At 43.5% G+C, this 42,420-nt stretch carries 37 protein-coding genes and 1 other RNA gene; 29 read left to right on the top strand and 9 right to left on the bottom strand.

Annotation, left to right across the window (positions count from 1 at the left end):
- Nucleotides 1-86, bottom strand: an 86-nt coding sequence (locus tag FFR00_RS20425) for a valyl-tRNA synthetase (protein WP_137672878.1), incomplete at its 3' end; no start/stop codon positions are given.
- A gap of 206 nt (nucleotides 87-292) precedes the next feature.
- On the opposite strand from FFR00_RS20425, the gene FFR00_RS20420 reads away from it, so the two are divergent.
- Nucleotides 293-544 carry a DUF2999 family protein gene (locus FFR00_RS20420; protein ID WP_137675270.1) on the top strand — a complete coding sequence of 84 codons (252 nt, stop codon included), beginning with the start codon at nucleotides 293-295 and terminating at the stop codon, nucleotides 542-544.
- 160 nt (nucleotides 545-704) lie between these two features.
- Here the strand turns inward: FFR00_RS20420 and FFR00_RS20415 are convergent, their stop codons facing one another.
- The 3 genes from FFR00_RS20415 to smpB form a co-directional block, all read right to left on the bottom strand.
- Nucleotides 705-1,754: a CNNM domain-containing protein gene (locus tag FFR00_RS20415; protein WP_137675269.1), complete on the bottom strand. Its 1,050-nt coding sequence runs from the start codon at nucleotides 1,752-1,754 to the stop codon at nucleotides 705-707.
- A gap of 217 nt (nucleotides 1,755-1,971) precedes the next feature.
- Nucleotides 1,972-2,338: a transfer-messenger RNA gene (gene ssrA, locus FFR00_RS20410) on the bottom strand.
- Nucleotides 2,339-2,427: 89 nt separating this feature from the next.
- Nucleotides 2,428-2,913: an SsrA-binding protein SmpB gene (smpB, locus tag FFR00_RS20405; protein WP_137675268.1), complete on the bottom strand. Its 486-nt coding sequence runs from the start codon at nucleotides 2,911-2,913 to the stop codon at nucleotides 2,428-2,430.
- A gap of 101 nt (nucleotides 2,914-3,014) precedes the next feature.
- On the opposite strand from smpB, the gene FFR00_RS20400 reads away from it, so the two are divergent.
- Both FFR00_RS20400 and FFR00_RS20395 read left to right on the top strand, forming a co-directional pair.
- Nucleotides 3,015-3,443 carry an SRPBCC family protein gene (locus tag FFR00_RS20400; protein ID WP_137675267.1) on the top strand — a complete coding sequence of 143 codons (429 nt, stop codon included), beginning with the start codon at nucleotides 3,015-3,017 and terminating at the stop codon, nucleotides 3,441-3,443.
- Between the two features lie 2 nt (nucleotides 3,444-3,445).
- Nucleotides 3,446-3,790: an RnfH family protein gene (locus FFR00_RS20395; RefSeq protein ID WP_137675266.1), complete on the top strand. Its 345-nt coding sequence runs from the start codon at nucleotides 3,446-3,448 to the stop codon at nucleotides 3,788-3,790.
- Between the two features lie 52 nt (nucleotides 3,791-3,842).
- Here FFR00_RS20395 and FFR00_RS20390 read toward each other — a convergent pair whose 3' ends face one another.
- Nucleotides 3,843-4,202 (bottom strand): outer membrane protein assembly factor BamE, encoded by a 360-nt coding sequence (locus FFR00_RS20390; protein ID WP_137675265.1) that lies wholly within the window; start codon nucleotides 4,200-4,202, stop codon nucleotides 3,843-3,845.
- 76 nt (nucleotides 4,203-4,278) lie between these two features.
- Nucleotides 4,279-5,946, bottom strand: coding sequence for a DNA repair protein RecN (recN, locus tag FFR00_RS20385; protein WP_137675264.1), 1,668 nt, complete (start codon nucleotides 5,944-5,946; stop codon nucleotides 4,279-4,281).
- 441 nt (nucleotides 5,947-6,387) lie between these two features.
- Here recN and FFR00_RS20380 point away from each other — a divergent pair, with 441 nt between their 5' ends.
- From FFR00_RS20380 to FFR00_RS20350, 7 genes are all read left to right on the top strand, one after another.
- The gene (locus FFR00_RS20380; protein ID WP_137675263.1) at nucleotides 6,388-7,458 is read left to right on the top strand and encodes an extracellular solute-binding protein; all 1,071 of its coding nucleotides are present in this window, start codon (nucleotides 6,388-6,390) and stop codon (nucleotides 7,456-7,458) included.
- Nucleotides 7,459-7,517: 59 nt separating this feature from the next.
- On the top strand, nucleotides 7,518-8,633 hold the full coding sequence (locus tag FFR00_RS20375) for an ABC transporter ATP-binding protein (RefSeq protein WP_137675262.1): 1,116 nt from the start codon (nucleotides 7,518-7,520) through the stop codon (nucleotides 8,631-8,633).
- On the top strand, nucleotides 8,623-9,480 hold the full coding sequence (locus FFR00_RS20370) for an ABC transporter permease (RefSeq protein ID WP_137675261.1): 858 nt from the start codon (nucleotides 8,623-8,625) through the stop codon (nucleotides 9,478-9,480). Before FFR00_RS20375 ends, FFR00_RS20370 begins: the two co-directional genes overlap by 11 nt.
- A 12-nt stretch (nucleotides 9,481-9,492) precedes the next feature.
- The gene (locus tag FFR00_RS20365; protein ID WP_137675260.1) at nucleotides 9,493-10,353 is read left to right on the top strand and encodes an ABC transporter permease; all 861 of its coding nucleotides are present in this window, start codon (nucleotides 9,493-9,495) and stop codon (nucleotides 10,351-10,353) included.
- Nucleotides 10,354-10,511: 158 nt separating this feature from the next.
- On the top strand, nucleotides 10,512-11,717 hold the full coding sequence (locus tag FFR00_RS20360) for a multidrug effflux MFS transporter (RefSeq protein WP_137675259.1): 1,206 nt from the start codon (nucleotides 10,512-10,514) through the stop codon (nucleotides 11,715-11,717).
- A 287-nt stretch (nucleotides 11,718-12,004) separates the two neighbouring features.
- Nucleotides 12,005-12,643 (top strand): 2OG-Fe dioxygenase family protein, encoded by a 639-nt coding sequence (locus FFR00_RS20355; protein WP_137675258.1) that lies wholly within the window; start codon nucleotides 12,005-12,007, stop codon nucleotides 12,641-12,643.
- Nucleotides 12,643-13,878 (top strand): cysteine desulfurase-like protein, encoded by a 1,236-nt coding sequence (locus FFR00_RS20350; protein ID WP_137675257.1) that lies wholly within the window; start codon nucleotides 12,643-12,645, stop codon nucleotides 13,876-13,878. Before FFR00_RS20355 ends, FFR00_RS20350 begins: the two co-directional genes overlap by 1 nt.
- Before the next feature lie 14 nt (nucleotides 13,879-13,892).
- Here FFR00_RS20350 and FFR00_RS20345 read toward each other — a convergent pair whose 3' ends face one another.
- Both FFR00_RS20345 and nadK read right to left on the bottom strand, forming a co-directional pair.
- The gene (locus tag FFR00_RS20345) at nucleotides 13,893-14,597 is read right to left on the bottom strand and encodes a flagellar brake protein (protein ID WP_137675256.1); all 705 of its coding nucleotides are present in this window, start codon (nucleotides 14,595-14,597) and stop codon (nucleotides 13,893-13,895) included.
- Nucleotides 14,598-14,629: 32 nt separating this feature from the next.
- Nucleotides 14,630-15,511, bottom strand: a complete 882-nt coding sequence (gene nadK, locus FFR00_RS20340; protein WP_137675271.1) for an NAD(+) kinase — start codon at nucleotides 15,509-15,511, stop codon at nucleotides 14,630-14,632.
- 153 nt (nucleotides 15,512-15,664) lie between these two features.
- Here nadK and grpE point away from each other — a divergent pair, with 153 nt between their 5' ends.
- The 3 genes from grpE (at nucleotide 15,665) to can (ending at nucleotide 17,440) form a co-directional block, all read left to right on the top strand.
- A complete protein-coding gene (gene grpE / locus FFR00_RS20335) occupies nucleotides 15,665-16,288 on the top strand; it encodes a nucleotide exchange factor GrpE (RefSeq protein WP_137675255.1) in 624 nt (207 codons plus the stop codon).
- Nucleotides 16,289-16,492: 204 nt separating this feature from the next.
- Nucleotides 16,493-16,744 (top strand): DUF1289 domain-containing protein, encoded by a 252-nt coding sequence (locus tag FFR00_RS20330; protein WP_137675254.1) that lies wholly within the window; start codon nucleotides 16,493-16,495, stop codon nucleotides 16,742-16,744.
- Nucleotides 16,745-16,837: 93 nt separating this feature from the next.
- Entirely contained in the window at nucleotides 16,838-17,440 is a 603-nt protein-coding gene (can, locus tag FFR00_RS20325; protein WP_137675253.1) for a carbonate dehydratase, read from the top strand.
- 67 nt (nucleotides 17,441-17,507) lie between these two features.
- Here can and FFR00_RS20320 read toward each other — a convergent pair whose 3' ends face one another.
- On the bottom strand, nucleotides 17,508-18,839 hold the full coding sequence (locus FFR00_RS20320) for a dicarboxylate/amino acid:cation symporter (protein WP_137675252.1): 1,332 nt from the start codon (nucleotides 18,837-18,839) through the stop codon (nucleotides 17,508-17,510).
- Nucleotides 18,840-19,133: 294 nt separating this feature from the next.
- Between FFR00_RS20320 and dnaK the strand changes: the two genes are divergently transcribed.
- From dnaK to FFR00_RS20240, 16 genes are all read left to right on the top strand, one after another.
- Nucleotides 19,134-21,050, top strand: a complete 1,917-nt coding sequence (gene dnaK, locus FFR00_RS20315) for a molecular chaperone DnaK (RefSeq protein WP_137675251.1) — start codon at nucleotides 19,134-19,136, stop codon at nucleotides 21,048-21,050.
- A gap of 115 nt (nucleotides 21,051-21,165) precedes the next feature.
- Nucleotides 21,166-22,305 carry a molecular chaperone DnaJ gene (gene dnaJ, locus FFR00_RS20310; RefSeq protein ID WP_137675250.1) on the top strand — a complete coding sequence of 380 codons (1,140 nt, stop codon included), beginning with the start codon at nucleotides 21,166-21,168 and terminating at the stop codon, nucleotides 22,303-22,305.
- Nucleotides 22,306-22,436: 131 nt separating this feature from the next.
- Nucleotides 22,437-22,985 carry a bifunctional adenosylcobinamide kinase/adenosylcobinamide-phosphate guanylyltransferase gene (gene cobU, locus FFR00_RS20305; protein ID WP_137675249.1) on the top strand — a complete coding sequence of 183 codons (549 nt, stop codon included), beginning with the start codon at nucleotides 22,437-22,439 and terminating at the stop codon, nucleotides 22,983-22,985.
- A gap of 35 nt (nucleotides 22,986-23,020) precedes the next feature.
- Entirely contained in the window at nucleotides 23,021-23,881 is an 861-nt protein-coding gene (locus FFR00_RS20300) for a M48 family metallopeptidase (protein ID WP_201798784.1), read from the top strand.
- Between the two features lie 70 nt (nucleotides 23,882-23,951).
- Entirely contained in the window at nucleotides 23,952-24,341 is a 390-nt protein-coding gene (locus FFR00_RS20295) for an N-acetyltransferase (RefSeq protein ID WP_161985217.1), read from the top strand.
- A 53-nt stretch (nucleotides 24,342-24,394) separates the two neighbouring features.
- Nucleotides 24,395-25,015, top strand: a complete 621-nt coding sequence (locus FFR00_RS20290) for an FKBP-type peptidyl-prolyl cis-trans isomerase (protein WP_137675246.1) — start codon at nucleotides 24,395-24,397, stop codon at nucleotides 25,013-25,015.
- 1,126 nt (nucleotides 25,016-26,141) lie between these two features.
- The gene (locus FFR00_RS20285; RefSeq protein ID WP_137675245.1) at nucleotides 26,142-27,527 is read left to right on the top strand and encodes a CmpA/NrtA family ABC transporter substrate-binding protein; all 1,386 of its coding nucleotides are present in this window, start codon (nucleotides 26,142-26,144) and stop codon (nucleotides 27,525-27,527) included.
- 68 nt (nucleotides 27,528-27,595) lie between these two features.
- Nucleotides 27,596-28,618, top strand: coding sequence for an ABC transporter permease (locus FFR00_RS20280; RefSeq protein WP_137675244.1), 1,023 nt, complete (start codon nucleotides 27,596-27,598; stop codon nucleotides 28,616-28,618).
- A gap of 15 nt (nucleotides 28,619-28,633) precedes the next feature.
- The gene (locus tag FFR00_RS20275; protein ID WP_137675243.1) at nucleotides 28,634-29,473 is read left to right on the top strand and encodes an ABC transporter ATP-binding protein; all 840 of its coding nucleotides are present in this window, start codon (nucleotides 28,634-28,636) and stop codon (nucleotides 29,471-29,473) included.
- 224 nt (nucleotides 29,474-29,697) lie between these two features.
- Nucleotides 29,698-30,510 (top strand): 4-hydroxy-tetrahydrodipicolinate reductase, encoded by an 813-nt coding sequence (gene dapB / locus FFR00_RS20270; protein WP_137675242.1) that lies wholly within the window; start codon nucleotides 29,698-29,700, stop codon nucleotides 30,508-30,510.
- A gap of 351 nt (nucleotides 30,511-30,861) precedes the next feature.
- Nucleotides 30,862-35,643: a pullulanase-type alpha-1,6-glucosidase gene (pulA, locus tag FFR00_RS20265; RefSeq protein WP_137675241.1), complete on the top strand. Its 4,782-nt coding sequence runs from the start codon at nucleotides 30,862-30,864 to the stop codon at nucleotides 35,641-35,643.
- A 306-nt stretch (nucleotides 35,644-35,949) separates the two neighbouring features.
- Nucleotides 35,950-37,092 carry a glutamine-hydrolyzing carbamoyl-phosphate synthase small subunit gene (gene carA, locus FFR00_RS20260; RefSeq protein ID WP_137675240.1) on the top strand — a complete coding sequence of 381 codons (1,143 nt, stop codon included), beginning with the start codon at nucleotides 35,950-35,952 and terminating at the stop codon, nucleotides 37,090-37,092.
- A gap of 19 nt (nucleotides 37,093-37,111) precedes the next feature.
- The gene (gene carB, locus FFR00_RS20255; RefSeq protein ID WP_137675239.1) at nucleotides 37,112-40,330 is read left to right on the top strand and encodes a carbamoyl-phosphate synthase large subunit; all 3,219 of its coding nucleotides are present in this window, start codon (nucleotides 37,112-37,114) and stop codon (nucleotides 40,328-40,330) included.
- Nucleotides 40,331-40,477: 147 nt separating this feature from the next.
- Entirely contained in the window at nucleotides 40,478-40,954 is a 477-nt protein-coding gene (gene greA / locus FFR00_RS20250) for a transcription elongation factor GreA (protein ID WP_137675238.1), read from the top strand.
- Nucleotides 40,955-41,012: 58 nt separating this feature from the next.
- Nucleotides 41,013-41,621, top strand: a complete 609-nt coding sequence (locus FFR00_RS20245) for an HAD family phosphatase (RefSeq protein ID WP_137675237.1) — start codon at nucleotides 41,013-41,015, stop codon at nucleotides 41,619-41,621.
- A gap of 169 nt (nucleotides 41,622-41,790) precedes the next feature.
- A complete protein-coding gene (locus FFR00_RS20240; protein ID WP_137675236.1) occupies nucleotides 41,791-42,285 on the top strand; it encodes a hypothetical protein in 495 nt (164 codons plus the stop codon).
- The last annotated feature ends 135 nt before the right edge of the window (nucleotides 42,286-42,420 follow it).

Raw genomic sequence — 42,420 nt, 5'->3', positions numbered from 1 at the left:
TCGATGCGCGCTACAACACCTAATTTAAAGGCTAAGGTGTAATCTCGTTGTGTGCGCTTACGGCTTGAGTTAATGGGTGTTGTCATAAAGACGTCCTCTTTATGTCAACCTATTTCCGGACGGGACAGCAGGTATAAAAAAAGCCAGCGAGTTGCTGGCTTTTTTACATGTGTTACGTGACTAGTTTATGCTTTAACAGCCCTCCTATGCACTTATTGCTGATAGCACTAGTCAATCCCCAATCTGAAACGCTAAACTGTCGGCCTATTTTATTTAGTTTAAAGGTAGTGTGATGAACCCGATTCTTGCGATGTTGAGAGAGAACATTATTAGCGACCAACAGATTAGTGAACTTTTTGAAGTGCTGACGCAAAACCCTCTTGCGGCTATGGCTACCATTAGCCAATTAGGTTTGCCTCAAGAACAACTTCAAATGTTAATGGGGCAAGTGATGCAAAATCCTGCTTTGATTAAAGAAGCCGTAGATGAGTTAGGTTTAGATTTTTCGAAAGTAGAGGCAGCCAAAGAGCAGCTTAAGAAATAACGCTAGCGATGAACTAGGTTAGCAGGCAATGCTAAGCACTAAAGTGTGACAGCACTTATTGTGATTTGCGTGCTAACAAACGGGTGAGTCTAAGGCCCAAATTCCCTTACAGGGTAATTAGACACTAGACTTAACCCGAATGATAACATTGGGCTAATAACTAACGACTATATCGTTGTTTTTTACTGCGCAATCGACGTATCCATTGAAAACGCGCCAAACGCTGCATATCTTCAATTGCATCGCTTTCATCAGTAATTTCTTGGCCTAACAAGGTTTCAATGATGTCTTCCATGGTGAGCAAGCCCTGAACCTCGCCGTATTCGTTAACTACTGCTGCAATTAAGTCTCGAGCTTGCAGCAGGCGTTGATAAGCATGGCGTATGCTTACGCTGGCGGGGAGCATGAGTAATTCTCTAGAAAACTCACCAACTTGCCGGCTACCTTCTTTATTAAGAGCTGCGCTCATAATGTCTTGTTTATGTACATAAGACACAATGTTATCGCGATCACCTTGATAAACTGGGATCCTAGAAAATGGCTTGGCGAGATGAGATTCAATAAACTCGTCTACGCTACTGCTATGTTCAATGCGATGGACCACCGCGCGTGGTGTCATCACTTCAGTTATTTTTAACTTCTCTAATTGCAACAAATTACGCAGTACTTGAGACTCGCCTTGTTCAATAACACCTTGCTGGTGGCCTAACTCGGCAAGTGCACTGATCTCTTCTCGTAGGCTAGAGAAGTCTTCTTCGTGTTTACCAATACGCGCGGTAATGCGATCACTTAACCACACAAAAGGGTAAAAAACCTTAATCATTATTGGCAATAACCAAGAGGCAAAAGGGGCGAGTTTTCGCCAGTAGGTGACTCCTAGGGTTTTTGGCACAATCTCTGATAGTACCAGCACTAGTATCGTCATAATGGCCGAAGAAACGGCAAGATACTGGGATCCGTAAAGAGACGCGACTTGAGCACCTACGCCAGCAGCACCTGCTGTATGGGCAATAGTATTGAGAGTGAGAATGGCCGCCAGTGGTTTGTCGATGCTGGCTTTTAATTTGGCTAAGCGTGCAGCAGCATTTGGGTTGTGTTGCTGCTGAAGGTGAATATAACTAGGGGAGACGCTGAGTAACACCGCCTCTAAAATTGAACATAGAAAAGAAACAAAAATAGCAAGACATAGAAAACTTACTAAAAGAAACACGTAATCCACCATTATATTAACCCAAAGACACTGTTGGGCGTTCAGTAAACCCAGCGCTATTGGTATGAGTGCTAAGTTAGCAGCAGTTTACCAATTAATATCAACAAAAGGGCAGTAGAATATTAAAACGACTTGAAGCCTTGGTTGTGTGGGCGGTTATCATCGATAAATGCTAGGCACAAAAAAAGACACCCTAAGGTGTCTTCGTTTGTAGAATTGGTGGAGCTGGCGGGTTTCGAACCCGCGTCCAAAACCATTCTAACCAATGGCGCTACATGCTTAGTTTGTCTTTAATCTCGTTAGACAGCTGCGAACAAACACGCCACTGAATAACACACCAGAATTCTATTTCGCGGTTCAGCTCTCTAGTCAAAGCATCCCTCGCTATCTTGTTTGGGTTTGAACTTCTATGATTCCCCGTCTTACAAGCGGAAGCTAGGGTAGAAGTGCTCTAACAGGTTATTAAGCTGCTAGTGCGTAGTTTTCGTCGTTTGCGACTATTTTTTTGCGGCTTTTTACGTGGCAAACCGCCCCACGACATGCTCCACAAGCCTTCCTGATCCTGTCGAATCCAATTCAGCCCCGGAATTTCTAGAACATTCTAACACAAGCCGTAGACATACTGATATACACGAGTGTTTAAACGCTGTTTATTTACTCAATCGCAGTTTGCTTACCTAAAGCTATGCTTCATCACACGGTCTTTAGTGCGTTGCCATTCACGATCTTTTTCGTCTTCTCGTTTGTCTTGGTCTTTTTTACCTTTGGCTAAGCCAATTTCTAGTTTGGCCCAAGAGCCTTTCCAGTAGAGGGCCGTAGCCACAATGGTATAACCTTGACGTTCTACTGCCCCAATTAATTTGTCGAGTTCACGACGATTAAGCAGCAGCTTACGAATTCGAGTTGGGTCAGCAACAACATGGGTCGACGCTGACAACAAAGGTTGAATATTTAGACCCGAGATAAAGGCTTCACCATCGCGAACATAAACATAACTTTCTGCGATGTTGACCTTACCGGTCCGCATGGATTTTACTTCCCAGCCTTGTAGTTCTATTCCCGATTCGAATTTGTCTTCGATACGGTACTCATGGCGCGCTTTTTTGTTTTGCGCGATGGTGTTAGAACCAACTTTTGATTTTGATTTATTCTTGCTCATGGCCGCTATTATACGCATGCTGCGGGGCTTTAAAACTGATAATGTGCGCAAAGGCCAAGCTAATGTTAAAATGCTGGCAGATTTGAAGAAAGAGTGGGTTCATGCCGCAAGTAAACCGTAGTGCGTTGGTTATGTTTAGTGCCAAGCAAATGTACCAGTTAGTTAACGATGTACATGCTTATCCAGAATTTTTACCTGGTTGTGTTAATAGCGAGATCTTACAGGAAGGGCCATCATCAATGGTGGCCGAGGTAGGTGTGGCAAAAGCTGGAATAAAAAACAAGTTTGTTACTGAGAACACTCTTACTGAAGACCAGTCTATTCATATGAATTTAGTTGACGGCCCATTTAAGTCACTCTCCGGTGTATGGCATTTTGTTGCGCTGGACGAACAAGCTTGTAAGGTGATGCTAGATCTAAATTTTGAATTTAGTAATCGGTTAATCGCTGCAGCTTTTGGCCGGGTATTTAATGAGTTAGCGGGCAACATGGTACAAGCCTTTGTTGAACGCGCAAAGCAGGTGTATTAGTAGTGGCTGAACAAATTAATATTGAAGTGGTATACGGCTTACCTGATCACCAAGTATTACTCGCGCTAAAAGTTGAACTGGGCTGTGACATTCTCAGTGGCATTCAGCAATCTGGTATTGTGCAGCATTTTCCCGAAATTGAACCAGAAAGCGCATCGGTGGGCATATTTAGCAGAGCCGCTAAGTTATCTCAAGCGTTGAGAGATGGTGATCGAATTGAAATTTACCGTCCACTGATTGCCGACCCCAAAGAGTTACGAAAAATTCGTGCTGAGCGAGCAAAGGCGGAAGGGCGAGCCAGTAAAGTCACGGGTGGTAGGCCAATAGCTAAAGTGAGCGAAAGCTAGAGACAAAAAAGCCAGATGTGATTATCTGGCTTTTTACTATTTATTGGAGTACTTACCCAGCGTCTAGTGGCTGCATAAATTCATCACTCACTTCGTAATCACCTTCCACAAAGGCTAAATGATCGTTCACAAACTGAATCACTAAGTTACGTTTCTCAAAATCGCCATTACCGCTTTGATAGCTATACAGGTAATACCAGCGTTCTTTGTCAAAAGCATCAATTAACATTGGGGTACCAAGAACAAAGCGTACTTGTTCTTTACTCATGTTAATTCGGAGCTGCTCAACTTTGGCATCATCAATGTAGTTGCCTTGGGGGATATCAATTTTATATACCATCCAGTCGAAGGCTGAACAGGCACTAAGGCCTAAGCTGGCCAGTAAAACGAAAATTTTTGCTGAAAAACGCATGGGAATGGAAGCTCCTTGTTAAGGCAAGCATCATAACTAAGCCCCGCCCTAAAAAGAAGTATCGATTACTAAGAAATTAGTCCTCAATCAACAATTCTTGTGCGTTTGCCAGTGCTGAAGGAGTAATTGCATCACCCGCTAGTAAGCGTGCCAGCTCTTCTAAGCGTTGTTTACCGTTGAGTGTTTGCATGTTGGTGATCGTTTCATTTTTCTTTTGCTGCTTACTAACCAACATTTGCTGGTGACCATGGCCTGCTACTTGCGGTAAGTGAGTGACACACATTACTTGGCATTGTTTACCCAGCTGGCGAAGCATGCCACCCACAACCGCTGCTGTTGGTCCGCTAATACCTACATCTACTTCATCAAAAATTAGAGTGGGGGTGAGAATGCTGGCAGAGCAAATAACTTGAATCGCTAAGCCTATACGTGATAACTCACCACCAGAGGCTACTTTTTCAATGGCTTGCATAGGTTGCCCTGGGTTAGTTCGTACTAGCAGTTCAACTCGGTCAATGCCGTTAGCGTTGGTAAATTGCTGTGCATCACTTTGCAGTGAAAACTCACACTGGGCTTTGGCCATGCTCAGTTTGTGGATCTCTTTGGTAATTTGCTTACTTAAACTATTGGCTGCTCGTTCTCGACTTTTCGACAACTTATTTGCTTTGTTTAAATAATGCTGCCAAGCACTTTCAATCTCATCTGCGAGATGTTCAAAACGTTCACTTTGTTGGCTTAGTTGAGTTAACTGCGCCAGTAAATCTTGATGCAAAGCTGGAAGCTGTTCTGGTGAAGTATGGTGCTTCCTTGCCAGCTCCAAGGCAAGGCTCATCCTTTCTTCTAGCTCTGCAAATAACTCAGGATCGTAGTCTAGTTGCTCACTATACTGTCCTAACTGCTGAGTTGCCTCTTCAACCTGAATTTGCGCGTCATGCAAGAGATTATTAATGGTTTCTAATTTGGGGTCTAGCTCAAGTAGTTGGCTGGTTGTTTTGCAAGCTTGGCTGAGCATATCCATAACATTTACTTGATCGTCATGACCAAGTAATTGCGTGAGTTGGTGGCTGCTTTGCTGTAATTCAGTACTGTGTGATAAGCACTGATGTTGTTGCTCGATATCCTGATACTCGCCTTCTTGAAGGGAGAAAGCATCCAGCTCTTTTACTTGGTAATCAAGCAACTGGCGCTGAGCAGCTAGCTCTTTTTGCTGTTGTTCGGCAAGTTCTAGCTCGTTACAGAGCGCTTTCCAGCCTTGGTAAGCTTGTTTTACGTCACCGATTAGCTGAGGATGGGCAGCATATTGGTCCACAATTGATAGCTGTTGGTTTGGCTTTAACAATAGCTGATGAGCATGTTGACCATGAATACTTACTAAGTATTGGCCAAGGCTTTTTAACTGAGCAAGCGGTACTGCTGTGCCATTAATGTAGGCCTTGGAACGACCTTCTTTTGTTACCACTCGGCGCAGTATGCATTCGTCATCACTCAGTAACTCATTTTGCTGCAACCACAATTGAGCCCGTTGGTTATTGCTTACGTCAAATTGTGCGCTAATTTCAGCCTTATCAGCTTCTTGTCGCACCATTGAGGCTTCTGCTCGATTACCCAAACATAAACCAAGGGCGTCAATGGCAATAGATTTACCCGCTCCGGTTTCACCCGTTATGGTGGTCATTCCTTGATTCAAATCGAGTTCAAGAAATCGAACAATGGCAAAATTTTGTACGCTTAATTGAGTGAGCATTTTAATACCTGTTTATTCATACAGTAACTGTGTAAATATATAGTGCAAGTTTTATTCAAGCAAGCGACATTTTTAAAGATTTTGCTAAATTATGAGAAAGCTATTGTTTTTTTTGCCTTAGTTTACTGAGCTAGTTCAGCATTTATTCAGCTACTAGATAGCTGCAGCTTTTTGTCTAGGTAAGGAACAAGAGGTAGAGCTTACTTAGTTGGTAAACTAGTTGAAGCCGCTGCTTATGCTGTCTATTTTGGCTGGTTTGTGCTTTTCATATACTTTCTAATAAAAAAATATTTCAACTCACTACACTCTCTCGGAATTAGCTACTACGCTTTTAGCTGTCACATTAGTGTCATTAAATTCGTGCATGTTTATCAAACAGTTGTTGTATCTGTGCCGCATAAGTCGGTAGACCAATTCACCTTGAACCACATGGAAGAGATTATGTTGAATAAACGTTTAACACTGAGTGCTTTGGTACTTAGTATGGGCGCAATGGTTAGTGCGCAAACGAGTGCTGAAACGCTTCGCTTATTAACGTGGGGTGGCTATGCGCCTCAGGAAGTGATTGATATGTTCGAAAAGGAAACGGGCATTGAAGTAAAAGTGACTAAATCAAATAACGAAGACATGATTTCAAAGCTTCGAGCCACTGGTGGTTCGGGGTTTGATTTAGCTCAACCTAGCCAAGATCGTATTACTGGCGTACAGCAACAGTTTGGCATCTATCAGCCGATTGATTTGAGCCGTATTGAGCATCAACAAATGATTACCTCTATGCTTGACGCTACCAAGAAAAATACTGCGGTAGGCGACCAGGTATTTGGAGTTCCTCATGTATGGGGTACCAGTGGTTTAGTGGTTAATGGTGAAATGGCCAAAGATGTGGCCGATTACACCGACCTTTGCCAAAAGCAATATGAAGGCAAGATTTCTTACCGCTTGAAGCGCCCAACCTTAATTGGTTTTGCTTTTGCATTGGGTGAAGACCCATTTGCTGCTTATGCTGACCCTGTTAAATACCAGCAAATACTTAATAAAGTTGAAACTGCTTTGGTTGACTGTAAGCCACTGGTAAAAACGTATTGGTCGGGTGGCGATGAATTAATGAACTTGATGCGTTCTAACGAAGTGGTAGCTGCTATGGCTTGGGATGCTGGCGGTTGGAAACTCAATCGTGAGCAGCAAAACATTCAGTTTGTAGCGCCTAAATCTGGTGCATTAGGTTGGATTGATACCTTTGCTATTCCTAAAAAGTCGAAAGCGATTGATGCAGCCTACAAGTGGATCAACTTTGTTATGCGCCCTGAAGTCGCCGCTAAAATTACTGAATCAGCAGGTAATTTTACTGCGTCTAAAGGCTCTGATGCTTACGTAAATGAGTTGGCTAAAGCCCAATTTAATACCAGCTTTAGCAGTGACGATATCGATAATATTAAGTGGTATCCAGCTGTTCCAGCCGGCCTAGAAGCCATGGAAGGCAAAGTACTCGACCGCGTTCAAGCGGCCAAATAGCTAAGATGGGGCCTTGTGCCCCAAATCTTGTTACCTCTTCGTAAAATCTTGGACCCTATATGGCGGCTAACGCTAACTTTGATCTTGAATGTGAACAACTCTCAAAGCACTTTGCAGACTTTACTGCGGTAGACCAACTTAACTTTTCGGTAGAAGCTGGCTCGTTTTTCTCTATTCTTGGCCCATCAGGCTGTGGCAAAACCACGTTGTTGCGCATGTTGGCTGGCTTTGAATCGCCCTCAGAGGGAGAAATTAGAATTCATCAAAAGCGAGTGAATGAATTAGCGCCGAATAAACGCCCGGTGAACATGGTGTTTCAGCACCTAGCCTTATTCCCTAATATGAATGTGGCTGAAAACATCGCTTATGGCTTAAAGCGCCGCGGTATAAAAGGATCAGAGCGTGCCAGTAAAATTAAAGATGTATTAGAGCGGGTAGGGTTAGATGGCAGCCAAACTAAGCAAATTGCTCAGCTTTCTGGTGGGCAAAAACAACGAATTGCGATTGCCCGCAGTTTAGTATTAGAACCCAGATTATTGTTGTTAGATGAACCATTGGGCGCATTAGACTTAAAGCTTCGCGAGAAAATGAAAGTGGAGCTAAAACACCTGCAACGGGAATTCGGCACCACATTTATTTACATCACTCACGATCAATCTGAAGCCTTGGTAATGTCAGATAAAGTGGCGGTGATGAATAATGGTCGCTTTGAACAACTTGCCAGCCCCCAGCAACTTTACTACCAGCCAAGTAGTGCTTTTGTGGCTAAGTTTGTTGGCCAAACAAATGCTTTATCGGCAGTGGTATGCGAACAACGCCAAGATGTAGCCTTAGTAAAAACGGCCCATGGTAGGCATTTGATTGTGGCAACAAGTATTAATCAGTCGGCCAAGTCTACAGTAGATGTATTTGTTCGACCGGAGGCTATTGGTATTGCCGAGGCTGGCCAAGAGCTAAAAGCCGACAACCAATTTGACGTAAAAGTAGAGGAGTGTTTGTTTGACGGCGCAAGCTCTACCTTAGTCGTTCGTGATATTCACCATAATGACCTATACCGAGTAGCCCCGGGAGCGAGCTTCTCGCTACACAATGTTGTGGTAGGAAGCACCTTAAGGATTTTTTGGGACGCTAAGCAAGCTATGTGCATACACAGCGAGGTAAGTAGTGAAAGCTAAAGGCTTAGGTTTCTATCTGTTATTGCTACCATTTGTTTTGTGGTTTGTACTGCTGATTGTATTACCTCATTTGCAAATGTTTGAGTTGTCGCTGATTAAGCGTGATTACGCCGCTGGCGACAGTATTGGAATGTATCAATATCAGCAGTTTTTTGAAGAACCGTTGTACTGGCGAACCTTGGTGCGAACGGTGTGGATGTCGTTATTGGCGACCTTTATTACCCTGTTGGTGAGTTTTCCAGTCGCATTTTTTATTGCCAAAGTCGCTAAAGGTAAAAGTAAACGCTTGCTACTGCTCAGTTGTTTATTACCATTTTGGGTCAGTGAGTTAGTACGTACTTACGGTTGGATGATATTGCTACGCGAATCGGGAGTGATTAGCCAAGGCTTATTAGCCTTAGGCCTTACCGACCAGCCGATAGAGTTTTTGTATAACGATGTCAGTATGCTAATTGGACTGGTGTATACCTCAATGCTGTTTATGGTTGTACCTCTGGTGAGCACATTAGAAGGGCTTGACCAAAGCTTAATTGAGGCGGGTTACGATCTTGGTGGCAATGGTTGGAATGTGACTCATTCTATTATTGTGCCTTATGCCATGCCAGGCATTGTTTCCGGTTGCATCATGGTATTTATGCTGTGCTTGGGCAACTACCTTACGCCGCGATTGTTAGGCGGTAAAGACAGCTTATGGTTTACCGAACAAATCTTTACCCAGTTTATTACCCGTTTCAATTGGGAGCTTGGTGCAGCGTTTGGGGGGGTGTTACTGGTGGTGTCTTCACTGGTCGTGTCATTAGGCTTAAAACTCAGCGGTCAGTCTTTTAGCCGCACGCTTGGTCGTTAACGGAGCCGAAGAATGTTGCATCAACTACGTGGGCCGGCTAAATCACTGTATCAATTTTATATGGTGGGCTTTTTAGTCTTTTTAGCACTGCCGCTAAGTATTGTTGCGGTGTTTGCCTTTAACGATAGCTTATTTGCGGCCTTGCCTTGGCAGGGGTTCACTTTGGATTGGTTTGTTGGTCAAACCGAGCCAAAGCTAGGTATTTTTTATGATGAAGGGCTGCTTTCGAGTATTGGAGTGAGCGCCTCAATTGCTTGCTTGGTAACACTACTTTCTTTGGTATTAGCAACTGCCAACGCATGGCTGTTTATTCGTTTTGATTTCCCGGGGAAAAACTGGTTATACATTGGTTTGCTATTACCTTTAGTCATCCCCGGCGTCATTTTGGGTGTGGCAATTTTGGTCGCAAGCAGCAGCTTAGCTAATAGTGTTGAGGATGTGTGGGGCTGGGAGTTGGAGTGGTTACGTCCTGGCTTTATTTTGGTGGTTATTGGTCAAGTTGCATTTATTACAACGATATCTACCTTGGTGGTATTAGCTCGCTTAAGAAAGTTTGATTTTAGTTTAGAAGAAGCCGCGCTAAATTTAGGTGCCGGGCCATGGGTGGCCTTTGTTACTGTAGTGTTGCCTTTTCTCATGCCAGCTTTGATTGGCGCAGCAGTAGTGAGTTTTCTAATGTCTTTTGAGAACTTCAATACCACCTTAATGTTAGTGGGTTCTGATGCCCCCTTAACCATTGCCATGTACGACCGCTTACGTGAAGGCTCCACGCCAGTGCTAAATGCTGTTTCATTATTATTGATGCTTGGTTCTGCAGTGATTGCTCTCACCTCCATGTTATTTAGTGGTGATAAAGATGTTTCCAGTAAATAGTATCTTCTAAGTACAAGCGTTTACTTAGTGTTAACCGCTATCTAAGTTACTGTTATTAGGTGCTATGTAGGATACATGGGCAGAACTTAGTTACTTATCGCTATTGCTGGGAGCGCGTGTTATAAGGCTTTGTTGTCTGTAGAATTAAGGAGTAACAGGTGAACAAAGTGAACACGGAAACTAAAGCTTTTATTTTGCTGTTGGCTGGCATGATGTCTTTAGTTGCTCTCTCAGTAGATGCTATGTTGCCAGCACTAGTTACCATTGCTAACGACTTCGACCTAGCGCAAACCGCGCAAGCTCAATGGACAATCACCTCTTTGTTTATCGGCCTATCTATTGGCCAGCTTATTTATGGCCCGTGGTCAGACGCTGTAGGGCGTAAACCTCCTATCTACTGGGGCTATTCGCTGTTTATAGTTGGCACCTTAATATGCGTGTTTTCTGAATCATTTAGTTGGTTAATTGCTGGCCGTGTTTTACAAGGAATGGGAGCAGCTGCACCACGAATCATTACCATGGCGTTAGTACGCGACAAGCTAAAGGGTGCAGAAATGGCGCGCATTATGTCGGTGGTTTTTTCGGTGTTTATTGTGGTGCCGATTTTAGCGCCAGCCATTGGTCAGTTGATTATTAGTGTTGCTCACTGGCGGTGGATCTTTGGCATGTTGCTGATTATGGCGGTATCAACTGGGTTTTGGTTTTGGCGTTACCAAGAAGAAACCTTACAAGAAGAACAGCGTCGCCCACTAACAGTGAAAAGCTTTATTGAAGGCTTAAGGTTTTTATTGGCAGAAAAAGCAGCACTGGTTTATACGGTTATTTCCGGGCTAGTGTTTGGCAGTTTTCTGGGCTATTTGAACAGTGCGCCTTTGGTGTTTATTCAGCTTTATGACCAACCAGATAACTTTGCATTATTGTTTGCCGCTGCAGCCTGTGCAGTGGGTGTAGCGTCCTTAGTGAATGGACGAATGGTGTTAAAAATGGGAATGCGTAAAATGATTATTTACGCTCTGCTGGGGCTCGTTGTTTTAACTAGCTTGTTTTGTGTGGTATTGCTCGCTAGTAATGGTGTGCCTCATCTATTGATGTTGATGTTGTATTTGGTACCAGCGTTTTTCTGTATCGGTATTTTATTTGGCAACCTCAACTCACTCGCTATGGAGCCTCTTGGTGCTATTGCTGGTATGGGCTCAGCTTTTGTCGCCTGCCTTTCTACCTTAATCGCCATTCCGATTGGGAGCCTAATTGGCTTAAGCTTTAACGATACTTGTTATCCCATTGTGTTGGGCTTTATGTTTGTTGGCTTAGGTAGTTTAACGCTGATTAAAGTATTCGATCCTTTAGTGCAGACCAAGGCTTAGGTGCTAGCACTTCACTGAGTGAGATAAGTACCGACATTTTTGCTTACAGTATAAAATATCGAAATTAATTTTTATTAAATCAACAGCTTATAGATAAGTTGGTTGAGCTTACTTAAAATGGTCTTTAGCTTGTTAATTTTTGGTACTAACGATCTGCTTTGATTATATAAATTGGTATTTAACTCTTAATTTTTAGTTAGAGTTGAATCATCCGGCTGTTTTTCTTGGTTTTTATAGTGCTTCAGTATTAAGGTTGTTGTTATCACTTTGTTAACTAGGCCTTAGTTATGAATACCCACGCCGATTGTTTACTACAACTTAATCACCTGAGCGGTTCTGCCGTGCATGATTTGTCCTCTTCTTTTGATAACTTACCGCATACTCAACATGCCGATGGTCAGTATCGCCTGCGTCGTTACTCCGTGGTTAGGCTTACCAAAGAAGGCGTGCAGCGTTTAGCGGGAAGGGCCTTTGTACAAAGTGAGCAAGTGAACCACTTTCAAGGGGATGTTGTTCGCCAATTTGAAGATATTGAAGATGCGATTATTGCGTCAAAAGGCATGCATGAAATGTGTTCCTTATTCCTTGAGGCTAACTCCTTAGATGAACAACAAGATATCGAGATCCACCAAATTCGTATAGCTGCTCAGCAGAATGACACTCCCGTTGCGCCTGAAGGTGTCCATCAAGATGGTTTTAATCACATTGCGGTGGTGGGGATCCGCCGGCACAACATTGATGGCGGTGACTTTATGGTGTTTAAAGATAAACATCAGGCACCGATTATGACGTTAGCCTTAGACAGTGGTGAAGTAGCTTTGTTAGATGACAGTAAACTTTGGCATTACGCGCGGCCTATTCGCGCCCATCGCCCCAGTGAGCCCGGCTTTATGGATGTATTTGTATTAACCGCGAAGGATCAGTAATGAGTTTTTCTGTTGAACAAGCGCGCCTGCTTTTCCCTGCTCTAGCGGCTAATGGGGCAGGGCACACACCGGTATTTCTAGACGGCCCTGGTGGCTCACAAGTTCCCAGCTCAGTGATTCAAGCTATGTCTGACTATTTACTGGGTGGCAACTCCAATTTAGGCGGCGCTTTTAGTGTTAGTAAACGCACAGAGCAAGTTTTGCAAACAGGCAGAGAATCAGCGCAAGCCTTGTTAAATGCTCCTAGTGCAAACAATATTATATTTGACGCCAATATGACTTCACTGACTTTCAAACTGAGTCGTGCTATTAGCCGCGATTGGAAAAGTGATGACGAAGTGATTGTTAGCCGTCTCGATCATTATTCAAATGTATCTAGTTGGCAACACGCAGCCGCAGATAAAGGCGCTCGGGTTCATAGTGTGAATATTGATCCGCAAAACTGTAACCTTGACTACCAGCATTTTGAATCATTGATTAACCAAAATACTCGACTCGTTGCCATCACTTACGCTTCAAATACCAGTGGCAGCATCGTTGATTTACAGCGGGTTATAGCAAAGGCCAAATCTGTAGGCGCAATGGTGTATGTTGATGCTGTGCATTATGTGCCCCATGGCTTAGTAGATGTGCAAGCGCTTGGTTGCGATTTTCTAGTGTGTTCGGCTTACAAGTTTTTTGGCCCGCACCTAGGCATCGCTTATGTAGCTGATCCTTGGTTAGAGCATCTAGCGCCTTATAAAGTCGAGCCTGCCACCAATATTGGCCCTGGGCGTTTTGAAACTGGTACTCAAAGTTTTGAAGCTATTGCCGGAATGACTGCAGCCGTTGAGTACTTAGCCCACTGGAATAGCGATACTGGCGATTTACGCAGTGCCTTGGTGAAAAGCTATCAGCAATTTAATGCTCATGAGCAAGCACTTAGTCACCACTTTTTAGAGCGTTTATCAAAACACCCGCATGCGCAGCTTTATGGGGAAAGCAGTAATCAGCGTTTAGCTAATCGTACCGCTACGTTTTCGTTGCGTTGGCCAAATCATGCTCCAGAGCAAATTGCGGGCATGCTAGCCGATCATAATATCGCGACTTGGCATGGTCACTTTTATGCCCAAGGTATGATGCAGCAGCTAGATATATTGAATAAGGGCGGGGTATTGCGTATTGGTTTTATGCATTACAACACCCATCAAGAAATTGACCAATTGTGGGATTTACTAGATCAATATTGTTTGTAGCTAGATGCTACTTTTTAGACGTCGAGAGCGAGATGAGCCAGCAGTTGGTCTAGCTCACTTTGGCCATCAAACTTAATACCAATCGCTAGCTGATCGTGGCCATCTTTGCTTTGGCTTTTTACTGTGCCTTCTATAATGGTGTCGCTTTCTGGTTTACCAGCAACCCGAATATGTACAAATACATCGTTAAGTAAAAATTTACCGTAACTCTCGGGCCAGGCTAATTTAAAGCGACAACCGCCGGCTGATAAATCAAGAATGACCCCGTCGAAGCTTAAGTCATTCTCTATTTGTTGGTCGCTAACCGATGAACGGTGAGTCACTGTTGCAGGAATACGGGTGGTTGCTCGCTGTTGTTTACGTAAGCTAAACCGTTCTATTTCAGTAGGGTATTTTACAAACAGTAAGTGTTTAGGGCTTTTGAATATGTCGGTGATGATGCTACGAAAGGCGATGCATTGACCGGCTTCACCTTCAATAATTGAGCGTACAATACAGGCCATACCTTCAATTAATACATCGTGATGACCTTGCTGAGCAGATTTAGGCACTGCAAAAATAAGGAAGTTTGCGTCATCTACACCAATTAGTTTGCACTTAATCCGTACATTACCTTCTTTGATAAATTGTACGTCTAGTACATCGCCAAAGCGCATTTGGCGCATAATATCTACCACTTCTTTACGCTGTTTTACGAGTGGGCTTGGCGTTGTTGTCAATGTAGGCGTCCTTGTTATTGTTTGCTCGAGACTTAAAACAAACGGCTTCCCCAGCCTAACTTTGTTCGTAAAATCTTAAAATAATCATAGCTCTTTGGATGAACTAAGCGCAATGGATGTTGTTGCTTACGAATAATCACTTCGTCACCTGGCAATACGGGCAGTGATACATGGCTGTCGCAACTAATGTGCATGTGGTCGCTGTTTTCATGAGATAGCTTAAGCTTAATCTCACTTTGGCTATCAACCACTATCGGACGAGAGCTCAAGGTATGTGGAAACATTGGGACTAAAGCTATCGCATCTAAATTTGGGGTTAAAATAGGGCCGCCAGCAGATAAAGAATAGGCGGTAGAGCCTGTGGGAGTGGTAACAATCAGGCCATCGGCGCGTTGGCTTAGCATGAAGTGATCATCTATATACACTTCAAACTCAAGCATGGTAGCGACTTTATCGAGGTGAAGTACAACTTCATTCACCGCGCTGTTATGGCTTTTTACCGCGTTATGACGCATCACCTTGGCTTCTAGTAGGCCGCGTTTCTCAGTCACGTAGTGGCCTTGTAACACTTCTTTTAGTGGGTGCTCAAAGTTAAACGGGTCTAAGTCGGTCAAAAAACCTAAATTACCACGGTTGACTCCCAGCACCGCAATGTCGTAACGCGACAATACTCGCGCTGCGCCCAACATATTGCCATCACCACCCACAACAATAGCTAAATCAGCCTGCTCACCTAAATCGTTAATGCTCACCAAATTGAGATTATCAATCTGCAGTTGTTGGCCAGTAAGTTCTTCTACCAATACGGTATAAGATTGATCTGCCAGCCAATGAAATAGGGCAGTAAGTGTGTTGTTGGCACCTTCATGATGAGGTTTGCCAATTAAACCAATGGTAGAGAAAACTTGAGTCATAATGTGTTGATTTAACATTGTGTTACCGATGATTATAACGTGTGCTTTTGGTACTCAGCCAGTTTTATCGTGAGTATCACTTGAAAGCGGCTGTTTGATCCCCATAATATGCAACAGATTAGAGTTATTTGTGAAGAATTACGGAGACCCTGCATGAGCAGTGAGCAAAATAAAGCGCAGCCTGAAGAAGTTGTAGTAGAAAATGAAGTAGAACAGCAAGTTGACGCGATTGAAGCTGAGTTAGAGGCGGCCGCTGAGCAAGCTGAACCTGCAGCTGAAGAAATTAGCGTGGCGGAGCTATTAGAGCGCCTATCCACTGCAGAGCAAACAGTTGCCGACCAAAAAGACGGTGTGGTACGCGCTAAAGCTGAAGTGGAAAATATTCGTCGTCGTTCAGCACAAGAAGTAGAGAAAGCACGCAAGTTCGCTTTAGAGAAGTTTGCAAGCGAGTTGCTACCGGTTATCGACAACATGGAAATGGCCCTGCAACATGCCAACCGTGAAGACGAAGCGCTAGCATCAATGATTGAAGGTGTTGAGTTAACCCTTAAAACACTGATCGATGCAGTGAAAAAATTCGGCATCGAGGTTGTTGCACCACAAGACCAAGCCTTTGATCCAGAAAAGCATCAAGCGATGGGCATGCAAGAAGTAGAAGGCGTTGCACCAAATACTGTAGTTGCAGTGTTACAAAAAGGCTACGAATTAAATGGTCGCTTATTGCGTCCAGCAATGGTGATGATTTCTAAAGCGGCATCAGTAGATACCAGCGCTTAGTTAGAACATTATTCCTAAAGGGCCAATTGGCCCTTTTTTTATGCCTCAAATTTGGTTTGCAATGTACAGCTTGCCAGACAGGCTTAAGGCGCAGAATTGTTGCTGTTTTGTTTGAAATCTTTGACCTAGTTAGTTTGCTTATGCCATTGTTAAGTTATGAATAAAAATTATTCGTATTGACCAAAGGGTGAGCAAAGCGAGCAAATGGAACAGTTAGAGATTTTCGACATTCCCAACCCCTGTCGCGGAATTTGCCAAACCAATAGCCGCGGTTTGTGCATGGGATGTTTTCGAAATCGCGACGAACGCTTTGCTTGGCAAACGCTTCAGCCTGCCGAACAACAAAACATATTACGCTTAACGAAACAGCGTCGAATGCGTTTTATTAGGTTACAACGTAAGAAACTGGCCGAGCAACAACAGCAAACTCCCCCGCAAACCGAACTGCCTTTTTAGTAAGTTATTACTGCGTTAAACAGTGGCAGATGCCTTTCACATCGGGCAATATATGCATCCAGAGATATGGATGTGTTGTTATTTAGAGGTCCTATGAGTGATTTAAATCAGCTAATCAGCAATAACCGTAGCTGGGCGAAAAATATAAAAGAGCAAAACCCTACCTTTTTCTGTGATTTGTCTGAACAGCAAAATCCTGAATTCTTGTGGATTGGCTGCAGCGATAGCCGAGTACCAGCTAACCAGATCGCTGGCCTACCACCCGGTGAAGTATTTGTTCATCGTAATATTGCCAATGTTGTTGTACATACCGATTTAAACTGTTTGTCGGTCATTCAATACGCGGTAGACGTACTTAAAGTTAAGCACATTATTGTTACCGGCCATTACGGTTGTGGGGGCGTGTTAGCGTCTATGGAAGATAAACAGTTTGGCCTTATTGATAACTGGTTACGCCATCTTAAAGATGTTTATCGCTATCACGAGCAAGAACTGGAGGCCATAGCAGACAAACAGCAGCGTGCTGATCGTTTGTGTGAGCTTAATGTGATGGAGCAGGTTAAAAACGTATCGCAAACCTCTATCGTGCAAAATGCGTGGCGTAATGGCCAAGAGCTATCGGTACATGGTTGCATCTACTCGATTCAAAACGGCATTCTTAACACTCTGGACATTTCACGAACCGGACTAGAATAAATGCTGTAATGACATATTGAAGACATAAAAAACGCGGCCAATGCCGCGTTTTTTATTGCGAGTTAACTTAAGCTTTTTCGGCCTTAGTTAACGGCGTTTCTACTTCGAACGGTAAGTGAACTTCTTCTTCCGACAAACCTGCTTTAGGGTTGTTGTAAGTCTCTAAGTTCAAATCGCCTTCAGATTTAGCCACAGCCACTGTCACCATACTGTCGCCAGTAATGTTTACTGCAGTACGCACCATATCTAATAAACGATCCACACCAATGATTAAGGCAATACCTTCAACTGGCAGGCCTACTTGCTGCAATACCATGGCGAGGGTAATTAAACCTACGCCAGGTACACCGGCTGTGCCTACAGAGGCTAAGGTGGCAGTTACAATCACCATTAAGAAGTTTCCGGCAGTTAAATCGATGCCGTAAACCGTTGCAATGAAGATAGTCGCCACACCTTGCATAATAGAGGTGCCGTCCATATTAATGGTAGCGCCTAATGGCACGGTGAAAGAAGCGGTAGAGTTACGTACACCTAATTTATGGGTCGCTGTTTCCATGGTCACAGGAATAGTGGCATTTGAAGAGGCTGTACTAAATGCAAAAACAATGGCTTCACGCATTTTCTTGATGAACAAGATAGGGTTTAAACCAGTTAATGCTTTTAACAAGGTTGGATAAACCACTAGGGCATGTAGCAACAGTACCACTAACACCACCATAAAGTAGCTCAGCAAGCTCGCAATCGCGTCAAAGCCAATCTCAAAGAACAGTTTTGCCAAAAGCGCAAATACGCCGTAAGGGGCAAGGTTCATTAAAATGGTCACTAACTTCATGATGACGACATTAAAGTCTTCAAAGTGTTTACCAATGCGTTTTCCTGGCTCACCAGAAATAGCGATGGCGATACCAAATAGCAATGCAAATACAATAATTTGTAGCATGTTGCCCTGCGCCATTGAGGCAATAGGGTTATCTGGGAACATGTCGATAATTACTTGGCTAATGCTTGGTGCTTCTTTAGCAACAAAAGCCGCTTCTGTGGTTAACTCAATGCCTGTTCCTGGGCGAACCAGCAGCGCAACTGCCATAGCTAAAGAAATTGCAATGGCAGTCGTCGCCAAATACAACAATACGGTTTTACCACCAAGGCGGCCTAAGCGAGCAGTATCTTTCATCGACGATACGCCGCACACTAAAGATACAAATACCAGTGGAACCACTAGCATTTTTAAGCTGGCTACAAAGATAGAGCCTGTGATGTTTAGGATGCCATCAACGATGTAATCTTTGACTAAGATAGACTCAGCAAAAAAGGTTTGTAAGAAAACCCCTAAGCCAATACCGGCAACCATGCCGATAAGTATTTTGTGAGTAAGACTCAGTTTTGAATCGTTTTTCATTTCCCTTCTCTCTATTTTTTACACAGAGTATTCATCTGCATATAACTTAAAGTTGGGCGCATAGTATCACAGGTTATAAAAATAGCCATTTATAGCACTGTCAGCTTGGTTGTTGGTGAATTTGTGTGCTGAATCTGTGATCTTCTGCTCAGTCAGTAATCAAATGTAATTTTATTTTCCTTGTTCATCTTTAGTCATTTTTTTTTAGCTTTTCCCTTGAAAAGTTTTTTGCTGCCCCCACTTACTTTCTCAACAACGAAATATTAGTTACAACAGAATTTGGAGAACACCATCATGGGTAGAATTATTGGTATCGATTTAGGAACCACTAACTCTTGTGTTGCAGTACTAGACGGCGATACCCCTAAAGTAATTGAGAACGCAGAAGGCGATCGTACAACACCGTCGATCATTGCGTTCACAGACGACGGCGAAACATTAGTAGGCCAGCCTGCTAAGCGCCAAGCAGTGACTAACCCTAAAAACACCGTTTTTGCTATTAAGCGTTTAATCGGTCGTCGTTTTACTGATGACGAAGTTCAACGTGATATCGAAATCATGCCATTCAACATTGTTAATGCTGACAATGGTGACGCATGGGTTGAAGCAAAAGGTGAGAAGAAAGCACCGCCACAAATCTCTGCAGAAGTTTTGAAAAAAATGAAGAAAACTGCAGAAGACTATTTAGGTGAAGCGGTAACTGAAGCAGTAATTACTGTTCCTGCTTATTTCAACGATTCACAGCGTCAAGCAACTAAAGATGCTGGTCGTATTGCGGGCTTAGACGTTAAACGTATTATTAACGAGCCAACTGCTGCAGCATTTGCTTACGGCGTTAACTCAGTTAAAGGCGACAACGTTGTTGCTGTATACGACTTAGGTGGTGGTACATTTGATATCTCTATCATTGAGATTGACGAAGTAGATGGCGAGAAAACCTTCGAAGTATTAGCAACCAACGGTGATACTCACCTAGGTGGTGAAGACTTTGATAACCGCTTAATCAACTACTTAGTAGAAGAGTTTAAGAAAGACCAAGGTTTTGATCTTAAGCAAGATCCATTAGCGATGCAGCGCTTAAAAGAAGCGGCTGAGAAAGCAAAATGTGAACTTTCTTCTGCACAGCAAACAGATGTAAACCTACCTTACATTACTGCTGATGCTTCTGGTCCTAAGCACCTTAACATCAAAGTAACTCGCGCTAAGCTTGAGTCTTTGGTTGAAGAACTAGTACAACGTTCTTTAGAGCCGTTACGCATTGCTCTACAAGATGCTGATCTTTCAGTTGGTGACATCAACGATGTAATTCTTGTTGGTGGTCAGACTCGTATGCCTCTAGTACAGAGCGCAGTAACAGAGTTCTTCGGTAAAGAGCCACGTAAAGACGTTAACCCTGATGAAGCAGTAGCCATGGGCGCAGCTATTCAAGGTGCGGTACTTTCTGGTGACAAAACTGACGTACTACTACTAGACGTTACTCCACTGTCTCTAGGTATTGAAACCATGGGCGGCGTGATGACTCGCGTTGTTGATAAGAATACTACCATCCCAACTAAGGGTTCACAGGTATTCTCTACCGCTGACGACAACCAAAGTGCTGTAACAGTTCATGTTATTCAAGGTGAGCGTAAGCGTGCTGCAGACAACAAATCTTTAGGTCAATTTAACCTAGAAGGTATTCGTCCTGCACAACGTGGCGTGCCACAAATTGAAGTAACCTTCGATTTGGATGCCGACGGTATCTTACACGTATCTGCGAAAGACAAAGATACAGCTAAAGAGCAGAAAATTACCATTCAAGCGTCTTCTGGTTTGTCTGACGACGAAATCAACAAGATGGTGAACGAAGCTGAAGCTAACGCTGAAGAAGACAAGAAGTTTGAAGAATTAGTTCAAGCTAAAAACCAAGCTGATGCACTTGTACACGGTACCCGTAAGCAAGTTGAAGAAGCTGGTGAAGCACTTCCTGCCGAAGACAAAGAGAAAATCGACGCTGCAGTCACTGAGTTAGAAGCAGCGAGCAAAGGTGAAGATAAAGCAGAGATTGAAGCGAAAACTCAAGCTCTTATCGAAGCTTCTCAAAAGCTAATGGAAGTGGCTCAACAACAAGCCCAAGCTAACGCAGGCGAAGCTGATGCTGAGCAAGCTGCTCCAGCTCAAGATGACGTTGTTGATGCTGAGTTTGAAGAAGTGAAAGACGACAAAAAATAATTTGTCTTAAGCACTTTTAGTAAATTAATAACGGGCGTTGTGAGAACAACGCCCGTACGTCTATCAAAGCCAATACTTTCAACGAGTTTCGTTGTAAGAAAGTAGAACACCCATTATGTCAAAACGCGATTATTATGAAGTTCTTGGTCTAGGCAAAGATGCCGGCGAGCGAGAAATTAAAAAAGCCTACAAACGTTTGGCGATGAAATTTCACCCCGATAGAACCAAGGGTGATAAAGCTTCTGAAGAAAAATTTAAAGAAGTAAAAGAAGCCTACGAGGTTCTGAATAACCCTCAGAAGAAAGAAGCTTACGATCATTACGGCCACGCAGGGGTTGATCCTAACCGCGGAGCGGGTGGTTTTGGTGGCGGACAGGGCGACTTTGGTGATGCGTTTGGCGACATCTTTGGTGATATTTTCGGCGGTGGACGTGGAGGCGGCGGTCGACGCCAACCTCAACGTGGTTCTGATCTTCGCTACAACCTAGAGTTGAGCTTAGAGCAAGCCGTAAAAGGCGTTAAAAAAGAAATTCGCGTTCCTACTTTAGTGCACTGTGAGCAGTGTAATGGTAGTGGCGCTAAAAAGGGCTCAACGCCAAAAACTTGTGGAACTTGTCATGGCCAAGGCCAAGTACAAATGCGCCAAGGATTCTTTGCGGTTCAGCAAGCCTGTCCTACCTGTAAAGGTAAAGGTTCAATCATTTCAGACCCTTGCCATAAATGTCATGGCGAAGGTCGTTACGAGCGCGCTAAAACCTTATCGGTTAGCATTCCAGCTGGCGTAGATACTGGTGACCGGGTTCGCTTATCGGGCGAAGGCGAAGCTGGCGAGAGCGGGGCTCCTGCCGGTGATTTATATGTACAAGTACATGTAAAAGAACACCCAATCTTCAAACGTGAAGAAAACAACCTTTACTGTGAAGTGCCAATTAGTTTTACCTTAGCAGCATTAGGTGGCGAGATTGAAGTGCCTACCTTAGATGGCCGAGTGAGCTTAAAAGTACCAAACGAAACCCAAACTGGCCGCATGTTTAGAATGCGCGGCAAAGGCGTTAAGTCAGTACGTGGCGGTCCAATTGGTGACTTAATCTGTAAAGTGATTGTTGAAACACCGATTAAGCTCAACGAAACTCAGAAGCAATTGCTTAAAGATTTCGAAGAAAGCTGTGGTGGTTCTGCTGGTAGCAAACATAAACCTAAAGCCGAAGGATTCTTCGACGGGGTTAAAAAGTTTTTTGATGACTTAACCAGTTAATCGATTAACTAAAGAAAAAGCGGCATTAGCCGCTTTTTTTATGCCTATTGGTTGGCGTATTGCATAGAGCTTAGCCATATCAAAACCCAGTTTAGCTATGTTATTATTCGGTAAAACAATAGGGTAGCTAAATGATAAGCCTAGTATTGGGTGGTATTAGAAGCGGCAAAAGTTCGTGGGCCGAAAAGCAGTTTAGTTCGCTCAATAATAGCAAGCCGGTGTACATCGCTACAGCGATGGCCAGTGATACCGAAATGGCTCAGCGCATTCAGCACCATCAATCCTTAAGAAAAGCGGCTTTTGATACTCATGAGCTTGATTTTTCATCCGAGAACTTAAGTGATGTACTGAGCCAGTACGCCATGCAGAATAAACCTGTGCTGTTGGAATGCATGTCGACTTGGCTGGGTTGGTGGTTATGCACAGATAAAAGTCCGAATGATCAATTACAGGACATAAAGCTGCAAACCTCGATGTTGCTGGCTTGTCTTGAGCAGTTTTCTAGTGACTTAGTGATTGTGAGTAACGAAGTCGGCCTAGGTTTAGTTTCTGATAACCCCATGGCGAGAATGTTTGCTGATGAATTAGGGCGTTTAAATCAAGCTTTAGCTGCAAAAGCCCACCAGGTTGTATTAATTAGCGCTGGATTGCCACTAATATTAAAGGATACGCAGGCTTAAAGGTTTGCCTAGAATGGAAGTCATACATGAATAAAATGCTAAAAACAGCAGTAGTCACCGTTTCGCTAGCAGCTTTACTGAGTTGCTCTGCTTCTCCAACGGGGCGTAAGCGAGTATTACTTTATGATGATTCGAAGATGAGTGCGTTAGGCGCTCAGTCTTTTGATGAAATTAAAAAGCAAGAAAAGATCTATAACGACAAAGCAACCAACGACTACGTGGCGTGTGTATCTAATGCAGTAACCGCAGAAATTCCTGGTCACTACGGTGATGAAGACTGGGAAGTGGTGGTATTTGATTCAGAACAAGTGAACGCATTTGCTTTGCCAGGAGCTCATATTGGTGTGTATACCGGGTTGATCCAAGTGGCAGAAACACCGGATCAGCTTGCCACGGTAATTGGTCACGAAATTGCCCACGTATTGGCTGAACACAGCAATGAGCGATTATCACAAAACCAAATTGCCGGTATTGGCACCGCCGTGGCTGCTGTAGCCATTGGGGTGAGCGATGACGTTAAACACAAAGGCGCAGCCATGGCAGCTTTGGGCCTAGGTGTTCAATATGGCGTATTATTGCCTTATGGCCGAACTCAAGAAAGTGAAGCCGACGTAATGGGTTTAGACTTAATGGCTAGTGCAGGATTTGATCCGCAAGCCAGTGTGACCTTATGGCAGAACATGGCGAAAGCCGGTGGTGGTTCGGTTCCCGAGTTTTTGTCTACCCACCCTTCAAATAAAACCCGTATCGCCGACTTAGAAGCACGAATGTCGCGTGCCACGCAATTAGAAAAGCAAGCTATCGCCCAGGGGAAAGTGCCCCAATGTAAACGCCCGGCAAGTTTTGATATAGACAGCGAAAAGTCAGATGCCGATAAAACTAGCAACGCAGAGTGATATTGAAAACATCTGCCTGGTTCAGCGGAAAAGCTGGCAGCATGTTTACTCACCGTACTTAGTAAAAAAAATGTTCAAGGTGTTGCCCTCCAGTTTGCACCAAAAGCTTTGGCAGCAACGAGTAAGCAATGACAATAACCAAGTGTGGGTGCTAAAAAATCCCCAACTAGAAGGGCTGTTAATGCTAGAGAAACAAGCTGACGAGATAGAGCTAGCCGCGCTATATCTTTTGCCTAAAACCATTGGTAAGGGTTGGGGGCGCGCAATGCTTAAACACGCTTGTCAGCAGGCGAATGTGAAGCAGTTACATTGTTGGGTGATGCAAGATAACGAGCATGCTGAGGGCTTTTACCGCCATTTAGGTTTTACCTTTGACGGAGAGCTTCGTAAAGTGGCGTTTTCTGGTAGTGACTTTATGCAAAAAAAGGCGCATTTAGCCACTGATTCGCGGTTTTTCTAGCCACTTTATGTTAACCTTTTGGCTCTTTTTATTGATTAGATTTAAGAGTTGAAATGAGCGATAAATATCAAGGCGCAGCAGCGCAAGCAAGTTACGGTTACGGCCTTCAAATTGGCGAGCAAATTGAGCGCGCAGCATTCGACGGATTAGAGCTAAATGCCATGTTAGATGGTATTCGTGATGTGATGAGTGGTGCTCAACCACAACTTGACGAAGCAGTAATTGGTGCGGCTTTCCAAGAAATCACTAAAGATATCGAAGCTAAAAAAGCTGAGCAGCATAAAGAAGCAATGGCTGAAGGCGAAACTTTTCTAGCTGAAAACGGTTCACGTCCTGAAATCAACAAAACTGAAACGGGTCTTCAGTACGAAGTACTTGTTGAAGGCGAAGGCGAAACTCCAAGCGCTAGCAGCAAAGTACAAGTTCACTATGAAGGTACTTTAATTTCTGGTGAAGTATTTGATAGCTCAGTTCAGCGCGGCCAACCTGCAGAGTTCCCTGTGAACGGCGTAATTAAAGGCTGGACCGAAGCACTACAACGCATGAAAGTGGGTGACAAGTGGAAACTTTACATCCCTCAAGAGCTAGCATATGGCTCTCAAGGTGCTGGCGCGGCAATTCCTCCGTTTGCAGCATTGGTATTTGAAGTTGAGTTATTAGCTATTCTTGGCTAATAGCTAAAAACCTTCTTAAAGAACCGGCTATTGGCCGGTTTTTTTGTATAGAATGATCCACCTGAATTACTCTACATTTTTCAATACACTCTCAATGATTGATTGAGCGCTGCCATCTTTAAGCATTTGTTTAAATGCCTCATCGAGTTTTACTGCTAGTTCGGCATGATCTTTATGTACATAATGATAGAGCTTTAATTGGTCAACAGGTGGTTCAACTAAGCTAACACTGTTGAGCTTAAGCGCCTTTATACGCTTTAGGCCTAACTAACGCTCTTCTACTACTAGGTCTGCTCTATCTATACTCATAAATTTGAAGGCTGAATCTAAGTCTTAAAGTTGGTTAGTCTTGGGGAAATTTAAGGTGGCTATTTCAGCTGCCTTTAAGCTGCTGCGATAAGCAATGCTATAGGGTTTTAAGCTCTCATACCCTTCCACTATTAGTTCACTTAAACGAGTAAAAACCACATTCTCTGAGCTTAAGTAGCTGGTAGGAATTTGAATTAAATTGGCGTATTTAGTCTATAAATTGTCGATACGAAACATCTCCGCATCGATTGGTTGCCTCCAAGGCGTTTGCGCTAGGTAATAACTCAAATACAACGCGTTCTCCCGCGCGGTAATATGCTTCAATTAATAGAGCTTGCCTCATTTTTGCGAGCGGCCGGCTAATCACTTGGGTTGTACGATACGTTTTAGCGGATAGGGTGGGTGATAATATCAAGCAAAACAACAAATAGAATACAAGCTTCTTCATGTTTCTTAACTTGTTTTAATACAATTCGTAGATTATAGAGACGAAAAACAAAATAGCCGAACACTTAAATAGCGGGTATTTCCTTATGAACCGTTATGACTTGGGGTCTTGTCCCTCACTCGAAAACACTGATAAGTAACGGTATAGCTTTATGTACTATCGCTATTCTTGTGCGCCAAAGTTGTGCGGCGGTGGTCTAAGTTAGTGAATTCATTGGAAAAATGTAAATACTACTTAAGGGGTATAAATAATTTTAAGTTGATGATTTATAGCGTTAAAAAAATGTGATCTAGATCTTGGCACGTGATTGGCTACCTACTAAGTATTAACACCTTATGATTACTTCAAACTAGGTACTTAGGAGCAGGGATGCAAAATTTAATCACCGTTAACTTACAACAAATTATTAAAACAACCATTGTTACAGCTGTGCTCTCGGCCAGTGTTATTGGCTTTACTCATGCCGAAGTGGGAGAGCCTGAAAAAGAAGATTTAAAATTTGGTTTTATTAAGTTAACCGACATGGCGCCGTTGGCGGTAGCTTATGAGAAAGGCTACTTCGAAGATGAAGGCCTTTATGTTCAGCTAGAAGCACAAGCGAACTGGAAGGTTTTGTTAGATAGGGTGATTACCGGTGAGCTAGATGGTGCTCATATGCTAGCGGGTCAGCCACTAGGTGCAACCATTGGTTTTGGTACTAAAGCCGACATTATTACAGCCTTCAGCATGGATTTAAACGGTAACGCGATTACCGTATCAAACGATATCTGGGCGCAAATGAAACCACATGTGCCTCATGAAGGCGGCAAGCCCGTTCACCCGATTAAAGCCGATGCGCTAAAGCCGGTTGTTGATAGTTACATTGAGCAAGGTAAACCGTTCAATATGGGAATGGTATTTCCAGTGTCTACCCACAACTACGAATTACGTTATTGGTTAGCGGCTGGCGGTATTCATCCCGGTTACTATGCGCCACATAAAGGTGATACCTCAGGCAAAATTGACGCAGATGCCCTATTGTCGGTGACACCGCCACCGCAAATGCCATCTACTATGGAAGCCGGAACTATTTACGGTTACTGCGTGGGCGAACCTTGGAACCAACAAGCAGTATTTAAAGGCATTGGTGTACCGGTTGTTACCGATTACGAGATTTGGAAAAATAATCCAGAAAAAGTATTTGGGGTGAGCCAAGGCTGGGCTGATGAATACCCAAATACTCACATTCGGGTCGTTAAAGCGATGATTCGCGCCGCTAAGTGGTTAGACGAAGAGAACAATAAGAACCGCCCAGAAGCTGTGAAAATTTTGTCTAAAAGCCAATATGTGGGTGCCGATTACGATGTTATTGCTAACAGCATGACCGGTACTTTTGAGTACGAAAAAGGCGACAAACGTGAAGTGCCAGACTTTAATGTATTCTTCCGCTACAACGCGACTTACCCTTACTACAGCGATGCTATTTGGTATTTAACGCAAATGCGTCGTTGGGGACAAATTTCAGATAACAAACCAGATTCTTGGTACATGGATATTGCCAAAAAGGTTTACCGTCCAGACATTTACGCGACAGCGGCAAAAGAGCTGATTGCTGATGGTGTTATTGATGCCTCAGAGTTTCCTAACTTCAAAACCGAGACTGGTTTTAAACCACCGCAAACACACTTCATTGACAATATTGTATATGACGGCTCAAAACCAAATGCCTACTTAGATAAGTTCGACATTGGTTTGAAAAAAGACGACAAGATCTAAGCCATATCATTATTGAGAGCGGCCGGGCTTAGTGCCCGGCATCGAGATTCGCAAAAGGAGTTGTAGTGATGAAAGATAAATTAATTCACTCTCTAGAAACAGTAGGTTTGAGCCCTGTAGTACCCATGGTGCGTTTGGCTAGCGGTGAAAACCCAAAACAGCAATTAAGTGAAATTTTTGAGCGTATTGGATTGCCTATTCTGGCGATTGCTTTGTTCTTACTACTTTGGAGTGTATCGGCAGCTAAGGTGCAAACCAGTTTAGGGACCTTACCTGGCCCTTCACAGGTGTGGCAGCAGTATCAGGGTTTGGTGGTTGAACACCAAGAAGAGCGGTTAAAAGAAGAGGCTTTTTATCAACGCCAAGAAGTGCGTAACGAAAAAAAATTAGCTAAGAACCCCGACGCTAAAATAAAGGTTCGTCCTTATACCGGAAAAGAAACCTTTTTTGACCAAATTCTTACCAGCTTATTTACCGTGTTTACCGGCTTTATTTTAGCGAGTCTTATCGCCATTCCTATTGGTGTAGCATGCGGTTTAAACAAAAAGCTTTACGGGGCAATTAGCCCGATTATTCAAATATTAAAACCAGTATCACCGCTCGCTTGGTTGCCTATTGTGACCATGGTGGTGAGCGCGGTATATGTGAGTAACGACCCGATGTTTTCTAAGTCATTTGTTACCTCAGCTATCACCGTGACGCTATGTTCGTTATGGCCTACTTTAATCAATACGGCCACAGGTGTTGCCTCTATTGATAAAGATTGGTTAAACGTGGGCCGCGTGATTCAGCTGCACTGGAGCAAACAAGTCTTCAAAATTGCGATTCCAGCCTCGTTGCCGATGATCTTCACTGGATTACGTATCTCGTTGGGTATTGGTTGGATGGTATTGATTGCCGCTGAAATGCTGGCACAAAACCCCGGTTTGGGTAAGTTTGTTTGGGACGAATTCCAAAATGGTAGCTCCAACTCTTTAGGCCGCATTATGGTGGCTGTAGTAGTGATTGGATTAATTGGCTATGTGCTTGATTGGTTGATGGTAAGCCTACAAAAAATAATCTCTCATTCAAGCCCAGAAAGTGCACGTTAGGATAAGGAAATAATTATGTCTCAGTATTTACAAATCGATCATGTAAGCATTGATTTCCCCACCAAAAACGGGCCTTTTAGAGCACTAGATGGTGTAGACCTAAAAATAGCAAAGGGTGAGTTTGTATCGCTGATTGGCCACTCTGGTTGCGGTAAGTCGACGGTACTTAACATTGTGGCAGGGTTGTATAACGCCACTGAAGGCGGCGTTGTTTTGGAAGGGAAAGAAGTTTACCAACCTGGCCCCGACCGCGCGGTAGTGTTTCAAAACCACTCTTTATTACCTTGGTTAACCGCTTATCAAAATGTTGAGTTGGCGGTAAGAGAAGTCTTTAAAGGGCAAAAGTCTAAAGCTGAAATGAAAGAGTGGATTGAGCACAATTTAGAGCTTGTGCATATGACTCATGCGAAAGACAAAAGACCAGATGAGATCTCTGGCGGTATGAAGCAGCGGGTTGGTATTGCACGGGCTTTAGCAATGCAACCTAAAGTGCTGTTAATGGATGAACCCTTTGGTGCCTTAGACGCCTTAACTCGGGCTCACCTGCAAGATTCTTTAATGGAGATCCAGCAAGAGCTTAACAACACCGTTATTATGATTACTCACGATGTAGATGAAGCCGTTTTGCTATCAGACAAAATTGTTATGATGACCAATGGACCCGCTGCCACCATTGGTGAAGTATTAGATGTAAAACTAGCGCGTCCGCGCGATAGGGTGGCCTTAGCCGATGATGCTGAATATAACCATTACCGTTCACAAGTGCTTAAATTCTTGTATGAGCGCCAGCGTAATCCCGCTCAGGCGAGTGAAAAAGTTAAACCTAAACTGGTTAAATCAGGTGAGGCAGCTTAAGCATTGCTCGCATTTTAGATAACAAAAAGGCCACGTTAACAGTGGCCATTTTTGTTAATGGGGAGTCAAAGCTGGCAAGACTGCCAATAGCGTAATTCACTAGAAGATTATGTGTTTCTAGCCACTCTTCGCCTAACTCTTGGCTAAGCCTCGTTTTATATAGCTTGCTTTGTTATAGTCGAGCACAATCTCGGTATGAGTAGCGGTTTAAAAGGAGAATAGTTATGTCGCCAGTAAGAGTAGCGATTGTTGGATGTAATGGACGAATGGGCAAAAATTTACTCGAAGCAGTAAATGAAAGTTCAGCCACCACTTTAGGCGCTGCCACAGAGCGCCCAGGCTCTAGTTTAATTGGTGTTGATGCTGGTGAGTTGGCAGGTTTAGGTAAACTCGAAATCGCTATCGTAGACAGTATTGAACAAGCTAAAGACAACATTGACGTTATCATCGATTTTACCGCACCCGTCGTTACACTCGCACACCTTGCTTGGGCCCGAGAAAATGGTAAGAAAATGGTTATAGGCACGACCGGTTTTAGTGACGAACAAAAACAAGAATTAGCTGATGCCGCTGAAGATATCGCGATTATGTTTGCGCCTAACATGAGTGTTGGAGTGAATTTAGTATTTAAGCTGCTAGAAGTTGCTGCCAAAGTGATGGGTGATTACACCGATATTGAGATTATTGAAGGTCATCATCGCCATAAAGTTGATGCTCCTTCAGGGACCGCTATAGGCATGGGCGAAGCGATTGCAGATACACTTGGCCGAGATTTAAAGAAAGTTGCAGTATATGGCCGAGAAGGTATTACCGGTGAGCGCGACAGAGAGACAATTGGGTTTGCGACTATTCGCGCTGGTGATTTAGTGGGCGAGCATACTGCCATGTTTGCTGATATTGGCGAACGTGTAGAAATAACCCATAAAGCCTCTAGCAGAATGACTTTTGCTAATGGTGCCGTAAGAGCGGCCGTTTGGTTACAAGATAAACCTAAGGGTTTGTTTAACATGCGTGATGTATTGGATTTAAACGACTAATTGATACTCGTTCTTCCGCTGATTAAATAACGCCGCTATGCGGCGTTTTTTTTATTTTTAACTCAATTCCACATAGTATTTTATTCGGCTAAACATCTTGAAAGCGTTATCAAGGGTTTTTATGAAATCGTTTTCAAGAATTATGTTCTTTGAGCAGTCTCACAAAGCCTATAAAAAACACTGCTATGTAACATTGTGTTACCCAAAGTTACGTTGTCGTCACAGTCCTTTTTTGCCCGAAATCCTACCTTATGTGCATCTCGTCCAATGGAAGGCGAGAGCAAAAAAATTTACACATAAAAACATTAATTTGCTGAATATCGGTTCAGTAATAGGAAAGGAAAGGCTGACATGGATATAAAAATTAGTAAGCTAGCAAAGCTTACCATGCCCATTTTCGTAGCTGCCGCACTTGCTGCGTGTGGAAGTGACGATGATAGTGTTACTCCACCAGTTACACCTCCTGGAGTTGAAATACCAAACTACCCACAAGAAGTGACTGCCCCAACAGCGAATCAAGTTTTGGTTAGCGTAGTTGACCCTGATGGTGCAACAAGTCGAATGGGTGAAGCTTTTACAGGATGGACCCTAGTTCCAAACGCTTCAGATTCTTGTGACGCTTTGTCTGGAGATGCTCTTTCACCATCAGGTGCTGATGAGTTTGGTCCATATTGGTACTTAGATAGTATTGCCTCTGGTGCTTGTTTGAGTTTTTCAGTGGCTGATGAAAATGGAGCTGAAGTTCTCCCTGTTGTTGAATATACTGCAGATGACGCAGCTAACGGAGAAGAGGTTGCCTTTAAGAAAGGCGAAACTAAAGCATTAGAATCTCGAACTGAAGCTTACACAGGGTTAAAAATTGCTCGTGTTAAAAGCTATGATCCTGTTGGCGAAACCGAAATCGCGGCAACCAATAAAGCGATTGTTAATTTCCTAGATATAGAAGCTGTTAATGGTGAGGTTCCAGCAGACAAATACAATGGTTGGACTTTACACTTATGGAATAACGATACGTGTGACTCCTTGGACGCTGCTGCGATACCTGGCTACGATGATTGGAATAACACAACCAATGTTATAGCGGGTAAAGACGCTGCGGGCCCTTATTGGGAGCTACCATTAACTTCAGAAGACGGTTGTGTTAACTATATCGTTCGAGATGCGGATAACAACAATTTAACTGGCTCTGATATGCAGTTACATTTTGCTGATTTTCCGGATAGAACAGTTACCGTTGTTAGTGGTAACTCCACATCTTACGATACTCGAGATGAGGCTCTAGGTACTTTATCTAGTGGTATTACCGGTCGAGCTGCTCATTGGGTTGACGAATCGACTGTGCTTTGGGAGGCAACCGGCACTGGAGCAAGACTTTATGTTACTAACGGTAAAGCGCTTGAAACTAACGAAAAAGGCCAACTTGTAGGAACTTTCGTAGAACTTACAGCAGGTGACATTAGTGATGAACTGAAAACTAAGTTCCCACACCTGAGTTCATACAAAGCGTACACTGTACCTGATGATGTAAACCCTCATGGTTGGGTGAAAGAAGAAATCGTAGCTGTTCTTACTGATGCAGACGGAATTATTCAAAGTGCGACAGTTGTTCAAAATGCAGGCCTGCTGGATGACTTGTTTTATGACGATGCAAAAGACGTAACTTTGGGAGCTATTGCTGCTAATGGCAGTACTATGTTCAAGTTGTGGGCTCCAACAGCCAAACATGTAAACTTATATCTATATGACGAAGACCTAAGTGCGTTAGGTGAAGAGTCGATGGTTGAACTTGAAATGGATTTGTTCACGGGTATTTGGTCAGCGAACGTTGAGCAAGACCTTGTTGGAAAATTCTATCGTTACGAAGTGAATGTTTACCATCCGTTAACTCGGAAATGGGAAACAACAATGGTAACTGACCCATATTCGCTAAGCTTATCTACAAATAGTACTCACTCTCAAGTCGTGGATCTTGATGCTGATGAGCTAAAACCAGACAATTGGGATGAAGTAGCCGCCCCGTCAATTAATTCCCCCACAGAGTACGTATTATACGAAACTCACATTCGTGACTTTAGCTCTGCAGATGAAGACGGAACTGCCGCATATAAAGGTAAGTATCTAGCTTTCACTGATACAGAAAGAGCCAGCTACAAGCACTTGATGGAATTACGGGATGCAGGTTTAAATAACGTTCATCTTCTACCTGCGTTTGATATTGCCACTGTAAATGAAGCCGACGCTGTCGATATCGACGACACTATAGGTGATTTATGTGCTTCGAACGCTAACGCTTCTGTATGTGGAACAGAGAATGACACAGCAGTTATTAAAGATGTGCTAGCGTCTTACGATCCTGCTACTGGTGACGCGCAAGCATTAATGAATGATTTACGCGGTTTAGACAGCTTTAACTGGGGTTACGACCCCTACCATTATACGGTTCCAGAAGGGAGTTACGCTACTGACGCAAATGGCACCGCTCGTATATTAGAGTTCCGCCAAATGGTTAAACATTTACACGAGCAAGATATGCGAGTGATCATGGATGTTGTGTATAACCATACTAATGCTTCAGGTCTTAATGAAAAATCTGTTCTAGATAAAATTGTCCCTGGGTATTACCACCGCTTAAATGCGTCAACAGGTATTGTTGAAACGTCTACGTGTTGTGATAACACTGCAACTGAAAATGCCATGATGGGCAAACTAATGACCGACTCGTTGGTTACTTGGGCTGAAGCTTATCAGATCGATGGTTTCCGCTTCGATCTAATGGGACACCAACCTAAGGATCTTATGGTAGCGGCATGGGATGCTGTTAAAGCGGTTGACCCTGATAACTACTTTTATGGAGAAGGTTGGGACTTCGGTGAAGTTGCCAGTGATGCTCGATTTGTACAAGCTACTCAGCCTAATTTAGGTGGTACTGGAATTGGTTCATTCTCAGACCGTTTGCGTGATGCTGTGCGAGGTGGTGGTCCATTCGATGAAAAAGAAGCTATTCGTGCTAACCAAGGTTTTGGTAATGCTGCCGTTTGGAATGAGTTGGTAGAAAGTGAAGATACCGCTACCGAGAAACTGCTTAACGATGCTGATTTAATTCGCGTAGGTATGGCTGGTAACCTTAAAAACTTTGTACTAGTTGATAACAAGGATACCGTAACAATTGGTAAGCGAGTTGACTATAACGGTCAAGAAGCTGGTTACACTGAAATGGCTCAAGAGAATATCTCGTATGTGTCAAAACACGATAACCAAACGCTTTGGGACAACAATAACTACAAGTTTGCGACAGAATTAAGCTCTAGTGAGCGAGCTAGAATGCAATCTGTTGGCTTAGCAACTGTTATGTATGGCCAAGGTATTCCTTTCATTCATATGGGGTCTGAGTTACTTCGTTCTAAATCTATGCAACGAGATAGTTATGATTCTGGTGATTGGTATAACCGTGTAGATTTTACTGGTCAAGATAATAACTGGAATGTTGGCTTACCTCGTGAAGACAAAGACGGTGCTAACTGGCCGTTGATTGGTCAGATTATTGAAGACCCCTCTGCTAAGCCGAGTGTTGCAGATATTGCATTGGCTAAAGCACAGTTCATGGAAATGTTAACTATTCGAACTGGCAGTCCTTTGTTCCAGCTTAACGCTGAAGCAGATATTAAGGCTCGTGTGGATTTCCATAATACGGGCTCTCAACAAACTCCTGGTTTGATTGTAATGTCTATCGATGATGGCGCTAGTGCCGGCGTTGATCTAGACCCTAATTATGACGCTATGGTTGTTGTAGTTAATGCCAGCTCAGAAATGCAAGAATTTGTCATTGAAGGAGCTTCTGGATTTACTCTGCATCCAACATTAGCTGATTCTGCTGATAGTGTAGTTCTAGGCTCTATGTTTGCTAACGCAACGTTCACCGTACCTGCTATGACTACGGCAGTGTTCGTGCAAGAACAGGGTGACTCACAAGGTGCTGGTCTAAAGGTTAGCGAAAAGGATACTTCTGGAATTCCTCCCTATGGTGACAACGAATTGTTGTTACGTGGTGATATGAATGAATGGGGTACTTCAGACGTTACCGAATTTAAAGGTAGTGGCGTTTACTCAATCACTAAGATTTTAGAAGCTGGCTCTTATAACTTTAAGTTTGCGACGGCAGATTGGTCTAGTGTGTTAGTTGGATGCGGAAACGCTACTATTGATTCAGGGTCACTTCCGTTAGTTGGAGATGATAACTGTACATTAGAGATTACAGAAACAGGTTCATATAGTTTCTCGGTTAATGCTGAAGATGATGCTAACCCAATCATCAAAGTAGAGGCGGTGGCTGATGAAAAACCGTTTGGTGATACTGTGGTAGCCTTAGTTGGTACAGTTACTGACTGGGCTCCAGGTAATGCTGATTATGCAATGGAGTATGCAGGCTTAGGTAAATATACTTTTACTACTAATCTAACAGATGTCGATATTAGCGATAACAATGGACAGTTTGCCGTTAAGGTTGCTGATCCTAGTTGGGGTAGCGAAGGAGTTAACTATGGTGCAGAAACTGAAGGTGACCCGCTCACTGTTGGTAACTCATTTGCGTTAACTGGCGGTGATGGTGCTCAGAATATTGGATTTGCTACGCAAAATGCAGGCGAATACACCTTTGTGTTTAATGCTGCTAATAAAGAAGCTGCAACTTTAACTGTTACTTACAAAGAACCCATTCCGGTATGTGAAGAGTTAGCGCCAAGTGGTGAAACGGGTCCTATGGGAAGTACATCGTTATATGTTCGTGGTGACTTAAGCGATTGGACAGCTCAAGATGCGTATAAGTTATCTTATAAAGGTAATAATACTTACCAAGCATTTTTTGCGCACGCAGGCGGAACAGCAGAGTTTAAGATTGCTGATGATTCATCAGATTGGACAACTCAGTTCTATGTGCCAACTGCTGAAGATAATGACGCTCCTAAGTCAGGCTTAGTTGTTGATGAGTTTTACACCGCATGGTCAAAAGCGGGCGGTGCTTTTTCAAATAACTCAATGACATTCCCGGCTGGTAATATTAGTGTTCGCTTTATTGTAGAGAACGCAGCTGCATCTGACGCTGCAGCAGGAAAAATTCTTATTCAAAAATGTGAATAAAAATATTTTAATGTAATATTGACAAAGCGGGCTTAGGCCCGCTTTTTATTTATCTCAAGATTCTTTGGGTATTAAGAGCGGAATAGCTTATTAAGCTAGAATGTTGGCTTAAACTTCTGCTTTTAACACTTTAAGGATGTTTTTTATATAAAGCGCCTATTTTTATAAGTTTGTATAAAAAATGATAGACCTTTCTGAGTATCTCTTCTATAATCCGCGGAATTTGCCAAATTTTTATCGTATTGGACTAAATTTTAACCTTAGTTCAACTTTGTCGTGTCGACAGTTCTTTGTTAGGAGGTTGCCTTGAGCAAATCAGCGCTGCTGGTATTAGAAGACGGTACCGTGTTCCGTGGAACCGCAATCGGAGCCAATGGTTCCGCCGTTGGAGAAGTCGTTTTTAATACTTCGATGACTGGATACCAAGAAATTTTAACTGACCCCTCATATGCTCGCCAAATAGTCACCCTCACTTACCCACATATTGGTAACTATGGTACGACCCCCGAAGATGAAGAATCGAATGCTATCCACGCTTGTGGTTTAGTGATTCGAGATTTGCCTTTGGTTGCGAGTAACTTCCGTAGTCAACAAAGCTTAAGTGAATACCTAGAGTCGCGTAACGTAGTTGGTATTGCTGACATCGATACCCGCAAGCTAACCCGCATACTTCGAGAGAAGGGCGCGCAAGCTGGTTGTGTAGTAGCGGGTGATGATTTAGATGAGGCTCTAGCCTTGGCTTCTGCTAAAGGATTCCCTGGCCTTAAAGGCATGGATTTAGCTAAAGAAGTTACCACTAAAGAAACCTATACATGGAAGCAAGGTAGCTGGGACTTGGTTGACGGCTTACCGGCCGACAGTGAAGACAGTAAGTTTCACGTGGTTGCTTACGATTTCGGTGTTAAACGCAATATTTTGCGTATGTTAGTGGACCGAGGTTGTAAACTCACGGTGGTTCCTGCACAAACACCCGCTGAAGAAGTACTAGCACTTAAGCCAGATGGTATCTTCTTATCAAATGGACCTGGTGATCCAGAACCATGTGATTATGCCATTGCTGCAGTGAAAACTTTCTTAGAAACTGATATTCCAGTATTCGGTATTTGTTTAGGCCATCAAATTCTTGCTTTAGCCAGTGGCGCTAAAACAGTGAAAATGAAATTTGGTCATCATGGTGGTAATCACCCGGTTAAGGATATTGAACACAACCGGGTAATGATTACTGCGCAAAACCATGGTTTTGCTGTTGATGAAAAGACCTTGCCTGAAAACCTTACAATGACTCACTTCTCATTGTTCGACCAGAGCTTACAGGGTATTCATCGCACCGATAAGCCTGCGTTTAGCTTCCAGGGTCACCCTGAAGCGAGCCCTGGTCCGCACGATGCAGCACCATTGTTTGACCATTTCATTGAATTAATCGAGCAGCGCCTTAACGGCCAAGCGTAGGTAGAGAGCAGCAGAACTTATGCCAAAACGTAATGATATAAAAAGCATTTTAATATTGGGCGCAGGCCCAATTGTCATCGGCCAGGCTTGTGAGTTTGATTACTCCGGCGCTCAGGCTTGTAAGGCGCTACGCGAAGAGGGTTACCGAGTTATTTTGGTTAACTCTAACCCCGCTACCATCATGACAGATCCTGAAATGGCCGATGCGACATACATCGAACCTATTCATTGGGAAGTGGTTGAGCGCATTATTGAAAAAGAACGCCCAGACGCCGTATTACCCACTATGGGCGGTCAAACAGCATTAAACTGTGCACTTGAGCTAGAAAGCAAAGGCGTACTAGAAAAATACAATGTTGAAATGATTGGCGCTACCGCTGACGCGATTGATAAAGCCGAAGACCGTAGCCGTTTCGACAAAGCCATGAAAAGTATCGGTTTGGCTTGTCCAAATGCTGGTATTGCACACACAATGGAAGAAGCTTACAGCGTATTAGACGAAGTTGGCTTCCCCTGTATTATTCGTCCTTCTTTCACTATGGGTGGCACCGGTGGCGGTATTGCTTATAACAAAGAAGAATTCGATGAAATTTGTACTCGCGGTTTAGACCTTTCGCCAACCAGTGAATTGCTGATTGATGAAAGCTTAATTGGCTGGAAAGAATACGAGATGGAAGTGGTTCGTGATAAAAACGACAACTGCATCATTGTATGTGCCATTGAAAACTTCGACCCAATGGGCGTGCACACCGGTGACTCAATCACAGTAGCTCCAGCTCAAACTTTGTCAGATAAAGAATACCAGTTAATGCGTAACGCCTCTTTGGCTGTTTTGCGTGAGATTGGTGTAGAAACTGGCGGTTCAAACGTACAGTTTGGTATTTGTCCAAATACTGGCCGTATGGTGATCATTGAGATGAACCCGCGTGTATCGCGTTCATCTGCACTTGCTTCTAAAGCTACCGGTTTCCCAATCGCTAAAATTGCTGCGAAGCTGGCTGTTGGTTTCACCCTTGATGAACTGCAAAACGATATTACGGGCGGCCAAACACCTGCATCGTTTGAGCCTTCAATCGACTATGTTGTAACAAAAATCCCTCGCTTTAACTTCGAAAAATTTGCTGGTGCTAACGACCGCTTAACCACGCAAATGAAGTCTGTAGGCGAAGTGATGGCGATTGGTCGTAACCAACAAGAGTCACTGCAAAAAGCCTTACGTGGCTTAGAAGTTGGCGTTGATGGATTTGATCCTATCGTTGACTTAAATGCCCCTGACGCCATGGAAACCATCCGTCACGAACTACAAAACGTTGGTTGTGATCGTATTTGGTATATTGCTGACGCATTCCGTGCCGGCATGAGCGTAGAAGACATTTTTGGCTTAACGAATATCGATCGTTGGTTCTTGGTACAAATCGAAGACATCATCTTGCTTGAACAGCAAGTTGCTAAAGATGGCGTTGCTAGTTTAGACGCGGTAATGATGCGTAAACTTAAGCGTAAAGGTTTTGCTGACGCGCGTTTAGCTAAGCTAACGGGCGTGTCTGAAAAAGAGCTGCGTAAACTGCGCCATCGTTTAGAGGTGTTACCTGTTTACAAGCGCGTAGATACCTGTGCTGCAGAATTTGCTACCGATACCGCTTACATGTACTCAACTTACGATGAAGAGTGTGAAGCGAAGCCATCGAATAACAAAAAAATCATGGTACTAGGCGGCGGTCCTAACCGTATTGGCCAAGGTATTGAGTTTGATTATTGTTGTGTTCATGCGGCACTCGCTATGCGTGAAGACGGTTACGAAACCATTATGGTTAACTGTAACCCTGAGACAGTCTCTACCGATTACGATACCTCTGACCGCTTGTACTTTGAACCAGTGACGCTGGAAGACGTATTAGAAATTGTACGTGTTGAGCAGCCTACCGGTGTAATTGTTCAATACGGTGGTCAAACGCCACTTAAGTTAGCGCGCGAACTAGAAGCGGCTGGTGTGCCAATTATTGGTACCTCACCAGATGCGATTGACCGCGCCGAAGACCGTGAGCGTTTCCAGCTAGCTGTAGACCGCTTGAAGCTTAAACAGCCAGAAAATGACACGGTTACTACTACCGAAGAAGCGGTTATCTCTGCTGAGCGCATCGGTTATCCATTGGTTGTTCGTCCATCTTATGTATTGGGCGGCCGGGCAATGGAAATCGTCTACGACGAAATTGACCTACGCCGTTACTTTAAAGAAGCGGTAAGCGTATCTAATGATTCACCAGTACTGCTTGATAGTTTCTTAAATGATGCTGTTGAAATCGACATTGATGCCATCTGTGATGGCAAAGATGTAGTGATTGGCGGCATTATGGAGCATATCGAGCAAGCAGGTGTTCACTCGGGTGATTCTGCATGTTCATTACCGGCATATACCTTGAGCCCACAAATTCAAGACCGCATGCGTGAACAAGTTCGCGCGCTGGCTCTTGAGCTTGGTGTAATTGGCTTAATGAATACTCAGTTCGCGGTTAAAGACGATGAGATTTATCTCATTGAGGTTAACCCTCGTGCTGCACGTACTGTACCGTTTGTATCTAAAGCCACTGGCGTACCCATCGCAAAAGTAGCCGCGCGGGTAATGGCCGGTGTTTCTTTGGCTGAGCAAGGAATTACTAAAGAAGTCATTCCACCATTCTACTCTGTGAAAGAAGTGGTGCTGCCATTTAACAAGTTCCACGGTGTAGACCCTATCTTAGGCCCAGAAATGCGCTCTACGGGCGAAGCGATGGGTGTAGGTGATACTTTTGCAGAAGCTTACGCAAAAGCTGAATTAGGTATTGGTAACGATGGCCCTAAGAGTGGTCGTGTACTGTTATCAGTGCGTAACTCAGACAAGAAACGTGTAGCAGAGCTTGCCGGTAAGTTATTAGAGCTTGGTTATGAGCTAGATGCTACACACGGCACAGCAGTTGCCCTTGGCGAAGCGGGAATTAACCCTCGCTTGGTAAACAAGGTGCATGAAGGGCGTCCACATATTCTCGACCGTTTGAAAAATGGCGAGTATAGCTACGTTATTAACACTACCGAAGGGCGCAAATCTATTGAAGATTCTCGTCAGTTACGTCGTGCAGCCTTAGCGCAAAAAGTGAACTACACCACTACCTTAAATGGTGCATTTGCAACTTGCCAAGCACACACAGCTGATGACCGCGGTACTGTGACGTCTGTTCAAGAATTGCATAAACGTATCATCTAATCGGTGACTATTGTTGCGCCTAAAGCGGTGAAGATCTTCACCGCAGCGTGAAATAGCGTTACACTGCAATTATTAGTACAAGGAAATTTGGCTGTCTTCGACAGCCAAATTTTTTTCTGTTTTTTCAGTTTGATTGAGTTAGTAGATATGAAACCAGTTCCTATGACGGTGCGCGGCGAAACGCTATTACGCGAAGAGCTAGAACACTTAAAGACAGTTGTTAGACCTAAAATTATTGAAGATATTGCGATAGCGCGTGAGCATGGAGATTTAAAAGAAAACGCTGAATATCATGCAGCTCGTGAGCAGCAAGGCTTTTGTGAAGGTCGAATTCAAGACATCGAAGGCAAGCTGAGTAACGTGCAGGTTATCGACGTAACCAAAATTAACAATGTGGGCAAAGTGATTTTTGGCGCCACTGTGAATTTGCTGAATTTGGACACCGATAAAGAAGTCACCTACGCCATCGTGGGCGATGACGAAGCCGATATTAAGCAAAACCGCATCTCGGTGAATTCTCCAATTGCTCGCGGACTTATAGGCAAAAGTGTTGAAGATGAAGTAACTGTATCTACACCGGGTGGCGAAGTAGAATACGAAATTACTGGCGTTGAATACATCTAGTATTTAAGTCATTCAAAAAACGCAGCTATAAGGCTGCGTTTTTTATGGGAGAAAGTTTGTGTTAACCATTGATTACGCTAAATACGACGCCTTAATTTTCGATATGGACGGTACCCTAGTAGACTCCATGCCTGCGCATTTATCCGCTTGGGAGCAAGCCTTGCTTAAGCAGCAGCTGCCAGTGCATATTGATTTTGTTGCCCAGCGTGGTGGAATGCCGACCTTAAAAATTGCTGAGCAGTATCAACAGCACTTTAAAGTGAGTATTGATGGAGAGCGTCTACTTCAAGATAAGCGTGCAGGGTTTGATGCTTTGTGGCAGAAAGTGTCCCGCATCGATGCGAGCTGTCAATTGCTAGCAGAGTTTCAACAGACTAAAAAGCTTGGCTTAGGCACGGGGGCAGAGCGAGTAAACATGCAGAGAATTATTAGCAACTTAGATTTGGCTCAATACTTTGAAGCGATGGTTTGTGCTGAAGATGTGCAAGCTCATAAGCCCGAGCCTGATACCTTTCTTCAAGTGGCTAAACAACTAGCTGCTGCTCCGCAACGTTGCTTGGTATTTGAAGATACGCCATTTGGCCTACAAGCTGCGCATAACGCGGGTATGGACTGTGTACTGGTTAAAGATATGAAGTTAGATGCTTTTATGGCGGTAAATTCTTAATTTACCGGTGAGCTAGGAGTTATTTACTGTTTAATAGATGCAGACCTAAGTTATTCATTTGACTTATTGTAGATATCTAGCTTATTAATTGTACGCGCGCTAGGCATTTGTTATAGTGCAGAAGTTCGCCAAGGATTGGTTGCTTTTTAACTGATTTAGAGGTGAATTAATGTCAATGCAAGTCAACTCAAGCTCGGTCTACCAATATCCGCAGCCTAGTACCTCGTTAACTAGTTCAGTTACTTCCTCTCAAAGTAGTCCCAATTATGGTGATATTGTCGATAAGATTTCTGACGAATATGACCAATTAAGCCCTGAAGAACAACGTAATGCTCGCTTGTATGTTGGCGGTGAAGTAGCCAGTTACCAGCAAAAACAGCAAGCAGAGATTGATGCTAAGCGTAATGTTGTAGTGGGTGTGTCGGCGGTGAATCACCAGCAGAATTTGCTCGATACTTATTACACTAGCGCTACCGGAAACGACTCTAAAAATAGTGGGAGCAATCCCGTTAGCTACAAAGCCTTAGAAAGCATAAACAGTAATTTTGAGCAGCAAAAGCAAGTTAATCAACAATTAGCGATTGCCGAGTTTTATGCCAAGTATGGTGGGGGAAACGAAGAGCCTCAGCCAGAACCTTATCAAAGTGTTGCGTTAGCCGTTTAGGATTAATGTGACCCGTCCTAAAATAGGTTGACGGTTTTTAGGCCAGCTCCAGTAGCTGGCCTTTTCTATTATGCACCTGATTGGGCGTTTCCATATTTAAACTCAGGTGCGGTCTCATCGTGTTGTATATCGCTA

The organism is Agarivorans sp. Toyoura001, assembly GCF_005405585.1.
Taxonomy (GTDB): Bacteria; Pseudomonadota; Gammaproteobacteria; order Enterobacterales; family Celerinatantimonadaceae; genus Agarivorans.
The sequence above is the reverse complement of the archived record's forward strand: the minus strand, read 5'-3'. Positions and strand labels throughout refer to the sequence as shown.

Coding starts and splice junctions, on each gene's coding strand:
- FFR00_RS20295 (WP_161985217.1), top strand. CDS start 23,952: ATGTTCAAGGTGTTGCCCTCCAGTTTGCACCAAAAGCTTTGGCAGCAA.
- FFR00_RS20275 (WP_137675243.1), top strand. CDS start 28,634: ATGTCTCAGTATTTACAAATCGATCATGTAAGCATTGATTTCCCCACC.
- FFR00_RS20400 (WP_137675267.1), top strand. CDS start 3,015: ATGCCGCAAGTAAACCGTAGTGCGTTGGTTATGTTTAGTGCCAAGCAA.
- FFR00_RS20290 (WP_137675246.1), top strand. CDS start 24,395: ATGAGCGATAAATATCAAGGCGCAGCAGCGCAAGCAAGTTACGGTTAC.
- FFR00_RS20365 (WP_137675260.1), top strand. CDS start 9,493: ATGTTGCATCAACTACGTGGGCCGGCTAAATCACTGTATCAATTTTAT.
- can (WP_137675253.1), top strand. CDS start 16,838: ATGAGTGATTTAAATCAGCTAATCAGCAATAACCGTAGCTGGGCGAAA.
- nadK (WP_137675271.1), bottom strand. CDS start 15,511: ATGACTCAAGTTTTCTCTACCATTGGTTTAATTGGCAAACCTCATCAT.
- FFR00_RS20375 (WP_137675262.1), top strand. CDS start 7,518: ATGGCGGCTAACGCTAACTTTGATCTTGAATGTGAACAACTCTCAAAG.
- grpE (WP_137675255.1), top strand. CDS start 15,665: ATGAGCAGTGAGCAAAATAAAGCGCAGCCTGAAGAAGTTGTAGTAGAA.
- FFR00_RS20420 (WP_137675270.1), top strand. CDS start 293: ATGAACCCGATTCTTGCGATGTTGAGAGAGAACATTATTAGCGACCAA.
- FFR00_RS20330 (WP_137675254.1), top strand. CDS start 16,493: ATGGAACAGTTAGAGATTTTCGACATTCCCAACCCCTGTCGCGGAATT.
- FFR00_RS20280 (WP_137675244.1), top strand. CDS start 27,596: ATGAAAGATAAATTAATTCACTCTCTAGAAACAGTAGGTTTGAGCCCT.
- FFR00_RS20300 (WP_201798784.1), top strand. CDS start 23,021: ATGCTAAAAACAGCAGTAGTCACCGTTTCGCTAGCAGCTTTACTGAGT.
- FFR00_RS20355 (WP_137675258.1), top strand. CDS start 12,005: ATGAATACCCACGCCGATTGTTTACTACAACTTAATCACCTGAGCGGT.
- FFR00_RS20240 (WP_137675236.1), top strand. CDS start 41,791: ATGTCAATGCAAGTCAACTCAAGCTCGGTCTACCAATATCCGCAGCCT.
- recN (WP_137675264.1), bottom strand. CDS start 5,946: ATGCTCACTCAATTAAGCGTACAAAATTTTGCCATTGTTCGATTTCTT.
- FFR00_RS20350 (WP_137675257.1), top strand. CDS start 12,643: ATGAGTTTTTCTGTTGAACAAGCGCGCCTGCTTTTCCCTGCTCTAGCG.
- pulA (WP_137675241.1), top strand. CDS start 30,862: ATGGATATAAAAATTAGTAAGCTAGCAAAGCTTACCATGCCCATTTTC.
- FFR00_RS20320 (WP_137675252.1), bottom strand. CDS start 18,839: ATGAAAAACGATTCAAAACTGAGTCTTACTCACAAAATACTTATCGGC.
- greA (WP_137675238.1), top strand. CDS start 40,478: ATGAAACCAGTTCCTATGACGGTGCGCGGCGAAACGCTATTACGCGAA.
- cobU (WP_137675249.1), top strand. CDS start 22,437: ATGATAAGCCTAGTATTGGGTGGTATTAGAAGCGGCAAAAGTTCGTGG.
- dnaK (WP_137675251.1), top strand. CDS start 19,134: ATGGGTAGAATTATTGGTATCGATTTAGGAACCACTAACTCTTGTGTT.
- smpB (WP_137675268.1), bottom strand. CDS start 2,913: ATGAGCAAGAATAAATCAAAATCAAAAGTTGGTTCTAACACCATCGCG.
- FFR00_RS20390 (WP_137675265.1), bottom strand. CDS start 4,202: ATGCGTTTTTCAGCAAAAATTTTCGTTTTACTGGCCAGCTTAGGCCTT.
- FFR00_RS20285 (WP_137675245.1), top strand. CDS start 26,142: ATGCAAAATTTAATCACCGTTAACTTACAACAAATTATTAAAACAACC.
- FFR00_RS20380 (WP_137675263.1), top strand. CDS start 6,388: ATGTTGAATAAACGTTTAACACTGAGTGCTTTGGTACTTAGTATGGGC.
- dnaJ (WP_137675250.1), top strand. CDS start 21,166: ATGTCAAAACGCGATTATTATGAAGTTCTTGGTCTAGGCAAAGATGCC.
- dapB (WP_137675242.1), top strand. CDS start 29,698: ATGTCGCCAGTAAGAGTAGCGATTGTTGGATGTAATGGACGAATGGGC.
- carB (WP_137675239.1), top strand. CDS start 37,112: ATGCCAAAACGTAATGATATAAAAAGCATTTTAATATTGGGCGCAGGC.